Origin of the sequence: Pseudomonas sp. BF-R-26 (assembly GCF_019947395.1) — a bacterium.
GTDB lineage: Bacteria > Pseudomonadota > Gammaproteobacteria > Pseudomonadales > Pseudomonadaceae > Aquipseudomonas > Aquipseudomonas farris.
This window is the reverse complement of sequence record NZ_JAGYGK010000008.1, coordinates 279,680-337,350: the sequence shown is the minus strand read 5'-3', so window position 1 is coordinate 337,350 and position 57,671 is coordinate 279,680. Positions and strand designations below refer to the sequence as shown.

At 60.6% G+C, this 57,671-nt stretch carries 36 protein-coding genes (2 of these 36 running past the window's edge); 17 read left to right on the top strand and 19 right to left on the bottom strand.

Features of this window, described 5'->3' with window-relative positions; genetic code table 11:
* The 3 genes from KGB18_RS14615 to KGB18_RS14605 all read left to right on the top strand — a co-directional run.
* On the top strand, window positions 1–6,240 hold the 3' portion of the coding sequence (locus tag KGB18_RS14615) for a non-ribosomal peptide synthase/polyketide synthase (protein WP_223570146.1). The gene continues 7,287 nt to the left of window position 1, outside the view; the window shows 6,240 of its 13,527 coding nt (coding positions 7,288–13,527); its start codon lies beyond the left edge, outside the window; its stop codon occupies window positions 6,238–6,240.
* Entirely contained in the window at window positions 6,237–9,467 is a 3,231-nt protein-coding gene (locus KGB18_RS14610) for a non-ribosomal peptide synthetase (protein WP_223570145.1), read from the top strand. Before KGB18_RS14615 ends, KGB18_RS14610 begins: the two co-directional genes overlap by 4 nt.
* Before the next feature lie 344 nt (window positions 9,468–9,811).
* Window positions 9,812–12,286, top strand: coding sequence for a TonB-dependent siderophore receptor (locus tag KGB18_RS14605; RefSeq protein WP_201062517.1), 2,475 nt, complete (start codon window positions 9,812–9,814; stop codon window positions 12,284–12,286).
* A gap of 227 nt (window positions 12,287–12,513) precedes the next feature.
* Here the strand turns inward: KGB18_RS14605 and KGB18_RS14600 are convergent, their stop codons facing one another.
* The 5 genes from KGB18_RS14600 to pvdM all read right to left on the bottom strand — a co-directional run bounded on the left by KGB18_RS14600 (window position 12,514) and on the right by pvdM (window position 22,232).
* Window positions 12,514–16,659: an amino acid adenylation domain-containing protein gene (locus tag KGB18_RS14600; RefSeq protein ID WP_223570144.1), complete on the bottom strand. Its 4,146-nt coding sequence runs from the start codon at window positions 16,657–16,659 to the stop codon at window positions 12,514–12,516.
* Window positions 16,660–16,697: 38 nt separating this feature from the next.
* Entirely contained in the window at window positions 16,698–18,356 is a 1,659-nt protein-coding gene (locus tag KGB18_RS14595; RefSeq protein WP_223570143.1) for a cyclic peptide export ABC transporter, read from the bottom strand.
* Window positions 18,357–18,436: 80 nt separating this feature from the next.
* Window positions 18,437–19,324 (bottom strand): formylglycine-generating enzyme family protein, encoded by an 888-nt coding sequence (locus KGB18_RS14590; protein WP_123720422.1) that lies wholly within the window; start codon window positions 19,322–19,324, stop codon window positions 18,437–18,439.
* Between the two features lie 260 nt (window positions 19,325–19,584).
* A complete protein-coding gene (locus tag KGB18_RS14585; RefSeq protein WP_201062514.1) occupies window positions 19,585–20,865 on the bottom strand; it encodes an aminotransferase class V-fold PLP-dependent enzyme in 1,281 nt (426 codons plus the stop codon).
* Window positions 20,862–22,232, bottom strand: coding sequence for a pyoverdine-tailoring dipeptidase-like protein PvdM (pvdM, locus tag KGB18_RS14580; RefSeq protein WP_052963098.1), 1,371 nt, complete (start codon window positions 22,230–22,232; stop codon window positions 20,862–20,864). The genes KGB18_RS14585 and pvdM overlap by 4 nt, the downstream gene beginning before the upstream one ends.
* 253 nt (window positions 22,233–22,485) lie before the next feature.
* On the opposite strand from pvdM, the gene KGB18_RS14575 reads away from it, so the two are divergent.
* On the top strand, window positions 22,486–24,114 hold the full coding sequence (locus KGB18_RS14575; RefSeq protein ID WP_123720419.1) for a PvdJ/PvdD/PvdP-like protein: 1,629 nt from the start codon (window positions 22,486–22,488) through the stop codon (window positions 24,112–24,114).
* 130 nt (window positions 24,115–24,244) lie between these two features.
* Here KGB18_RS14575 and KGB18_RS14570 read toward each other — a convergent pair whose 3' ends face one another.
* The 3 genes from KGB18_RS14570 to KGB18_RS14560 are packed head-to-tail and all read right to left on the bottom strand — an operon-like array spanning window position 24,245 to window position 28,793.
* Window positions 24,245–25,639: an efflux transporter outer membrane subunit gene (locus KGB18_RS14570; RefSeq protein ID WP_223570142.1), complete on the bottom strand. Its 1,395-nt coding sequence runs from the start codon at window positions 25,637–25,639 to the stop codon at window positions 24,245–24,247.
* A gap of 7 nt (window positions 25,640–25,646) precedes the next feature.
* Window positions 25,647–27,620, bottom strand: a complete 1,974-nt coding sequence (locus KGB18_RS14565) for a MacB family efflux pump subunit (RefSeq protein ID WP_223570141.1) — start codon at window positions 27,618–27,620, stop codon at window positions 25,647–25,649.
* Window positions 27,621–28,793 carry an efflux RND transporter periplasmic adaptor subunit gene (locus tag KGB18_RS14560; RefSeq protein ID WP_223570140.1) on the bottom strand — a complete coding sequence of 391 codons (1,173 nt, stop codon included), beginning with the start codon at window positions 28,791–28,793 and terminating at the stop codon, window positions 27,621–27,623.
* Window positions 28,794–29,126: 333 nt separating this feature from the next.
* On the opposite strand from KGB18_RS14560, the gene KGB18_RS14555 reads away from it, so the two are divergent.
* From KGB18_RS14555 to KGB18_RS14535, 5 genes are all read left to right on the top strand, one after another.
* Window positions 29,127–29,609 (top strand): sigma-70 family RNA polymerase sigma factor, encoded by a 483-nt coding sequence (locus KGB18_RS14555; RefSeq protein WP_123720415.1) that lies wholly within the window; start codon window positions 29,127–29,129, stop codon window positions 29,607–29,609.
* Between the two features lie 144 nt (window positions 29,610–29,753).
* Window positions 29,754–31,091 carry a lysine N(6)-hydroxylase/L-ornithine N(5)-oxygenase family protein gene (locus KGB18_RS14550; RefSeq protein WP_223570139.1) on the top strand — a complete coding sequence of 446 codons (1,338 nt, stop codon included), beginning with the start codon at window positions 29,754–29,756 and terminating at the stop codon, window positions 31,089–31,091.
* 324 nt (window positions 31,092–31,415) lie between these two features.
* The gene (locus KGB18_RS14545) at window positions 31,416–31,787 is read left to right on the top strand and encodes a hypothetical protein (protein ID WP_201062506.1); all 372 of its coding nucleotides are present in this window, start codon (window positions 31,416–31,418) and stop codon (window positions 31,785–31,787) included.
* 154 nt (window positions 31,788–31,941) lie between these two features.
* Window positions 31,942–32,562 (top strand): response regulator transcription factor, encoded by a 621-nt coding sequence (locus KGB18_RS14540; RefSeq protein ID WP_123720412.1) that lies wholly within the window; start codon window positions 31,942–31,944, stop codon window positions 32,560–32,562.
* Between the two features lie 12 nt (window positions 32,563–32,574).
* A complete protein-coding gene (locus KGB18_RS14535; protein ID WP_123720411.1) occupies window positions 32,575–35,769 on the top strand; it encodes a transporter substrate-binding domain-containing protein in 3,195 nt (1,064 codons plus the stop codon).
* 3 nt (window positions 35,770–35,772) lie between these two features.
* Here KGB18_RS14535 and dkgB read toward each other — a convergent pair whose 3' ends face one another.
* Window positions 35,773–36,576, bottom strand: coding sequence for a 2,5-didehydrogluconate reductase DkgB (gene dkgB, locus KGB18_RS14530; RefSeq protein WP_123720410.1), 804 nt, complete (start codon window positions 36,574–36,576; stop codon window positions 35,773–35,775).
* A 210-nt stretch (window positions 36,577–36,786) separates the two neighbouring features.
* Window positions 36,787–37,695 carry a LysR substrate-binding domain-containing protein gene (locus KGB18_RS14525; RefSeq protein ID WP_123720409.1) on the bottom strand — a complete coding sequence of 303 codons (909 nt, stop codon included), beginning with the start codon at window positions 37,693–37,695 and terminating at the stop codon, window positions 36,787–36,789.
* 105 nt (window positions 37,696–37,800) lie between these two features.
* On the opposite strand from KGB18_RS14525, the gene KGB18_RS14520 reads away from it, so the two are divergent.
* The 3 genes from KGB18_RS14520 (at window position 37,801) to KGB18_RS14510 (ending at window position 41,090) form a co-directional block, all read left to right on the top strand.
* A complete protein-coding gene (locus KGB18_RS14520) occupies window positions 37,801–38,667 on the top strand; it encodes a pirin family protein (RefSeq protein WP_123720408.1) in 867 nt (288 codons plus the stop codon).
* A 128-nt stretch (window positions 38,668–38,795) separates the two neighbouring features.
* Window positions 38,796–39,422, top strand: coding sequence for an isochorismate family cysteine hydrolase YcaC (ycaC, locus tag KGB18_RS14515; protein ID WP_008011497.1), 627 nt, complete (start codon window positions 38,796–38,798; stop codon window positions 39,420–39,422).
* 225 nt (window positions 39,423–39,647) lie between these two features.
* Complete coding sequence (locus tag KGB18_RS14510; protein ID WP_223570138.1) at window positions 39,648–41,090, top strand: mechanosensitive ion channel family protein; 1,443 nt, start codon at window positions 39,648–39,650, stop codon at window positions 41,088–41,090.
* 33 nt (window positions 41,091–41,123) lie between these two features.
* Here KGB18_RS14510 and KGB18_RS14505 read toward each other — a convergent pair whose 3' ends face one another.
* Window positions 41,124–42,143, bottom strand: a complete 1,020-nt coding sequence (locus KGB18_RS14505) for an L-tyrosine/L-tryptophan isonitrile synthase family protein (protein WP_223570137.1) — start codon at window positions 42,141–42,143, stop codon at window positions 41,124–41,126.
* A 342-nt stretch (window positions 42,144–42,485) separates the two neighbouring features.
* Between KGB18_RS14505 and KGB18_RS14500 the strand changes: the two genes are divergently transcribed.
* Window positions 42,486–42,926, top strand: coding sequence for a carboxymuconolactone decarboxylase family protein (locus tag KGB18_RS14500; RefSeq protein ID WP_201062500.1), 441 nt, complete (start codon window positions 42,486–42,488; stop codon window positions 42,924–42,926).
* A gap of 9 nt (window positions 42,927–42,935) precedes the next feature.
* On the opposite strand, the gene KGB18_RS14495 is transcribed toward KGB18_RS14500, so the two are convergent.
* Together KGB18_RS14495 and KGB18_RS14490 are read right to left on the bottom strand one after the other, a co-directional pair.
* Window positions 42,936–44,528, bottom strand: coding sequence for a DHA2 family efflux MFS transporter permease subunit (locus KGB18_RS14495; RefSeq protein ID WP_123720404.1), 1,593 nt, complete (start codon window positions 44,526–44,528; stop codon window positions 42,936–42,938).
* Window positions 44,525–45,646 (bottom strand): HlyD family secretion protein, encoded by a 1,122-nt coding sequence (locus KGB18_RS14490; protein ID WP_223570136.1) that lies wholly within the window; start codon window positions 45,644–45,646, stop codon window positions 44,525–44,527. The genes KGB18_RS14495 and KGB18_RS14490 overlap by 4 nt, the downstream gene beginning before the upstream one ends.
* A gap of 287 nt (window positions 45,647–45,933) precedes the next feature.
* On the opposite strand from KGB18_RS14490, the gene KGB18_RS14485 reads away from it, so the two are divergent.
* From KGB18_RS14485 to KGB18_RS14475, 3 genes are all read left to right on the top strand, one after another.
* Complete coding sequence (locus KGB18_RS14485) at window positions 45,934–46,434, top strand: sigma-70 family RNA polymerase sigma factor (RefSeq protein WP_007907700.1); 501 nt, start codon at window positions 45,934–45,936, stop codon at window positions 46,432–46,434.
* A gap of 40 nt (window positions 46,435–46,474) precedes the next feature.
* Entirely contained in the window at window positions 46,475–47,449 is a 975-nt protein-coding gene (locus tag KGB18_RS14480; RefSeq protein ID WP_201121404.1) for a FecR family protein, read from the top strand.
* Window positions 47,450–47,546: 97 nt separating this feature from the next.
* Window positions 47,547–49,976, top strand: coding sequence for a TonB-dependent siderophore receptor (locus tag KGB18_RS14475; RefSeq protein WP_223570135.1), 2,430 nt, complete (start codon window positions 47,547–47,549; stop codon window positions 49,974–49,976).
* Window positions 49,977–50,134: 158 nt separating this feature from the next.
* Here the strand turns inward: KGB18_RS14475 and KGB18_RS14470 are convergent, their stop codons facing one another.
* The gene (locus tag KGB18_RS14470) at window positions 50,135–51,286 is read right to left on the bottom strand and encodes an MFS transporter (RefSeq protein ID WP_123720400.1); all 1,152 of its coding nucleotides are present in this window, start codon (window positions 51,284–51,286) and stop codon (window positions 50,135–50,137) included.
* 170 nt (window positions 51,287–51,456) lie between these two features.
* Between KGB18_RS14470 and KGB18_RS14465 the strand changes: the two genes are divergently transcribed.
* Window positions 51,457–52,449 carry a diaminopimelate epimerase gene (locus KGB18_RS14465; protein ID WP_223570134.1) on the top strand — a complete coding sequence of 331 codons (993 nt, stop codon included), beginning with the start codon at window positions 51,457–51,459 and terminating at the stop codon, window positions 52,447–52,449.
* 101 nt (window positions 52,450–52,550) lie between these two features.
* Here KGB18_RS14465 and codA read toward each other — a convergent pair whose 3' ends face one another.
* The 5 genes from codA to KGB18_RS14440 form a co-directional block, all read right to left on the bottom strand.
* Window positions 52,551–53,795 carry a cytosine deaminase gene (codA, locus tag KGB18_RS14460; RefSeq protein WP_123720398.1) on the bottom strand — a complete coding sequence of 415 codons (1,245 nt, stop codon included), beginning with the start codon at window positions 53,793–53,795 and terminating at the stop codon, window positions 52,551–52,553.
* A gap of 13 nt (window positions 53,796–53,808) precedes the next feature.
* The gene (gene codB / locus KGB18_RS14455; RefSeq protein WP_123720397.1) at window positions 53,809–55,080 is read right to left on the bottom strand and encodes a cytosine permease; all 1,272 of its coding nucleotides are present in this window, start codon (window positions 55,078–55,080) and stop codon (window positions 53,809–53,811) included.
* A gap of 243 nt (window positions 55,081–55,323) precedes the next feature.
* The gene (locus tag KGB18_RS14450) at window positions 55,324–56,148 is read right to left on the bottom strand and encodes an alpha/beta fold hydrolase (protein ID WP_123720396.1); all 825 of its coding nucleotides are present in this window, start codon (window positions 56,146–56,148) and stop codon (window positions 55,324–55,326) included.
* Between the two features lie 262 nt (window positions 56,149–56,410).
* Window positions 56,411–56,767 carry a 6-carboxytetrahydropterin synthase QueD gene (queD, locus tag KGB18_RS14445; RefSeq protein ID WP_003173033.1) on the bottom strand — a complete coding sequence of 119 codons (357 nt, stop codon included), beginning with the start codon at window positions 56,765–56,767 and terminating at the stop codon, window positions 56,411–56,413.
* An 85-nt stretch (window positions 56,768–56,852) separates the two neighbouring features.
* Window positions 56,853–57,671, bottom strand: the 3' portion of a protein-coding gene (locus tag KGB18_RS14440; protein ID WP_123720395.1) for a patatin-like phospholipase family protein. It continues 261 nt past the right edge of the window; 819 of the gene's 1,080 nt are visible here — the last part of the coding sequence; the start codon falls outside the window, past its right edge — the gene reads right to left on this strand; the stop codon is at window positions 56,853–56,855.

The window sequence follows — 57,671 nt, the reverse complement described above, 5'->3', positions numbered from 1 at the left end:
GGCGACGCATCGACCCTGATCCAGCTCGAGGGCCATGGTCGCGAGGCGTTGTTCGAAGAACTCGACTTGAGCCGCAGCGTAGGCTGGTTCACCAGTCTGTTCCCGGTCAGGCTGACCCCGGCGGCGACTGCGCAGGACTCGATCAAGACGATCAAAGAGCAGCTGCGGGCGATCCCCGATAAGGGCCTGGGCTTTGGCGCGCTGCGCTATTTGGGCAATGACCGCACCCGGCAGGCGCTGCAAGCCTTGCCCGTGCCGCGCATTACCTTCAACTACCTGGGCCAGTTCGATGCCGGGTTCGGCGACGAGGCGGGCGCACTGTTCACCCCAGCCAGCGAATCGGCCGGCGCGCAGCAAAGTCCGCTGGCGCCTCTGGACAATTGGCTGACCCTCAATGGTCGGGTGTATGGCGGCGAATTGAGTATCGGCTGGACATTCAGCGGGCAGATGTTCGATCAATCGACCATCGCGCGGTTGGCGGATGCTTATGCGCGGGAACTGGGGATCTTGATCGAGCACTGCTGTCAGGCTCGGCATCAGGGGCTGACACCGTCGGATTTCCCGCTGGCCGGGTTGACGCAAATCCAGCTCGATTCGTTGCCCGTGGCGCCACGCCAGGTCGAAGACATTTACCCGTTGTCACCGATGCAGCAAGGCATGTTGTTCCACACCCTCTACGAGCAGCAGGTCGGCGATTACATCAATCAGCTGTGCGTGGACGTCGAAGGTTTGCAGGTCGAGCGTTTCCGCGACGCTTGGCAAGCGGCACTGGATGCGCACGATGTGCTGCGCAGCAGTTTTATCTGGGACGGCGAATTGCAGCGGCCGCAGCAAGTGATCCACAAGCGCTTGCCAGTGCCGTTCACCTTCCATGACTGGCGTGGGCAGAACGACCTGCCCCAGGCGCTCGAGGCACTGGCTCATGCACAACGGCAACAGGGCTTCGACCTGCATGAGGCGCCTCTACTGCGCCTGGTGGTGGTACAAGTCGCCGCCGAACGCTTTCAGCTGATTTACACCAGCCACCACATTCTGATGGATGGCTGGAGCAACTCGCAGCTGCTGGGCGAAGTGCTGCAACGCTACAGCGGCCAGGCACCGGCGATCGCGGCGGGTCGTTATCGGGATTACATCCAGTGGCTGGCGCAACAGGACGCGCAGGTCGCCGAGCACTTCTGGAAAGGCCAGCTGGCGAACTTCGAGGCGCCGACCCGTCTGGCCGACACGCTCGTTTACCGTGGCAACCAGGCTGGCATCGATACGCAGGGCGAGCATTTCCTGACCCTGGACGCCGCTGTCACCGATGACCTCAACACCTTTGCCCGGGGACAGAAAGTCACCGTCAACACGCTGGTTCAGGCCGCCTGGCTGCTGTTGTTGCAGCGCTACACCGGGCAGGACACCGTCAGTTTCGGCGCCACGGTTTCTGGTCGTCCGGCGCAGCTGAGTGGGGTCGAACAGCAGATCGGTCTGTTCATCAACACCTTGCCGGTCATCGCCAGCCCCCGTGCCGAACAACCGTTGGCGCAGTGGCTGCAGCAGGTGCAGGCGCAGAATCTGCTGCTGCGTGAGCAGGAACATACGCCGCTGTTCGACATTCAGCGCTGGGCCGGGCAGGGTGGTGAAGCCCTGTTCGACAACATTCTGGTGTTCGAGAACTACCCGATCGCCGAAGCCCTGCAACAGGGCGCGCCACAAGATCTGCGCTTCGGCGAGGTGGCCAGGCATGAGCAAACCAACTACCCGTTGACGCTGGCGGTGAGCCTGGACAGCCGATTGACGGTGCATTTCAGCTATCAGCACAGCCGTTTTGCCGCGGCCACCGTGGCGACACTGGCGGCGCAGTTGCAGCACCTGTTGATCCATATGAGCGCCAGCGCCGAGCGTTGCCTCGGCGAGTTGGAGTTGCTGGACCAAGCCGAACAGCAATTAGTACTGCGCGACTGGAACCGCACCGAAGCCTGTGGGGTCGAGGATCTGTGCATTCACCAGATGATCGATCGTCAGGTCTTTGTGCAGCCGCAAGCGTTGGCCGTGACCTTCGGCAACCGGCAGCTGACGTATGCCGACATCGAAGCGCGGGCCAATCGTCTGGCGCACAAGCTGATTGAATGCGGTGTCGGCCCGGAAGTCCGTGTTGGCGTGGCGATGCAGCGTTCCGACAACTTGCTGGTGGCGCTGCTGGCGGTGCTCAAGGCCGGTGGCGCCTATGTGCCGCTGGACCCGGATTATCCGGCCGATCGCGTGGCCTACATGCTTGAGGACAGCCGTGCCCTGGTGCTGCTGACCGAACAGGCGGTGGCGACGACGCTGGCCACAGGCGCTGATACTCAGGTGCTGCTGCTCGATCAGCTCGAAGCGCCACTGGCGGCTTATCCGCATCACGCGCCGGTGACTGCGGTGACGCCGGACAACCTGGCCTACGTGATCTACACCTCCGGTTCCACCGGCAAGCCCAAAGGCGTGGCGATTACCCATCGCAATGTGCTGGCGCTGATGGACTGGTCGCGGTCGGTGTACAGCCGCGACGACATTCAAGGGGTATTGGCCTCGACGTCGGTGTGTTTCGACCTGTCGGTGTGGGAGCTGTTCGTCACCCTGGCCAACGGCGGTTCGCTGATCATCGCCCGCAATGCTCTGGAACTGCCGCACTTGCCGGCGCGGGAGCAGGTGCGCCTGATCAACACCGTGCCGTCGGCCATTGCCGCATTGCAGGATGCCGGGCAGATTCCGCCAGGCGTGCGCATCATCAACCTGGCCGGTGAGCCACTGAAGCAGAGTCTGGTGGAGACGTTGTACCAGCAGGCGAGCATCGAACATGTCTACGACCTGTATGGCCCGTCGGAAGACACCACCTATTCCACCTGGAGTCGCCGCGAAGCCGGCGGCACGGCGAACATCGGTCGGCCGCTCAACGGCACCGCCAGCTACCTGCTGGGTGCCGATCTGCAACCGGCGCCGCTGGGCGCATCGGCCGAGCTGTACCTGGCCGGAGCCGGCATTACCCGCGGTTACCTGGGGCGCCCGGCGATGACCGCCGAGAAGTTCGTGCCGAACCCGTTTGCCAGCAACGGCGAACGCTTGTATCGCACCGGTGACCTGGCCCGTTATCAGGCCGACGGCACATTGCAATACGCCGGGCGTATCGACCATCAAGTGAAAGTGCGTGGCTTCCGTATCGAGCTGGGCGAGATCGAAGCCCGTCTGCTTCAGGCGCCGAGCGTGCGACAAGCGCTGGTCGTGGCGCATCCGGGCGCATTGGGCCAGCAGTTGGTCGCCTACGTAGTGTTCGATGACCCGGCGCTGACTCTTGGCGAGGCCTCGGCACAGGCCGTACTGCGCGAAGAACTCAAAGCACGACTTAAGGAAAGCCTGCCGGATTACATGGTGCCGGCGCATGTGCTGTTCCTCGAAAGCCTGCCACTGACGCCCAATGGCAAGATCGATCGCAAGGCGTTGCCGAGCATTGATGTCAGCGCATCGTCTCGGGACTTTGTCGCACCGGTCGGCGAACTCGAAGAACAGATTGCGACGGTCTGGCAGAACGTGCTGGAACTCGAGCGGGTCGGTCGCGAGGATCACTTCTTCGAGTTGGGCGGGCACTCCCTGCTGGCGACTCAGGCGGTTTCGCGCCTGCGCAAACTCACGGCCGGCGCCTTGAACTTGCGTGACCTGTTCAACCATCCACGCCTCAAGGAACTGGCGATCTGGATGCGCCAGCAGCAGGACGCGCCAACGACGGGCACGGGCGCTGGTTCCGTGGCGCTCAAGGCCCATGGCGCCAAGGACAGCGCACCGTTGTCGTTGGTGCAGCGCCGTCTGTGGATCGCCGAGCAGTTGTCCGGCGGCACGTCGACCTACGGCATGCCGATGGCCCTGCGCTTGCGCGGCGAGCTGTCGATCGAGCGACTATTGAGTAGCTTTGCCGAGGTGGTGCGCCGCCACGAAGTGCTGCGCACCGCCTATACGCAGGACGACGAGGGCGACCCAATTGCGCTGATCGCCGAGCATGTCGAGCTGGACTTCCCGGTGATCGACCTGTCCGGGCTGTCGCGCAGTGCTCAGGAAGAACAGGTGGCGCAAACGGCACTGGATAACGCGCGCACACCGATCGACCTGGAACAGGCACCGCTGTTGCGTGGGCGAATCCTGCACCTGGGGCCGACCGAACATGTGTTGCTGTACGCCATGCACCACATCATTTCCGATGGTTGGTCGATGGGGGTTTTGATTAATGAATTGGTGCAAGTTTACGACAGCTACGACCGTGCCGAGGACGGCGACCTGACGCCACTGCCGGCGCTGGAGGTGCAGTATTCCGACTTCGCACTCTGGCAGCAGGCGCTTGAGCAGCAAGGGGTTCTGGGGCAACAGGCCGAGTACTGGAAAGACCGGCTCGCCGGTTACAGCGGGCAGCTGATGCTGCCACTGGATAACCCGCGCGGCCTGACGCCGTCCAATGAGGGCGACGCGGTGCAGTTCCGGCTTACCACCGGTTTGAGCCGCGCGCTGCGCAAGCTATCCGTGGACGCAGGCGTCACGTTGTACAGCACGCTGCTGGCATCGTTCCAGGTGCTGCTGCACCAGGTCAGTGGTGGAGCCGATGTGCTGGTCGGTGCCGATGTCGCCGGGCGTGAGCAGCCGGAGCTCGAGCGGCTGATCGGCTTCTTCGTCAACGTGCTGCCTCTGCGTTCGCGGTTCGAGGCCGGCACCGTGTTCTCTAACTTCCTCGCGCAGACCCAGGAAACCCTGCTCAGCGCCCTGGAGCATCAGGACCTGCCGTTCGACATGATCGTCGACGCCTCGGGCGTACCGCGACACAAGGGCATGAACCCGTTGGTGCAGGTGTTGTTCGTGATGAACAACCTGCCGGGACGTGTCCAGGCCATGGGCGGTTTGAGCGTGGAAGCGCTGCCGGCGCTCGAGACCCATTCTAAATTCGACATGGCATTGTTCGTTGACGATGAAGAAGGGCAATTGCTGGGTACTTGGCAATTCGCCACAACCTTGTTCGGACATGAGCGCATTCAGTACCTGGTCAAGGCCTGGATAGCCCTGTTGGAACAGATCGTCGCTGATCAGGACATTCAGTTGGGAGCTCTCAGTATGCCTGTCGACAACCGCGCGGTGGCTGCTATGCCCGCCACCGCCCCGGGACCCAAGGCCGACAAACTCGGCAAATTCCTCAAGCGTTCCGCGACTCCGGTCGCCAAAGTCCGGCCGTCGCCGCTGCGTGAATCCCTGCTGGTTGCACCGCAGCGGTTTCCGTTGCTGTTGGAGCCGAACGAGCCGCACCTGGACGTGATCGAGTGGATCAACCACAACCGGCCATTGATCGAACAGAAACTGGCCGAGCACGCCGGCATTTTGTTCCGCGGCTTCGAACTGGACGGCATTCAGGGTTTTGAAGCTTTTGCCGAAGCGATCCAGCCGGGGCTCTATGGCCAGTATGGCGACCTGCCGAAGAAGGAGGGCGGCAAGAACACCTACCGCTCCACGCCGTACCCGGAACGCAAGATGATCCTGTTCCACAACGAGAGTTCGCATCAGGACCGCTGGCCGCGCAAGCAGATGTTCTATTGCGAGCAGGCGGCGCCCGTGGGCGGTGCGACACCGGTGGTCGATTGCCGGTTGATGTACGAAAAACTGCCGGCGGACCTGCGTGAAAAATTCGAAAACAAGGGCTTGCTCTACGTACGTACGTTCACCGACAAGCTCGACGTGTCCTGGCAGCACTTCTTCAAGACCGAAGATCGCGCCGAGGTCGAGGCCCGTTGCCGTGCCGGTGGTATCGAATGGCGCTGGCTCGATAACGATGAGTTGCAGACCCGTACTCCGGGGCCGGCGATCATCCGTCACCCGGTCACCGGCGAGAAGTCGTTCTTCAATCAGGTGCAGTTGCACCACATCTATTGGCTGGAGCCGGATGTGCGTGAAGACCTGCTGTCGATGTTCGGCCTGGAGCGCATGCCGCGTCATGTCTATTACGGCGATGGCTCGCCGATCGAAGACGACGTGATGCAGTGCATCGGTGAGTTGTACGAGGAATGCGCGGTGCGTTTCGACTGGCAAAAAGGCGATGCGATCCTGCTGGACAACATGCTCGTAGCTCACGCCCGTGATCCGTTCGAAGGCCCGCGCAAAATCGTCGTCGCCATGGGCGACATGTTCGACCGCAGTGCCCTTGAAAGCGCACAGAACGCCCAAGGCACCATGAACACCGAGGAAACCGGAGCATGAACGAGGTATCGATGGACGCGCAGGACCTGGGTTACGCCTTCACTCCCGAGCAGCAAGGGCTGCTTGAGCAGCTGCCCAAGGCCCCGGCCTGCAGTGATGCGCTGCATTTGCTGGAAGTGGACATTACCGGTGCGCTTGACCCGCAGCGTCTGCAAGCGGCGCTGGATGCGCTGTTGGCGCAGCAACCGATGCTGGTGCCGCGCCTGGCCAAGGCGCCGGGCTTCCATGGTCTTCGCCAGTTTGCCGGGGGCGTCGGGCGCTTCCCGTTGACGGTGCAGACACGCCTGGAAACGGCAGCCGAAATCCAGGCTCAAGTCGCCGAATGGGCGGCACGATCGTTTGTCGTCGGTGAGTCGGAGAACGCTCAGGCGATGCTCTATCGCCAGGCGGACAATCACTGGACCCTGGTGCTCGGCGTTGCCCGGCACTGTATCGATGAAAGCGGCTTGCGGCTGATTTATCAGCAACTGTTGCGGGCGTATGAGCAGGGGCTGGCCGAGGCTGATGACGAGACCGGGGAATTCACCCAGTACCTGGAATGGCGCAGCGAAGTGGTGCTCGACGAGGATGCGGCCAGTGCCCGGACTTACTGGCAGCAGCACCTGCAAGGCGCGGATGTCGACCTGTCCACCCCATGGCTGGGCTACCGGGCCGCAACCGCCAAGACATCGTCCGCTACAGCGCTGTTGACGACCACGCTTGAGCCCACGCTGCACAACGCGCTGCAGCAGTTGGCAGGCTCGCTGGCGCAACCGCTGAGCGTCGTGATGCAAGCCGCCTGGTGGTTGCTGTTGGGGCGTCTGGGTGGAAATGAACAGCTGCTGGTCGGGGTGCGGCACGACAGTCGCGACGACTATGAGTATTTCTGCGACGCCGTGGGCGTTTTCGAGAAAACCCTGCCGCTGCATTTGTCGATGGTGGCACGTACTTCGTTCAGCGCCTGGGTCAGTGAACTGGCGGCGCGCCTGGAGGAGCACCGCACCTGGCAGGAATACTGGTCACCGGAACTCGCACCCGCAGCGGCCAGACCGGCTTATGGTTTCGCGGTCTGGCGTGCACCGCAGCCCCAGACTTCAAGCGCGCTGCAGTGGACACCCGTGCAGCGTCCCGTTGCTCGGGAAACTCAATTTGAACTGATGCTACAACTCGAACCGGGCGAATCGGGCCGCCTGCATCTTCATTACGCCACGCAGCGTTATTCGCTGATGGCTGTCGAAGGGCTGATGACGCAGTTCAGCGTATTGCTGGCGAGCATCGTGGCCAATCCTCAGGCCGAGTCGGGGCAACTGGCATTGCTGGGGGCCGCCGAGCAACGACGCTTGCTGGCAATCAACCCGCCACCCCGACCGCTGGTGGATGGCCGATACCTGCCGCAGCGCATTGCCGATTGGGCGCATGCCACACCGGACACCGTTGCGCTGACCGACGCGCAGCAACACCTGAGCTACGGGCAATTGCAGGCCAATGTCGACGGGTTGGCCAAGGCTTTGAAAACCCAAGGCCTGACCCGAGGTTCGATCGTCGCGTTGGCGTTGCCGCGCTCGGCCGATCTGGTGGTGGCGATGCTGGCGGTCTGGCGTGTCGGTGCGGCGTATCTGCCGCTGGACCCGCAATGGCCGATGGCGCGTCAGGTGTTGATGCTGGAGCAGGCCGGGGCCGCTTTGCTGCTGGTGGATGCCGCGCAAATTGATCAGTGGCACGGTCATTCGTTGAGCGTCTGCACGCTGAATCAATTGCACCAATCGACGGACCTGTCGGCACCGGTCATCGAATTCGATACCCAGGGCAGCGATGCGGCCTATGTGCTGTTCACTTCAGGCTCCACCGGTGTACCCAAAGGCGTAGTGATCGAACATCAACAATTGCTCAATTACACCGCTCATGCCAGTCAGGCCCTGGGGCTTAATCAGTGTAAACACGTTGGCTTCTCGTCTACCGTGGCGGCAGACCTGGGTAACACCGCATTGTTTGGTGCCCTGTTCAACGGTGCGACGCTGCATGTGGCCAGTGACGAGCAGATGCAGGACGGCCGGTTGTTCGCCGATTACTTGAAACAGCAGGCTATCGATTGCCTGAAGATCGTTCCGTCGCACCTTGCCGCGCTGCTCGACAGCGACAGTCCGCTACTGCCGTCTACGCTGATTCTCGGTGGCGAACCGATCGTCCCAACGCTGCTTGAGCGTATCGCTCAGTTGCGCAGCGATTGCCGGGTGTTCAACCACTACGGCCCGACGGAAGCGACGGTGGGTGTGCTGATCCATCCGCTGTTGCTGGACGGTGGAATTCAAGAGACTGCCGCCCTCAGCCAGGTGCTGGGTAACAATCAGGTGTATGTCCTTGACGACCACTTGCAACTGGCCCCGGTCGGGATGTTGGGCGAACTGTACCTGGGTGGCGCGCAATTATGCCGTGGTTACATCAATGCCGAGGCCGATGCGCAGGTGTTCATTCAGAGCCCGTTCAATCCTCAGGAACGTCTGTATCGCACCGGAGATCTGGCGCGTTATCGCCCGGATTTGGCGATTCAGTTGCACGGTCGGCGCGATCAACAAATCAAGGTGCGTGGTTTCCGTATCGAACTGGTGGAGATCGAAGCTGAACTGCTGCGCCTGCCTCAGGTGGCTGAAGCACTGGTGTTGCCAGGCGCTACAGCTGAACAGGGGATGCAGGCATTCGTCGTGCCTCATCAGCCACCTTCGCCGGCCTTGCTTGAGATCGTTCGCAGCGAACTGGCCCAGCGCCTGCCCGCCGTGATGCTGCCGCAGCACGTGCAGTTCATCGAACGTTTTCCACGGCTGGCCAATGGCAAGATCGACCGCAAGACGTTGCAGCAACTCAGCGCAAGCCTGGCTGACGAAGAATGTCTGGCGCCACGGGATGCGCTCGAGCAATTGCTCGCGGCACGCATGGCGCAGCTGCTGGGTGTTGAGCGTTTGGGCATTGATCGGGATTTCTTCGCCGCCGGTGGCCATTCGTTGTTGGTGATCAAACTGGTGGCCGGTATTCGCAAGTTGTTGCAGTGCGAAATCCATCCCGGTGTGGTGTTTGATCATCCGACCGTGGCGGGTTTGGCATTGGTGTTGCGATCTCGGGAAAGCAGCCCCGGTCAACTGGAGAAACTGGCCCGGACGCGGTTGCGCCTGGACAGCATGAGCCCGGAAGAAAAAGCCTTGTTGACGGAAAAAGCCCGGCAACTGCAAAACGCCAAGGCTGCACAGAACAGCTGAGAACCCCGCAAATAAAAGGCCGACGCCCAACGCGTCGGCTTTTTTTTAAATATGCTGTTAATGATAAATAAACTCATTCCGGTTTCTGCGTGGCGCTACGTCTTACTAAGGTATGCAGACAATTCGGGTCGGGCAGGGTAGCCCCAGGGTTCGGGTTTGTAGGGCAGAACACGATTTTTGCCGTTGTCCAGACAGATGACCTGTGCCCGGGGAGGGGCCGGGTCGACCGCCAACTGACGTGCTGCCCTAGAGGTGGCCGACAGAGCGGTTTACGTGTTTGGGCAGCGTCGGGCACTTGGTGGCCCATCGGTCTTATCCACTTCTAACGAATAATAGAGAGCACGATGTCAGCAATTCATGAGTTGAAACCTCTGTTCAAGGCTTTGATCGTTTCCCGTACGCTTCGCTCACGTCATTCGCTGGCCGGTCTGGGCATGGCCTGTCTGATGCCGTTCAGCGCGCAGGTCTGCGCCGAAGAGATCGCCGTCAACATTGCCGCGCAGCCCTTACCCCAGGCGTTGCAAGCGTTTGGCGAGCAAACCAACCGGCAGGTGATCTACAACGCCGCCGACATCGCTGACCTGCGCGGCAACCGCGTCAGCGGCAAACTGAGCGCCGAAGCGGCCATTGCCGAACTGCTCAAGGGTACCGGCGTGCGCTACAGCTTTGAAGGCAACACGTTGATGCTGGTGCGGGGTTCCGCCACTGAAGGCCTTGAGCTGGGCGCGACCACCGTCAATGCACAGCAGCTGGATGCGACGACCGAAGGCAGCAACTCATACACCAGTAACGCGGTGACCATCGGCAAGGGTACCCACACCCTCAAGGAAATTCCCCAGTCGATCACCGTGATGACGCGTAAGCAGATGGATGACCAGAACCTGGTCGATCTCAAGGACGCCGTCAACCAGACCACCGGCATAGTCGGCCTGCAGGGCGTCGGCGAAGGCATGATTCTGTCGTCGCGTGGTTTCCAGATCGACGATTGGCAGTACGACGGTGTGCCGATCCCGCGTAACACCTATTCGCTGGGCAACTGGGCGACCCAGGACCTGATCTTCTATGACCGCCTGGAAATCCTGCGCGGCGCCTCCGGCCTGCTGCAAGGCACCGGCAGCCCCGGTGGTGCCATCAACCTGGTGCGCAAGCGTGGTCAGAGCACACCGACCGTGACCCTGACCGGCAAGGCCGGCTCTTGGGATCACTACGGTCTGCAAGTGGATGCCGGCGGCCCGCTGAACCAGGCCGGCAACATCCGCGGCCGCATCGTCGTAGACGAAGACCAGAGCAACTCGTTCATCGACCACGCGTGGAGCAAGACCCACTCGCTGTACGGCGCCCTGGATATCGACCTGCGCGAAGACACCACCCTGGGCTTCGCGGTCAGCCAATCCAACGGCGAATCGCGCGGCAACATCCGTGGCCTGCCACTCTACGCCGACGGGTCGATGCCGGACGTTTCGCGTTCGACCTACACCGGCGCGCGCTGGAACCGTTCCGAAATCGACGTCACCACCCTTTACGCCGATCTCGAGCACCGCTTCAACGACGATTGGGCCCTCAAGGTCGGCACCGTGTACATGACCGAAGACAATCAGTCGAAAAACCAGCGAACCCAAAGTCCTGGCGGTCTCTTGCCGGATGGCAGTCGCGTGCAATATGCCGACTTCGTGACCGATTTCCAGTCCACGAAGGCCGGTCTGGACGTGAACCTGACCGGCAAGTTCGAAGCCTTGTCGATGCAGCAGGAAGTCATGCTGGGCGGCAACTTCTCTCAGCTGGAGACGGATGATCGCTTCGCCCGTACCTTCAACAGCAGCAGCGACACCATCTTCGACCTCGACAATGACCGTCCGGACATCAGCTACGACAGTCTGCTTGCCGCGGGCGGCCAGGGCACCCTCAGCAAATACGATATCCGTCAGAAAGGCCTGTACGGCACCTGGCGCGTCAAGCCGGTTGACGATCTGACGCTGATACTGGGTTCCCGGGTTAGCTGGTACGACTTCAGCTACAAGTCGAAAACCGAAAGACAAACCGGTATCACGCCCAACGATCCAAGCACCGGAACTGAAACCGGAGTGGTCACGCCCTACGCCGGTATCGTCTATGACCTGAGCCGCGAATGGGCGGTATACGCCAGCTACACCGACGTGTTCCAGCCGCAAACCAACCGTGATACCAGCGGTAAGGTGCTCAAACCCATCGTCGGCACCAACTACGAAATCGGCCTCAAGGGCGAGTTGATGGACGGTCGGGTCAATACCTCCTTGGCCATCTTCCGTTACGACCAGGAAAACCGTGCCGTCAACGACATCGCCGGTGGTTTGGAGTGTGCTGGCTCGTACTGCTCGGTAGCCTCGGGGAAAGTTCGTAGCCAGGGTATCGACGCGGAAATCAGTGGTGAAGTGACGGACAATCTGCAGCTATTTGCGGGCTATACCTACAACACCACAAAATACCTGGAAGACCTGACCAACGAAGGCAGCGTCTTTAGTACCTGGACGCCGAAACACATGCTGCGCGTGTGGGGCAACTACCAGTTCACCGGTGACTGGAGCCGTGTCAGCACCGGTCTGGGCTTCACCACCCAAAGCCACACGCTGGTTTACGATCTTAACAAAGATGTACCGGGTTACACGGTGTGGAATGCCCGCATCGGCTACCAGCTGACGCCGGAGATCGGTTTGGCGGTCAACGCCAACAACCTGTTCGACAAGACGTACATTTCGCCCGCTTACAACCAGCTCAATGGCAACAATAACTTTGGCGACCCGCGCAATCTGATGTTCAGCGTGACGTACAAACCGCAGTTCTGATTGCAAGCACCAGTCAACAAAACCTAAGCCCGGCCCGCACATTGCGGGCCGGGCTTTTTATTTGCCTGCGATTTGGCGGGCGGACACACAACTCCCACAAGGGTTTTGCAGTGCCTGATTTTTCCGAATGCGGCCCAGACCGAACGCAGGTTGCTACGGACCGCATGACGGCTTATCTGACTGGCAACCCGCCGCAGCCTGCCGGCGGGTTGATGGGGCGGGGGAGATCAGTGTGGGGTGGTGCTGGACAGGAAGGCTTCGATCAGTGAGTCGATCAGTGCGCCATCAAAGATCATGCTGCGGTGCAACAGCGGTGAGTGCACCGAGCATTTCAGCTCGCCCGAGGGGCTGTAACGCCGGATCAATGCCTCGCAGAACGCCAGTTCTTGCGCGGTCTTTTCCGGCACGGCCCACCAGCAACTGGGCCGGACTTGCACAGGTTTGAAGGTATAAAGCTTGAAGGCCTCCAGCAGACGGTCATGCACCGAGAACGCCTGAGCATTCATGACTTCGTTCTTCACGCTTTGCACGATCGACAACAAGTCGCCTTGGCCCGGTTCGACCAGGCTTGCTGCCCAGTCATAGAACTGCTTGACCGAGCTGTGTGGCGAGTCTTTCAAATACGCCGCCGTACGGTCTGTCAGGGTCGGGAACAGCAGATCGAAATAGTGAATGGCATCGAGGATTTCTTCCGAAGCCTCGCTGCTCTGTTCAGCACTTGGCAAGCGTCGATAACGGGGTAAATCCTCAGGGTACAGGTGTTCCGGGATGGTGCTGTCCACCAGGCCGAGAAAGGCCACCTGATGACCCAAGCCTTCCAGTGTGGCGGCGATATCCAGCGCTATCGCGCCCCCCAGCGACCAGCCCATCAAGTGGTAGGGACCTTGAGGTTGTGCCTTGACGATTTCTTGACTGTAATCGGCCACCATCTCGTCCCAGCTTTGGCTGCCATCGCTGAAACCGCGATGCATGACGCCACAGACCGAAGCATGGGCCTTGAGTTTCTTCGCCAGCGGCTGGTAACAGAACACGATTCCGCCGCTGGGGTGCAGGCAGAACAGGGTCGGTGCGCTGGCCGGGGCTGCATTTAACTCGACCACGCACTGAGTCTGTTCCCGATGCTTGCGCGAAATAAACGCCGCCAGTTCGCCGATGCTCGGATGGGCCAGTAACTCTTGCAGGCGCAGCTCGATGTTCAGACGTGTCTTGAGCGTGGAAATGAACTGAATGGCCAGAATCGAATGCCCACCCAATTCAAAGAAGTTATCGGTCACCCCCACGCGCTCGATGCCTAGCGATTGCTGCCAGAGCTGGGCGAGTGCCTCCTCCAGTGGGTTGCTCGGCGCAACGTAGGCTTGCTGCCACAGACTGACATCCGGCTCGGGCAGGGCCTTGCGATCGAGTTTGCCGTTGGCGTTGAGCGGGAAGTGATCGATAAATAGCAGGTGGCCGGGCACCATGTAGTCTGGCAACTGCGCCTTGAGGGCGTTCAGCAACTGTTCGCGCAGCTCGGTGCTGGCCGGTTCGCTGGCGATCACATAACCGACCAGTTGCAGACCGCTCGGGCCCTCGTGGGTCAGGACCACGCAGTCCTGCACGGCGGGCAGGCTCTGCAGACGTGCCTGGATTTCCCCCAGTTCGATGCGGAAACCACGAATTTTTACCTGATGGTCGATGCGTCCGACGTACTCGATGCTGCCATCGACGCCGTAGCGCGCCAGATCGCCGGTGCGATACAGACGCCCGCCGGGTAGCGGGTCGAACGGATCGGGAACGAAGCGGGTGGCGGTCAGGTCGGTGCGTTTCAGATACCCACGCGCCAGACCGGCGCGGCCGATATACAACTCACCGATGCAACCTTTGGGCACCGGGTTGAGATGCGGGTCGAGCAGGTACCACGACAGGTCGATAATCGGCTCGCCGAGGGGGCTGGTCGCGTCCGAGTGCAGATCGTTCAGTGACAATGGCCGGTAGGTCACGTGCACGGTGGTTTCGGTGATGCCATACATGTTGATCAACTGCGGCGCGCGATCGCCGAAGCGTTCGAACCAGGGACGCAGGCTTTGCACATCAATCGCTTCACCGCCAAAAATCACATAACGCAGGTGTTGGGTCAGTGACTGTTGAGGTTCGCAGGCGACCTGCATCAGCTGTTTGAATGCCGACGGCGTCTGGTTGAGCACGCTGACTTGTTCCTGGCATAGCAGTGCATAGACATCCTGTGGCGAACGGCTGACGGCGTGCGGCACGATCACCAAGCGGCCGCCGTGCAACAGGGCGCCGAAAATTTCCCACACGGAGAAGTCGAATGCATACGAGTGAAACAGGCTCCAGACATCGTCCTGGTTGAAGTTGAACCAGTTCGCGGTCGCGTGAAACAGCCGCATCACGTTGTGGTGCGGCAGCAGGGCGCCTTTGGGCTTGCCGGTAGAGCCCGAGGTGTAAATCACATACGCCAGGTTATCCGGGTGTACCACCACTTCGGGATTGTGCTCATCCTGCGGGTGGCTGGACGGCGGCTGGTCGAGCAACAGGCAGTGAACCTCGGTCGGCAGCGGTAACTGTTCGCGCAGATGCGTCTGCGTCAGCACCAGCGCGATGGCGCTGTCCTCGATCATGTAGGCCAGGCGTTCGGCCGGGTAGCCCGGGTCCAGCGGCACGTAGGCGCCCCCGGCCTTGAGGATCGCCAACACGCCGACGATCATGTCTGGCGTGCGCTCGACGGCGATGCCCACCAGTACATCCGGGCCGACGCCCTCGCTGATCAGCCGATGGGCCAGCCGATTGGCCTGGCGATTGAGCTCGGCGTAACTCATGTGCTGATCGCCGAAACTCAGGGCAATGGCTTCACCGGCTCTACTGGCGTGCGCTTCGATCACGTGATGCAGGCAGTGTTCGCGTGGCAGGCGGGTGGGCTGACGATTCCAGTCGGCCAGGGTTTGTTGACGTTCGTCCGGGGCTAGCAGCTGCAGTTCGCCGAGGACGCAATCGGGGGCTTCGATGAGGCTCTGCAACAGGTTCTGCCAATGCCCGGCCATGCGTTCGATGGTCGCCGGGCTGTAGAGGTCGCGGCTGTACTCGAAAGTGGCGACAAGGCCTTGATGCGAGTAGTCGATGTCCAGCGAGAGATCGAATTTGGCCTGTCTTTCTCCGGTATCGAGAAACTCCAGTGTCAGCTCGCCCCAGTCCATCGCGGCTGGTTCGGCCGTGTCGGTGCGCCAGTTGAACAACACCTGGAACAATGGATTGGACGTCTGGCCGCCCGGTCGTTGCAGTTGATCGAACATCAGCTCCAGTGGGTAATCGGCATGTTCGAGTGCCGCCAGGGATTGCCCGCGCAGGTCGTGTAAAAAATCCACAGTGGTGCGGGTCGAATCGATCCGCGCCCGATACACCTGAGTGCCGACGAAAAAGCCCACCAGTTCCTGGGTTTCGCCACGGTTGCGGTTGGCGTTGGGCACGCCGACGGTGAAGTCGTGCTGGTTGCTGTAGCGGCCGAGCAGCAATTGCCAGGCGCCCAAGGCCAGCACAAACGGCGTCAGCCCCTGGCGCTGGCAGAAGGCATTGAGCGCTTGGGACAGAGTGGTGGGAATACTCAATGAAAGGCGCCCGGCGAGGTGCTGTTGACCCGCTGCGCGGGCAGAATCCTGGGGCAGTTCGAGCACGGGTAATTCGCTGCCCAGGTACTGGTGCCAGTAATCGCCGCTGCGCGCGCAATCGGCACTGTCGAGGTATGCACCGCGTTGCCAGGTGGCATGGTCGGCGTATTGCATCGCCAGTGGCGGCAGTTGCGCGGTGTCGCCGAGGCGGGCCTGGCCGTAGGCGCAGAACAGGTCTTGCATGAGAATCGCATTGGACCAGGCATCGGAGACGATGTGGTGCATGTTGAGCAGCAACACATGCTCCAGGGTATCGAGCTTGAGCAGCGTAGCGCGGATCAGCGGCGCTCGGCTCAGGTCGAACGGGCGCAGCGCCTGATTCTGGATACGCTGCGCCAGTTCATCGGCGCGGGCCTGGCTGTCGAGCGCCGAGAGGTCTTGCTTGTGCAGGGTCAGACGGGCGTGACGCTCAACGACCTGGATCGGTACGCCGTCGATTTCCTTGAACGCGCTGCGCAAAATGTCGTGTCGATCTATGACCCGATCAAGCGCCACTTCCAGCGCCCGGGTATCCAGTTCGCCGGTCAGCCGCAAGGCGCGTGGCAGGTTATAGGCCGAGCTGGTCGGAGCCAATTGTTGCTCCAGCCACAGTCGTTGCTGGGCAAACGACAGCGGGGCTCGATCCAGGCGGCTGCGGGGCGACAAGGCCTGTACATCGTCTGCGGCATCGGCCAGTAAAAGCGCCAGCAGATCATCATCAAGAAGTTCGTTCATGGGGTTCTCGCAAAAGGCGGCAATGCTTCGGGCAGGTCTCAGGCCGTGGCGGCCGGGGCTTTTTCACTGATGACCTGACCCGCTTCCATGCGCACCAGTTGATCGGCGACATCGAAGTAACGGTCGTCGTGGGAAATGACGATGATGGTCTTGCCCAGGTACTTCAGTTCCGGCAGCAGTTCGGTGTAGAAAATTCGCCGGAAGACCGGATCCTGATCGGCCGCCCACTCGTCGAACACCAGCACCGGGCGCTCCTCTAGCCAGGCGTTCAACAGCGCCAGGCGCTTGCGCTGGCCGGTGGACAGATCGGTGGTGCTGAATGCGCCATCGCGGATGCTGACCTTGTGGGCGATTTCCAGGCGTTCCAGGTAACGGTTGGCGTCTTCGGGAACCTGCTGGTCGCCTTGCACCAGTTCATCAAACAGGAAGTAGTCGGCAAAAATCGTGGTGAACAACTGGCGATAATCGTCGCGGTTGCTGGCCAGTACCGGTGAGCCGTTGAGGATGATTTCACCGCCCTGTGGTGCGTAGAGGCCCAGCAGCAACTTGATCAGCGTGGTCTTGCCGCCGCCGTTCTCGCCGACGATGAAGACGATTTCGCCCTGGGCGATGGAGAGGTTGACCGGCCCGAGGGTGAAGGGTTTGCTGCCGTCCACCGGAGGGAACGCGTAATGCACGTCTCGCAATTCGAGGTGTTCGACGACCGTTTTGGGAGTGTTCTTGTCACTGAGCAGCAAGTGCGGCTCGGGCGAGGAAAACTGTTCGGCAAGGTCGGCAATACGCTTGAAGGCGATGTTGGCGCGGCTGACCACCGGCAGGGTGATGACCAGGTATTCCAGCGGACCTTTCATGTACAGCAACACCAGCACGAAACCGCTGAGGACCGCTTTATCGGTGCCCAGCCAGAACGATTGCAGGGCCAGCGCCAGGCCGATGACCACAAAAAACAGCATCGAACCGAAGGTCTTGGCCACCACGAACGTGTTGATCGAACGGATGTGGGTATTGCAGATGTAGTCGGCGGTGCCTTCGATGCGCTGGCTGAACATGCGTTGGCGGCGCGGGCGATGGATGCGCAGCTCCTTGGCGCCGGCCGCAATCGCGCTGTAGTGTTTTTGCAGTTCGTCTTCAGCCTCGCGAGCAGCTTCGAAGCCCTTGATGCCCTTGGCCCGGGCCACATATTGCACCACGGTGCCGATCACCAGCGCCACCAGCAACAGGGCAAACATCGGCAGCGACAGATAAGCCAGGTAGCTCAGGCAACCAAGGGTCACGGTGAAGGCAATGGCCAGCGGCGCAAAGGAGAAGGCGAAGCTGCTGACGGTGTCGACATCGTGGGTCAGAACCGGAATGAGCCGATGGCTGCGATACCGCTCGATCTGTTCGATCGGTGCCAACAGGACTTTCTCACCCAGGGATTTACGCAGCCCGGCAATGATGCGCTGCCCGACATGATTGGTGCCGATATCCGACAGAGTCGACGCCACCAGGGCCAGCACACACAGGCCGACAAACGTCACCAGCACACTGGCGGGTGGGCTGCCTTCGCCGTTCAGGGCGTTGTTGATGGTCGCAAGCAGGGCGGTAATGCTGAGTCCACCCAGCATGCCAAGCATGATCGACAGCACCACGACGACCCGAAAAGGCTTGAGCAGGCTGAGGACTTCACTGATGGCTCCGCGGGAATTCGAGGTCATGGGGGTTTCCGCTTCAAGTGCCGTTAAGGGCAGAAGTTCAAGGGTTGAGGTTCAAGAGTTGAGCTGTTCCTGGGCGCGCATCACAGGTCCCGCGCGACGCGAAAACCGATCCAGTCGCCACGGGTATCGGGGTAGGTGGCATTACGGTTGCCCGAACGCGAGAACACCGGTGCTTCACCCCAGTCATTGCCACGAATGCGCCGGGCCTTGCAGTCGCCGGTCAACCACGCGCTGCCATCGCTTGGTGCACCGGTGTAGTTCTCGTTGTAGCAATCGGCGGTCCACTCATAGACGTTGCCGTGCATGTCGTACACGCCGAAAGCGTTGGCCGGGAAACTGCCCGCCGGTGAGGTGAAGTTGTAACCATCGGCGGCGCCGTAGGTGTTGGCGTGTTTGGCGATGCTGTATTCCTTGCCTTCATCGAACGGGAAGGGGAACGGGCCACTGTTGCCCGCACGAGCGGCATACTCACGCAGCGATTCGCTGACCAGTCGATAGTGCTTGCCGGTCTTCTTCGAGAGCCAGGCCACGTAGGCATTGACCTCGGGGAAGTCCATGCACACCGCCGGATGCCTCGCGGTGCGTTCATAGCGGGGCACACCGGCCTTGCACTCGCGGCCCGGCCGGGTGTCGCCGTCGGGCATGACGTAACCGCTGTCGCGCAGGTACGCGTCCCACTCGCCGGCCAACACCTGAAAGCGGCTGATGGCCAAGGGTTTGGCGAAGGTTACCGGGTGCAACGGGCCTTCGTCGGGCTCGCGGCCCACCTCATTGTCCGGAGTGCCCATGGTGAAGGTTCCGGTGGGCAGCACCACCATCTCCGGGCAGTCCTTGCAGTCCTTGAAGATTTTCCCGGGCGGGGCAGGTGCTGCGGCCTGAACGGCGCCCGGCATCAGGCTTGCAACCACGGCGGCGAAGGCCAGTGCGGGGAGCGTCTTCAAGGAAAAACTACGCAGCTCACTGTTCATCATTGCTCTCGATAAAAAGTTAAAAGGAATCAGGGGCTGATGCCCGTCAGTTAAGTGAAGGCCAAGCCCTGTGGCGAGGGGGCTTGCCCCCGTTCGGCTGCGAAGCAGTCGCAAATCCGGTGCATGCGGTGTGCCTGGCAGAACGAGGGGTGCAGGTTTCAGGACTGCTTCGCAGTCCAACGGGGGCAAGCCCCCTCGCCACAGGTCTGCACTTGGCACATCCTTTTCTTAACTGACTGACATTCAACATGGGGTTGGGATCAGAGCTGTTTGTCGAGCAACGCCATGAAGCGGTCGACTTCAGCTTCGGTATTGAGCAGCCCCGGTGCTGTGCGGATCACCGGGCCAACGTCGCGCTCCACGGCATCGGCGATCACGCGGTTTTGCATTAGCCAGGCGGCGATCTTGTCGCTGTCCTGACCCTTGACCCGAAAGAAGCTGAAACCGGACGACAGCTCGGGACTCAGGGGCGTGACCAGTTCGATCTGCGGGTGCGCTTGCAGGCGTTTTTTCATATAGCTGTTCAAGGCATGGATACGCGCCTGAACATCGGCCTTGCCCAATTGCAAATGCAGTTTGAAGGCTTCGTTCAGCGCCCAACGGTGCTCGAACGAGTGGTAGCCGCCCGGTGTCATGGTGGTGGAGAACGCCGTGGCTTCGGAGAAGGTCGGGATGATCGGCGTGACGTATTTGACCTCTTCACTGCGGCTGCAAACGATGCCCGTGCCACGGGGGCCGAACATCCATTTGTGGGTGCCGGCGATGAAGAAGTCGCAGTTCATGGCTGGAAAACTCAGGTCCTCGACACCAAAACCGTGCACGCCGTCGACCAGGTAGATGATGCGGTCCTGCTCGCTGCGGTGGCGGTTGTGCTTGTCCACCAGCGCGCCGATTTGCGCGATCGGCAGTTTCACGCCGCTGCCGGAGTGCACCCACGTCATACCCAGTACACGGGTTTCGGGTTTGATGTTCTGGTCGATCGAGGCAAGGATCTCGGCTTTGGAGGCCGTCTGCGGATCCTTGAACAGCCTGATCTTGCGCACCCGAGTGCCGTCCCGTTGGGTGCGCAGATTGAGGATCGTGTGGGTCGCGTAATGCTCGTGGGCGGTGGTAAGGATTTCCTGGTCGGGGCGCACATGCACACCGCCATAAATCATCGCCAGGCCTTCGGTGGTGCTGCCGGTCAGCGCGATCTGTTTGGCATTGGCTTGCAGGTAACGACCTGCCCAGACGCGCACCTCTTCTTCGCGCTGCTCGATAACACCCAGGTCCCAGTCCATGGCAAGCCCAGGGTTTTTATCGAGGGCGGCGCGGTGCATCTCGATCGCTTCACGCACCGGTTTGGGGTGCGAGGTGATCAGGAAGTTGGAAAAGTGCAGGTAGTCCGGATCCTGGTCGAACAGTTGTCGCAGTTGCGCCCATTTGTCCCCTGGCAGCGAGGGCTGTGGGGTGGCGCTGGCAACGTTGTGCAGGCCCGCAGTCAGGGGCAGGCCGGCGGCGAGAATCCCGGCCTGTTTCAGAAAGGTTCGACGATCGCTCATGGTTTGCTCGTGCCTTGATGTGAAATCAGCGCCGGCTTGGCGGCTTTCTGTACCTGATCCCAGACCCGCAGGAAGTTGCCGCCCCAGAGCTTGGCGATGTCTGCTTCGGAGTAGCCGCGCGAGATCAGTTCCGCCGTGACGTTGCGAATTTCACCGACGTTCTTCCAACCCTTGACCCCGCCACCTTCGTTGAAGTCGGAGCTGATGCCGACATGATCAATGCCGATTTTTCGCACCGTGTAATCGATGGCGTCACCGAGGTCCTTGAGGGTGGCTTTGGGTTCTTCTTCAAGAATCGCGTAGAGGCGGCTGGCGTACTGGCCGAATTTTTTCTCGGACCAGGCGGCGATGACCGGATCACCCGGCATCAGGGCCATGGAGAGGTTCGGCAGGGGGGGCAGGTCGAACTGTTTGCGCAGTTCGTTGAGTTTGTCCTGGGTGGTCTGGGTCAGCGGTCGCAGGTATTGGGAGAAACCGACCACCTGCACCACGCCGCCGCTGTTCTTGATCAGCTGCAATTCCTTGTCGCTGAGATTGCGCGGGATATCGACCATCGCCCGTGGCGCCGAGTGCGAAGCCACCATCGGCGTGCGGCTCAATTGCGCGACTTGCTCCAAGGCCTTGGTCGACATTTGCGACACGTCGATGATCACGCCCAGGTCATTCAAGCGATGCACGGCTTGCTTGCCCAGGTCCGAGAGGCCGTCGAGGGCATCTGGCGAATCGTTGAAAAACGGCAAGGGACGCGAAGAGTCGGCCCAGTCGTTATTGCCGATGTAGCTGAAACCGAACATGCGCATGCCGCGTGCCGTCCACAAGTCCAGCAGGTTCAGGTCATGGCCCAGCGGGTAGGCATTGAGCATGCTGATGAAAATCGCGAACTTGCCTTCTCCGTGCAAACGACGGAAATCGTCGGGGGTGTAGGCAATGGCAACCTGATTGGGAAAGTCGCGGACCATGCCGGAAATAATCTTGTAGCGGATTTCCTGCTGGTTACGTGCTTCTTCGACGAAACCGGCGGTGGGTCTGTGCGGCGCGTTGGCGCCATTCCACAGTTCGGGCCAGCCGAAAATCGTCAGGGCCGCACCGGACAGGTGTCCGCGGTTGGCCTTGACCAGGTCGAACTGACCTTTGCCATCCTTGTCAGCCTCGTTGCCTTGGGTGCCGAAATTTTGCATCAGGCTGATGTGGCTATCGAAGGAGAGCATGCGCTCGTGCAACTCGTCGGCCTGTTTCATCACCTTGATCGGATAACCGAGGTTGTCCTTGAACCCGTAATACCAGACCGCGAAGCCTGCACCGGCGCTGATCGCCAGGGCCAACGGCAGGCCGATGTAAAGAGCCTTTTTCGAACGTGGTTTTGTCATCGCCATCTCAGTCAGGTTCGCCGCCCCGGTACAGGTGTTGGGGCCTTTGCTATCTGGGAGGAACGAGTGGCTGGCCAGGGAATTTAGGTGGCTTGCAAAAGATCGCAGCCTTCGGCAGCCCCTACAAAGGCACGGCGTACACCTGTAGGAGCTGCCGAAGGCTGCGATCTTTTAAGGCCTTCCATAAATTTGTAGAGGTAACAAACGTTCTAGCTTGGATAAAGCCTGCTTCATGGCTGACACAGGTAGGGCGATGACGATTTCTCGACGATGGTTCATGGCAGGCCTGGCGCTGACCGGCGCTGCTGTGCCTGCGGCTTTTTATGGGCATCGCGAATGGACGAAGCCAGACCCGACGATCACCCCGGGTGAAGCGACCGTCGACCTGGCGGATACCGCGGGTCAGCAGTTGGCCAACTCGCTGCGAGGCATCTGGGATATCCGCTTCGAAGGTTCCCGCGCGGGCCTCGACGGTTTACCGCAGAGCGGGCTGGAACTGTTTCTCGACATCGCCCAGCGCGGTCGCGGCCTGCGTGGTTGCCTCGATACCGCGCAACAGTTACGCAGCGAAACCGAGCCGCGTTACAGGGTGATCGGCGATCTGGTTTCGCCTGACGCCAGCCAGCTGTACTGGCGCCTGGTCGATACGCAATCGGCCACCGGCGCACCGGCTTATGAACTGGCGGTCGTGCTCGATGAGGTCTGGGCTGATTTCGGCAATGCCGGCAGTGGCACCCTCAGCGGGCGGGTCCTGCGTCTGGATCGCCCGCTCGGCTTGCCGGAACTGGACAATCGATTTGTCGCGCGCAAACGACTGTTCCCAGAAGCCCGAGAGCGTGTCGGTCTGAATCCGCCGTTGCTGGCGTGGCTGATTTCCCCTGAACACCGCTTGTTCCACCAGCTCTGGCACGCCACGCGGGACAAATGGCACAAACTCTCCGAAGACCAGCGGGGTGCCTTGCGCGGCATCGGCTGGCAGCCGGGCCCGCGGGGCGAGGAGCGCGATGCCCGTGGGCCGCGCAAAGACCGTAATGGCTCGGGGGTCGACTTTTTCTTCATGCACCGGCACATGCTCGGCACTGCGCGTTCGATGCAGGACCTGCCGTCCTGGCCGAGCTTCCCGATGCCGCAGCCGGAGCTTGAACGCGACCGTCAGGGCTTCGCCCGCTATTTCGACAATCACGATGGCACGGCGTTGCCACCCACCTGGCTGGCCGCCGAAGATACCGAGTACACGCGGTGGGTCAGCGACATCAAGACCGCCGAAACCTATCACAGCAATTTTCAGGTTTGGGAATCGCGCTACCGTGATCCGCGTTATCTGTCGAAGCTGACCCTGGGGCAGTTCGGCTCAGAGATTGAGCTAGGCCTGCACGACTGGCTGCACATGCGCTGGGCCTCGGTGCCGCGCGATCCATCCAACGGTCAGCCGGTGCCTTTTGCTCGGGATCCAGCGGACTTTTCCGCGCGTTGGTATGCACCGGAAAACGACTTTCTCGGTGACCCGTTTTCATCCCACGTGAGCCCGGTGTTCTGGCACTTCCACGGCTGGATCGACGATCGTCTGGAAGACTGGTTCCGCGCTCACGAGCGCTTCCATCCGGGGGAGGTCAGCCGGCTCGAGGTCAATGGCGTGCCCTGGTTCGCCCCCGGTCGCTGGGTTGAAGTCGATGATCCGTGGCTCGGCCCGAGTACCCACGGTTGCAGCACCACGCCGGGATTACAGGCCGGCAAGTCGGTAGAAATGGACCCGGAAACCATGAAGCTGGCGCTGCGCATCACCTTCGGTACTGACGAAAAGAAACTCGCCGGGTTGCTTCGCCGCGTGCCGCAACGGCCGTGGTATGCGCGGAATCTGAAGGTCAAGCCGATTACCAGCTAAGACCGAGTCATCGTTCAATCGCGGGCAAGCCCGCTCCCACAGGGATCCGTGTCGTACACAAATAGTGTGAACACCACCAAACACTGTGGGAGCGGGCTTGCCCGCGATAGCGGTTTAACTGTCACCACTATTACAACGCCTGCCACCCCCCACCCAACGCCTTATACAACGCAATGCTCGCCTGCAACCGCGACAACCGCAGCTGCACATTCGAATCTTGTGCCGCATACAACGTGCGCTGGGTTTCCAGCACCGTCAGCAAATCCTCGGCCCCAGCCTGATAGCGGCTTTGAGCGATGTTGAACGCGGTCTGCGCCTGGTTCAGCTCTTCGCGTTGCCACTCCCGCTGCTCATCCAGGCCACGAATGCTGTTGAGGGCTTTTTCGACGTCGGCGAAACCGTTGATGATCGCGCCTCGATAGGTTTCCAGCAGTTCTTGTTGACGGGCCGTGGCCTTGTCGCGCTCGACGCCGAGGCGGCCGTTGTTGAAGATCGGCGCGACCAGTCCGGTGGTCAGGTTGTAGAACGGGCTGCGCAGAATATCGTTGGCCGTGTTGGCGCCCGAGCCGATGCTGGCGCTCAGGGTCACGGCGGGCAGCATGGCGGCGCGAGCGACAGTGACGTTGGCCTGGGCGGCGGCCAGTTGCGCTTCGGCGCGGGCGATGTCCGGGCGGCGGCTGAGCAGTTCGCTGGGCAGCCCGGCACCGATGGCTGGCCACTGAAGTTGAACGAAGGACTCCTGGCTCGGCGGCAGTTGCTGGACCGGCCGGCCAAGGAGGGCGGCGAGGCTGATCAGTACATCCTGGGCTTGCTGTCGAATCAGCGGCAGTTGCCGTTGTTGGGCCGCCACCAGGCTTTTCTGTTGCGCCAGTTCCAGTGCGGTGGCCGAACCCGAATCGAAACGGGTCTGCACCAGTTTCAGGACATTCTGTGCGTTGGCCAGGTTCAGCGCGGCAATGCGACTCTGTTCATCCAGCGACAAGGCTTGCGCGTAACTGTTGGCAACCCCGCTGAGCAAGGTCAACTCAACCGTAGCCTGATCAAACTCGCTGGCTCGCAGACCGAATTGCGCACTGTCCCGGGACGCGCGTTTGCCGCCCCAGAAGTCAATTTCGTAACTGGCGCTGAGGTTGGCGTCGAAAAAATCCACGGCCTTGTCGTTGCTGTCGACATCAAGTTGGCTGTAGCCCTTGCCATGCAGCAGTTTCTGGCGGTTGGCGTTGATGCCGGCCTTGACCTCCGGCAGCTGCGAGCCGCCAGCAATCACCGTGTCGGCCTGGGCCTGGCGCACTCGAGCGATGGCGGCAGCCAGGTCATGACTGTCGACGCGTGCCTGTTCGATCAAACGATCAAGCTGCGGGCTGCCGAACTGCGTCCACCATTGCCGACTGTTCTGGGAAGCGCTTTCGCGGTGTGGCGATTGCCAGGCGGGCGGTGGTTGAATGCCGCTGTCCGGGCGCGGAGCGGGGTGGCTGCACGCGCCGAGTAACAGGCAAAGGGTCAACAGGCTCAGTTGCGGTTTCATAGATCGATCATTCACTGGTAAGGGCCGTGACCGGGTCGAGCCGGGCAGCTTTGCGGGCCGGCATGAAGCCGAAGACAACGCCGGTGATCAGTGCGCAGGCGAAGGCGCCGATGACGGCGGCCAGGGAAAAGGCGACCGCGACTTCGCTGAGCACCAATACGCCGCCGACGATCAGCGCCAGGGCGATCCCGGCGATCCCGCCGACCACCGAGAGCATCACCGCTTCAGTGAGGAACTGGCGCAGGATGTCGCGCTGACGGGCACCGGTGGCCATGCGGATACCGATCTCCCGGGTCCGTTCGCGCACGGTCATGAGCATGATGTTCATCACCCCGATCCCGCCCACCAGCAGCGAGATCGCCGCAATCGAACCGAGCATCAGCGACAGCGTATTCTGTGTGCTGGCCTCGGCCTGAATCATCGCGGCATTGTTGGTGAGTTCGAAATCGTGTTTGCCGTTATGCAGGCGCAGCATCAACTGCTCGATAGCTTTTTCGGTCTCCTTGACCTTGCGCGCGTCGGCTGCGGCAATGGCCACGTATTCGGGGTTGTGGGTGCCGAACAGCCGGACACTGGCCGCCGAGTAGGGCACCGCAATCCGGTTGTCGCTGTCGGAATCGCCGGAACTGGCGCCTTTTTCCGCGAGCACGCCGACGACCTGAAAGGGCACGTTTTCGATCAGGATGTATTGGCCGATGGGGTTGGCGACATCTTTGAGTAGCTTGGTGCGTACCTTATGGCCGATCACCGCGACCGCCGCCGCGTTGTGTTCATCAGCCTCGGTGAAGTAACTGCCCTGGACCACCGGCCAGTTGAAGATCGCCGGAAAATTGGTGTCATTGCCGCCGACATAACTCAGGTGGTCGAGGTTGCCGAAGCGTACCCCGGCTTCGGCACCGTTGACCGGCATGATCCGCATGACCTGCGGCAGGCTGGCCAGCGCCGCGACGTCATCGAGCGTCACGATGCCCGGTGGTGTGCGCGGGTTGGGGGCTGAGCCGCTGAGGTAAATGATGTTCGAACCGAAGGCGCCCATCTGTGCCATCACCTGACGCTTGCTGCCTTCGCCGACGGCCAGCATCACCACCACCGAGGCGACGCCGATGATGATCCCTAGCAACGTCAGGGCGGTGCGGAAGCGATTGATCCACATCACCCGCCAGGCCGCGTGTACCGCATCCACCAGTTCACCTTTCCAGGCCCCGGTGGCCTCGGCACCTTCGGTCAGCCGCTTGCGCAAATCCACCGCTTGCAGCGCACCGGGATTGGCCGATGTCTGGGCGGCGGGGTTGTCGCTGGCGCTGTCGCTGATGATCAGGCCGTCACGGATTTCGATGACGCGTTTGGCCCGCGCCGCCACGTCACGGTCGTGGGTGATGAGGATCACCACGTGACCCTGGCTCGCCAGTTCATCAAGCAGGGCCATGACCTCGGCTCCGCTGTGGCTGTCGAGCGCGCCGGTGGGTTCGTCGGCGAGGATGATGTGGCCGCCGTTCATCAAGGCGCGAGCGATGGACACCCGTTGCTGCTGCCCGCCGGAGAGCTGGTGCGGACGGTTGCCGGTGCGTGACGCCAGGCCGAGCCGATCGAGCAGGGCGGCGGCGCGAGCGTGACGTTCAGCTGCTGGGGTGCCGGCGTAGATCGCCGGCATCTCAACGTTTTCCTGGGCCGAGCCGGACGGGATCAGGTGATACCCCTGAAACACGAAACCGAACGCTTCGCGGCGCAACCAGGCCAGTTCATCGCTGTCGAGTCGGGCGACGTTTTCTCCCGCGAACAGATACTCGCCGGACGTCGGCCGGTCGAGGCAGCCGAGGATATTCATCAGCGTCGATTTGCCGGAGCCGGACGCACCGACGATCGCCACGAACTCCCCGGCGTGGATCGACAGGTCAATGCCGCGCAATACGTGAACTTCGGGCACGTCGCCGCCACCGTAGGATTTGCGAATGTCCTGCAGGTCGATCAGAGGCGTTTGCATTCAGCCTCCGCTGCCGTCGGTGGGACCGATCAACAGGTGATCGCCTTCATCCAGACCGTCGAGGATCTGCACCTTCAGGCGATCGCTGATGCCGGTACGCACGGTGCGTTGCTCGATGTCACCGTTTTGGGCGACGACTCGAGCCGATTGACTGTCTGCTTGCGGGCCGCCCTGCAAGGCCGCGACCGGCGCGGTAAGGACGTTTTTTGCCTGATTGGAAACGAAGAACACTTGGGTGGTCATTTCCGCCATTAGCGCATTGTCGGCGTTGTCGACGTCCAGCAGCACCGTGTACAGCACCACGCGGGCAGTCCCGCTTTTATTGGAACTGGCCGGGCTGCCGCCGCCCCGGCTGGTCTGGTCCAGCGGTTTGGGCGGTATCGGCAAGATCTGCCGTACCGTGCTGCTCCAGCGCCGATTGCCACCGCTGAGCGTGGTGAACCAGGCGGTCATGCCGGGTTTGACGTGTCCGATATCAGCCTCCGAAACCTCGGCCCAGACGGTCATGGGCGACAGTTTGGCGATGCGCAGGATGAGTGGCGTCTGTTGCTGGGCGTTGAGGGTCTGGCCTTCCCGGGCATCGAGGGCGACGACGGTTCCGCTCATCGGTGCGTAAATGCGCGTATAGCCGAGTTCGGCCTGATCGCTGCGCAGGCTGGCCTGGGCCTGGCGGATCTGCGCCTCAAACATGTCGATGCGCGCCTGGGTTGTGCGCAGTTCGGCCTGGGCCGTCTGCACATCTTCGTCGCGTGTGGCGCCGCCGGCGGCGAGGTTCTGTTGGCGTTGATATTTCTGCCGGGCCAGATCGTGCTGTGCCCGTTGCTCCTGAAGCTGCGCCTTGAGGTTGTCAATGGAAAAACGCCCGGCGTCGAGTTTGGCCTGTTGGGTGGAAGGGTCTATTTCCACCAGCAACTGGCCTTCCTTGACCACGTCACCGACCTCCACATGAATCTTGTGAATCTGCCCCGAGGCCTGGGCACCGACATCGACATAACGCCGCGGTTGCAGAGTCCCCAATGCCGTGACGCTGCTTTCAATGTCGCCGCGAGCGACCTGGATCGTGGCGAACCGATCTCGACCGGGAGGCAGGACCTGCCAGGCCGCGACGGCGATAACGGGGATCAGACAAAGGGCTACAAGCAGGGCGCGTCGGGTGTGACGGGGACGTTTCATGCAGGGTTCCGGCCAATAGGAATCGGCCCGTCGCTCAGCTGGCGTGCAAAATCTGCCGACAGCCGAACGCTGTCGGAGGGCCGACAGACACGGGGAGCTGTCCTGTAAACGATGAAGGCGGCGGGGAATTTAAGCGTGGACGTATCGAGTTACGAGCAAGGGTTACAGGTATAGGACAGCACTATTTATCAAGCAAATAGAAACAGCGCTTTAAATCTATATGAGAATTACTATAAATTACACACTCGAAACTGCCACCATCGTGCCACTGCCTGCCTGGCGGTCGCGGATCTGGTTCAAGGATAGAAACCGCACCCTGTGCGGCCGGGAGTCATGTTGGAAAACTACTATCGCGAGCTGGTGTGTTTCCTGAACGCCAAGCTAGGCAACCGTCAGGTGGCCGAAGATGTGGTGCATGACGCTTATCTGCGGGTGCTGGAGCGTTCCAGTGAGACGCCGATCGAACAACCCCGGGCGTTTCTTTATCGCACCGCGCTCAATCTGGTGATTGACGACCATCGACGCAATGCCTTGCGTCAGGTTGAATCCCTGGACGTGCTCGACAGCGAAGAGCGCTATTTCACGCCATCCCCCCACAACAGTATCGATCACGGCCAGCGTCTGGACATGCTCCAGCGCGCACTGGCGGAGTTGCCACGGTTGTGTCGCGAGAGTTTTCTTTTGCGCAAGATCGATGGCTTGTCGCACCCGGAAATCGCCGAGCAGCTGGGTATTTCCCGGGCGCTGGTGGAAAAGCACATCGTCAATGCCATGAAGCATTGCCGGGTGCGAATGCGTCAGTGGGACGCTCACTGATCGCCACCGTTTAATCAGGCCTCGCTAAATTTTTTTTCATTGTCCTCGTTCCTATTCAACAGACGATCTGCTGCCACCAAAGGCCGGTCAGGTCACCCAGGCTTTATCCCCGCTGGCCCGGGGTTCATCCAGAGGACACTGGAAATGACACAGGCAATTGCATCGCCCATCGTTCACGACCTGATCGGCGTCGGTTTCGGCCCTTCGAACCTGGCTCTGGCCATCGCCCTGCAAGAGCGCGGGCCGAGCCAGGGCCAGCTGGATGTGTTGTTTCTCGACAAGCAGGCGGACTACCGCTGGCATGGCAACACCCTGGTCACCCAGAGCGAACTGCAGATTTCCTTTCTCAAGGATCTGGTGACACTGCGTAACCCGACCAGTCCGTATTCCTTCGTCAATTACCTCAAGCACCACGGTCGTCTGGTGGACTTCATCAACCTCGGCACCTTCTATCCGTGCCGCATGGAGTACAACGACTACCTGCGCTGGGTCGCCGGGCAATTTACCGAGCAGAGCCGTTATGGCGAGGAAGTGCTGGCCATCGAGCCGGTGCTGCACCAGCAGCAGGTCGAGGCACTGCGAGTGATCTCGCGTGATACGCAAGGTCAGCAGCATGTTCGCACCACCCGTTCGGTAGTGGTCAGCGCCGGCGGTACACCGCGCATTCCCGAAGCGTTCAGGGCACTCAAGGATGACGGCCGGGTGTTCCACCACTCCCAGTATCTGGAGCGCATGGCCAAGCAGCCGTGCGTGAACAACCAACCGATGAGCATCGCGATCATCGGCGGCGGGCAGAGTGCGGCGGAAGCCTTCATTGACCTGAACGACAGCTTCCCGTCGGTGCAGGTGGACATGATTCTGCGTGGCTCGGCCCTGAAGCCGGCCGATGACAGCCCTTTCGTCAACGAAGTGTTCTCGCCGGAGTTCACCGACCTGGTGTTCCAGCAGGCCAGTAGCGAACGCGAGCGCCTGGTCAACGAGTACCACAACACCAACTATTCGGTGGTGGACATCGACCTGATCGAACGCATCTACGGCATCTTCTACCGTCAGAAAGTCTCGGGCATTGCGCGTCATGCATTCCGTACCCTGACCACTATTGAAAAAGCCACCGCCACCGAGCGCGGCATCGAGCTGGCGGTACGCAACAATGCCACCGGCGAAGTCACCGTTCGTTGCTATGACGCCGTGGTGCTGGCCACCGGTTACGAGCGCCAGATGCACCGCAAACTGCTGGCACCGCTGGAACAATACCTGGGCGATTTCGAGGTTGATCGCAACTACAAACTGATCACCGACGAACGTTGCAAGGCCGGCATCTACATGCAGGGCTTCTGCCAGGCCAGCCACGGCTTGAGCGACACCTTGCTGTCGATCCTGCCGATCCGTGCCGATGAAATCGCCGGTTCGCTGTATGACCATGGCAAGTCGTGGGGGCATGGCCGGTCGGTGATGGATTTGTTGTTGGCCACTGCCAGCTAAATTTTCGGCGCCTGCCAAGCCGCTATCGCGGGCAAGCCCGCTCCCACAGTTTGATCTTCAGTCACCAAATCTGTGTTCACTGAAGATCCCTGTGGGAGCGGGCTTGCCCGCGATGGGGCCCTCGAAAGCACCACAAATCCAGAATCCTCAACCCTCCTGAAGAATCCCGCACTGCAACGGCGCGGCGAATCCCGCCCCGTTCCCTGAGAGCCATGTACTGAAGGGATAAGTGACACAGCTTTTAGGAAACGTCCTACAGAACGCTTCATGGCTCTTGCGTAGTCTTGCCGCCTCACTCATCAGGCATTGACCTGGAGGCACGCGATGACCAACAAAACCTTGCGTATCCTGATCGCCGACGAACAGCACTTTCACCGGATGAAAACCGAACGGCTGTTCAATCAGCTCGATTACTACAGGGTGGCGCCGGTACAAAGCCTTGCGGAGATGCTGACCCTGGTCGAATACGGCTGCGAGCCATTTGATCTGGTCGTCATCAATGCCTCGCTGGCGGGTGGGACACTGGACCTGCCTGGGTTCTTTCTCGATAACCGCCAGGTGCGTCATGCCTTGATTTACGCTTCGGCGCTGCCGGATTTTGCGTCCATTCAACGGCTGATGACGCTCATCGATCCACCTGCGTGTGAAGCTGCACCAGCCTTGAATCAAGAGCGATATCGGCAACGGATCGGTTGATTTTCGGGGCTACCGTTCGTCGGTACTATCACTTCTGTCAGGTACATTCTTTCTGCCTTCCATGCAAAAGTCTTAGCGCAGCCGTTGCGTCTGGTTCGTCGTTATCCGGCATGTATTCGTGCGCAATCGTCAGGTTTTTGCACAGGGAGTTTCCATGAAGTCAGTGCTGATTGTGGACGATCATCCGGTGGTACGCGCCGCAGTCAAAATCGTACTGGAGAAGGAGGGTTTCAAACGGATTCATGAGGCTGCCAGCGGTAGCGAGGCGTTGTCGATGCTGCGAGAGCATTCACCCTCGCTGGTGGTGCTGGATCTGGTCATGCCCGAAGGCGACGGGCTGGAACTGCTGGACCGGATCAGGACCGGTGATTGGTCATGTCAGGTACTGGTTTTCACGTCCCTGGATCCGCTGTTTTTTCAAGAGCGTTGCATGCGCGCCGGAGCCATGGCGTATGTCTCCAAGACCAACGTCCTGAGTCAATTGCAAAAGGCCGTGCATGCGGTCATGACCGGCTACACCTATTTCGCACGACTGCCTTCGGGTTCGCAGAACCCCCTGCAACGCAGCGAAAAACAGATGATCGACAAACTCTCCAACCGTGAACTGACGATCCTGCAATACCTGGCCCGGGGCATGACCAACAAGGCGATCGGCGAGCTTATGCACTTGAGCCACAAGACTGTCAGCACCTACAAGACTCGCTTGATCGAAAAGCTCGGGGTGAACGCAGCGGTGCACTTGCGCGATTTTGCCAAGCGCAATCATCTGATCTGAGTGAGCCCGATCATGCGCATGTTGCTGTTGGCCTTGGCACTGAGTCTTTTAACGCAGTTGCCTGCGGCGATGGCTGACGAGCCGCAGCGGTTGCACCTGTTGGGGCGCTCCACGGCGGAGGGTTTTCAGGTCAAGCTGGACGAACAGGACTGGCAATGGCTGCGCGATAAACGGGCCTTGCGCCTGGGGGTGACGGGGGCGGATTACCCGCCGTTCGAAGTGACGCGCCACCGCGATGAGCTGGAGGGCATCACGGCCGATTACGCCGAACTGCTGGGGCAACTGCTGCATGTCAAAATCGACGTGCTGCGTTATGCCACCCGTGAAGCCGCCATGGACGCCCTCAAACGCCATGAGCTGGATCTGCTCGGAACATCGAACAACTTCGAAGCGGCCGACCCCGCACTGACCCGGTCCCGAGCCTATGCCGAAGATCAGCCGATGCTGGTCACCCGACTGGACGAGCGAATGCCCGTCGACCTTGCCGGCAAACGTATCGCCATGGTCGATGACTATTTGCAGGCGCAGACCGTTGAAGCGTTTTATCCCGATGCAAGTTTGCAGCGTTATCCCTCGGCACTCGACGCGCTCGGAGCGGTAGCGTTCGGGCCAGACGATGTGTACCTCGGCGACTTCATCAGCGCCAATTACCTGATCAACAATAACTACCTCAACAATGTGCATCTGGCGGGGCCTTCCGGTCTGGATGCCAATCCGTTCGGCTTCGCTTTGGCGATGGACAACCCGCGTCTCAAAAGCATCATCGACAAGGCCCTGGCGGCGATTCCGATGGAACAGCGCGTGGTCATCGAGGTGCGCTGGAGTGCCGGCAGGGCCAACACGGCGGGGCAACAGCAGGTGCGTTTGAGTCCCAGTGAACAACGCTGGCTGGACCGGCATCCGGCGGTCACTGTCGGCGCGATCGACAACTTTGCCCCACTGACGTTCTACGATGCCCAAGGCCGGCTCAGCGGGTTGACGGCGCAGTTGCTGATGCTGATCAGCCAGCGCAGCGGTTTGACCTTTCAGATGCAACGCGGCCGCTCACTGGACCGGCAAATCGAGCAACTCCAGAACGGCGAGATCGACCTGTTGCCTGTGGTCACCCCCAGCACCGAGCGCGAAGACGCGTTGCTGTTTACCCGCGCCTACCTCAGCAATCCATTTGTGCTGGTCAGTGCAACGACCACGGGCAGCCCCAGGACGCTGGACGATCTGGCCGGTAAACGCCTGGCGATTTATCGCGGTCATCCGTTGTTCGGGTTCATCCAGGCCCGGGCGCCGCAGGTGCGTCTGGTCGAGGTGCAAAGTCCGGCCGAGGGCATGGAATGGGTGATCAAGGGGCAGGCAGATGCGACGCTCAGTTCATTGATCGTCGCCCGTTACCTGATCGCTCGGCATTACCCTGATCGTCTGCGCGTTAGCAGCACCGTGGGCGATCAACCCGCTCGTATCGCCTTGGCCACCCGCCGCGGCGCGCTGGAGTTGCACTCGATTCTGAACAAGGCGTTGCTGAGCATTTCGCCTCAGGAAATGGACGATCTGGTGGCCCGCTGGAGTCATGATGTGGTGTTGGATGACAGCTATTGGCTGCGTCATCGTCAGGGCATTCTTCAGGCGTTTGCCGTGGCTGGCGCCTTGCTGTTGCTCGCCCTGGGCTGGATCGCCTGGCAGCGCCGGCAGATCCGCCAGCGTCAGCAGTGGGTGCAGCAGTTGCAGGATGCCAAGAACGAGGCGGACGATGCCAATCGCGCCAAAACCACTTTTCTGGCAACCATGAGTCATGAGATCCGCACGCCGATGAATGCCCTGATCGGCATGCTTGAATTGGCCCTGAAACGTGCCGACGAGGGCATCCCCGATCGTTTTGCCATTGAGGTGGCGTCCGGTGCCGCACAACAATTGCTGGCGCTGATCGGTGACATTCTGGACATCGCCCGCATCGAGTCGGGGCATTTATCCCTGACACCTGAGCGGGCCAATCTTCGGCGGCTGGTGGAATCGGTGAGTGGGGTTTTCGAAGGCCTTGCGCGGCAGAATGAACTGACGTGGCGAATCGATCTGGATGAACACAGCGACTGCGACGTGTTGATCGACCCCACCCGTTTCAAGCAGGTGCTGTCCAATCTGCTGAGCAATGCGATCAAGTTCACCCGTGAGGGCGAGGTGAGCCTGACGCTGCGGGTGACGCCCGTGACGCCGGAGCATCTGGCGGTCAGTGTGCGCATTGAAGACACCGGCATTGGCATCAGCAACGTCGATCGGCAACGGTTGTTCAGCCCGTTCGCCCAAGCCAGCAATAACCAGCAGTCAGCTCGCGGCGGCTCCGGGTTGGGCCTGGTGATCAGCCGCACCCTGTGCGAAATGATGGGTGGCCGGTTGCAACTCGACAGTGTCCTCGGGCAAGGCACACAGGTTGACATCAACCTTGAGCTGATCGCACTGCAACCGTTGCCTTCCATTGAGGCAGTGAATAGCGGGTTGCAGGTGCGCTCACTGACGATTCTGGTGGTCGACGATCACCCGGCTAATCGATTGTTGCTTTCACGACAACTGAGCCACCTGGGGCATCGTGTTCAGGAAGCCGAAGAGGGCGAGCGGGGGCTTGAGCTGTGGCGCGAACATGAGTTTGATCTGGTGGTTACCGACTGCAATATGCCGAGGCTCAGTGGTTATGAACTGGCGGGTGCAATCCGCGATGAAGAGCGCGCCCAGGGATTAACGTCGACGCTGATTCTGGGCTTTACCGCCAATGCGCAGCCCGAGGAAAAAATCCGCTGCCTGGAGGCCGGGATGGACGACTGCCTGTTCAAACCCATCCTGCTGGCGGATTTGAGCGCATGGTTGGCGTCCAGGTTTGCAAGCGAAGCGCAATCGATACCCGAGATAGACCTGAGTGGTCTGGAGCAATACATCGGTGCGGACCGTACGCTGCTCGATCATCTGGTGCGCGAACTGGTTGTGACCAATCGGACCGATCGTGAGGATCTGCTTCAGGCGCACGCCAGTGGTAATTGCGATGACCTGCGAGACCTGGCACACCGCATCAAGGGCGGTGCGCGCATGGTCCGGGCGGAACGTTTGGTCAAGGGCTGCGAGCAATTGGAGCGTGTGATTGACAAGGCTGACAAGGCGGCACTCGACAAAGCCGTCCGCCAGCTGGAGGACGCCATGTCATCGCTGGATAAGCGTTTAAGCCAGAGCTGAAGCTCAATCCCACTGCGGCGCAATACCTTTGGGGCTGGTCAGCCGCTGGCCGCGATCCAGGTCTGCGATCAGCGCCATGTCGGCATCGCTCAGGGGCAGGGCGCAGGCTTGCAGATTGCTTTGCAGGTTGGCGCGTTTGGTGGAGGAAGGAATCACCGCGTGCCCCAGTTGCATGGCCCACGCCAGCGTGACTTGGGCTGGTGTCGCCTGAAGGCGATCGGCGATCTGCTGGATGAGCGGATCCTTCAGCACTTCGCCGTAGGCCAGGGTCATGTAAGAGGTGATCTGAATGCCTTGGCTTTGGGCGAATTCGACAACCTTGCGGTTTTGCAGGTACGGGTGCAGCTCGATCTGGTTGGTGGCGATGTTCTCGGCACCGATGGCGGCAATGGCCTGTTGCATCAGGTCGACCGTGAAGTTGGACACGCCGATCTGCCGGGTCAGGCCCAGTCGTTTGGCTTCGAGCAGCGCACCCATGAATTCTTCGACCGGCACCTGATTTTCCGGCGACGGCCAGTGGATCAGCGTCAGGTCCAGGTAATCGGTTTGCAGTTTATTCAGGCTCTCTCTGAGGCTGTCGATCAACCGGTCTTTGGCAAAGTTGGCGACCCAGATTTTGCTGGTGATGAACAGCTCTTCACGAGCAATGCCGCTGGCCGTGATGGCGTGACCGACCTCGGCTTCGTTTTCATAGATTTGCGCGGTATCGATGACCCGGTAACCCAGCTCAAGACCAGTGCTCACCGAATCGATGACCACCTGGCCTTGCAGGCGAAACGTACCAAGACCGAATGCGGGGATAGACATCAATGACTCCAGGGGTTGTAGTGGGAATGAGCGGGAGTATCCCCGGCTCTACCCTTGAGAAAAACCGCTGGATCGGCAAAGCACTGTTTACCGTAAGTCATGAATGGACCGTTGAAAGGTCAAAAGATCGCAGCCTTCGGCAGCTCCTACGGGAGTACGCCTATCCTCTGTAGGAGCTGCCGAAGGCTGCGATCTTTTGATCTGCTGCTCTTAAGCAATATCACTATGGCTGAATTCCTCACCCAGAAAGTCGATCAAGGTCCGCACCGACGGCAACAATCCGCGTCGTGACGGGAAGATCGCGTGCACGATCCCGCACTTGGGTGTCCAGCCCGGCACCAGTTCCACCAGTCGCCCGGCAGCAATGTCATCACGCACCACCACGCTAGGCAGATGGGCGATGCCGATGCCGGCGAGCACTGCATGACGCAAGGCCAGCAAGTCGTCGGTGACCATCCGCGGGGTATGACGAATCAGCGCGCTGGCGCCATCGGCACCGAACAATTCCCACTGATATTCACGCTGCGCGCCACCCCAATGCACGCTCGGCAGACCGCTGAGATCAGCCGGCGTGGCCGGCGACGACAAGCGCTGCAAAAACGCCGGAATGCCCACCAGGCATTGGGTGCTGTTGCCCAGCACCTTCATCACCATGTCGGTGTTTTCCAGCGGTGGAAAGCGCACGCGCAGAGCGATATCGAACCCTTCATGGATCAGATCGACCCGGCGGTTGGTGCTTTCGATAAACAACTCCACCAACGGGTATTTGAGCATGTAGCGGGTCAGCATCGGCCCGACCCAGGAATTCAGCAGCGCCGTCGGGCAACTGATGCGCACCAGGCCCTGGGGTTCGGAGCGATTGCGTTCGATCAACTCGGCGGCGCTTTCGGCTTCCACCCGCATGGCCAGGCAACGCTGGTAATAAGCCTGGCCGATTTCGGTCAACGAGCAATGCCGGCTACTGCGGTGCAGCAAGCGCACACCGAGGCGCTCTTCGAGCTCGGCGATGCGTCGGCTGAGCTTGGATTTGGGCATGTCCAGCGCGCGCCCGGCCGGGGCGAAACCGTGGTGTTCCACCACTTGGGTGAAGTAGTACAGGGTGTTGAGGTCTTCCACCATCGTTCTCCAAATAGAACGCTAAGGCTGATTTTTGCAGTCTAGCGCAGCAAAGGCGTCGGTTTTAAGCTTTGTCCATCGCGTCACACAACAGATTTGGAGGAAAAGATGAAAAACATCATCGGTATCTACACCAGCCCACGACCTCATTGGGTCGGCGACGGTTTTCCGGTTCGCACGCTGTTTTCCTACGACAACCTGGGCAAACACATCAGCCCGTTTCTGCTGCTGGATCACGCCGGTCCCGCCGAATTCACCCCGACCACCGAGCGTCGTGGCGTTGGTCAGCATCCGCACCGTGGTTTCGAAACCGTGACTATTGTTTACAAGGGCGAAGTGGAACACCGCGACTCCACTGGCAGCGGCGGCAAGATCGGCCCCGGCGATGTGCAATGGATGACCGCGGCCTCGGGGATTCTTCATGAAGAGTTCCACTCCGAAGGTTTCGCCAAGAGCGGCGGCACTCTGGAAATGGTGCAGCTGTGGGTCAACCTGCCGGCCAGGGACAAGATGGCCGAGCCTGGTTACCAGACGATTCTCGACGGTGACATCCCGAGCATCCCACTGAAGAACAACACTGGCAGCTTGCGTTTGATCGCCGGTGAGTTCGAAGGCCACAGCGGCCCGGCGCGCACCTTTACGCCAATCGACGTATGGGACGTTCGTTTGAACGCCGGCAAGTTGCTGACCCTGGATCTGCATGAAGGGCGCAACACGGCGCTGGTGGTGCTGCGTGGCACGGTTCAGGTCAATCAAAAGGAACTGGTGCGTGAAGGGCAGTTGGCGTTGTTCGAACGCGACGGTGATCAGCTCAGTCTGGAAGCCAATAACGACGCCGTGGTGCTGCTGCTCAGCGGCGATCCGATCGACGAGCCCATCGTCGGCCATGGCCCGTTCGTGATGAACACCGAGCAAGAAATTCACCAGGCCTTTGCCGACTTCCAGTCGGGCCAGTTCGGCCGGATGAGCGATTGAAATCATTGTTGTAGCGCTGTGGCGTCCCGGGCTTGTCTGACTACGCTTGCCTGGCCGCGTTGAAACGAAAAAACAGAGTTCACTTAACGCCGGCCCGTTCGGCATCGATAAAAAGCGAGGATTACCCCATGACTACTTCCTACAAACGTCTCGACAAGGATAACGCCGCCGTTCTGCTGGTGGATCATCAGGCTGGTTTGCTTTCTCTGGTGCGCGACATCGATCCGGATCGTTTCAAGAACAACGTGCTGGCCCTGGCCGACCTGGCCAAGTACTTCAAGCTGCCAACGATTCTGACCACCAGTTTTGAAACCGGCCCCAATGGCCCACTGGTACCGGAACTCAAGGCATTGTTCCCGGACGCGCCGTACATCGCTCGCCCTGGTCAGATCAACGCCTGGGACAATGAAGATTTCGTCAAGGCGATCAAGGCCACCGGCAAGAAACAACTGATCATCGCGGGTGTGGTGACTGAGGTTTGCGTGGCATTCCCGGCACTGTCGGCCCTGGCCGAAGGCTTTGAGGTGTTCGTGGTGACCGATGCGTCCGGCACGTTCAACGAACTGACCCGTCAATCGGCATGGGATCGCATGTCGTCCTCCGGTGCCCAGTTGATGACCTGGTTCGGCCTGGCCTGTGAACTGCATCGCGACTGGCGCAACGACGTGGAAGGTCTGGCGACCCTGTTCTCCAACCATATCCCGGACTACCGCAACCTGATGACAAGCTACAACACCCTCACCAACAGCAAGTAAACCCTGGCAGCACATGCACACATATCCTGTGGGAGCGGGCTTGTGTGGCGAGGGGGCTTGCCCCCGTTCGAGTGCGCAGCGCTCGCAGGTCTTGGGTCCGCTGCGCAGCCCAACGGGGGCAAGCCCCCTCGCCACACAAGCCCGCTCCCACAGTGTTTTGTGTTGTTCTGAAGACATCAAATCCTCCTACACTGTGCCCATCCGTACTACTACTGGAGTTGCTTGATGCTGTCACTGCTTACCGATCACCCGTTGCTCAGCGCGCTGATTCTGATCCTGATCGATCTGGTGTTGTGGCGTTTGATCACCGCCAGCGGCAGCAATTGGAAACTGGCGGTGCGGCTGGTGATTTTCTCATTGTTCAGCGTGCTGCTGTTCAACGAAGGCTTGAACCCCATGGCGCCGGCGCCCTGGGTCGACAATGTACCGTTGCACCTGGCGGCGACCGGTTTGCAGATCGGCTGGTGGCTGTACGCAGCGCGCACCCTGACGGTGTTGCTCGGCGCGGTGATGATGCAGCGGGTCGGGCACACCGGGCGTTTGTTGCAGGACTTGCTCGGCGCGGTGATTTTCCTGATCGCGGTCATCGCTGCCCTGGCATACGTACTCGAGTTGCCGGTCAAGGGCGTGCTGGCAACGTCCGGCGCGTTGGCTATCATCGTCGGCCTAGCCTTGCAAAGTACCCTCAGCGACGTGTTCTCCGGGATCGTCCTCAACACCACCAAACCCTATCAACTGGATGACTGGATCTCCATCGATGGCACCGAAGGCCGGGTCATCGACATCGACTGGCGCGCCACGCGCCTGCAAACCGCGCAAGGCAGCATGGCGGTGATCCCCAACTCCCTGGCAGCCAAGGCCAAGATCATCAACTTCAGCCGGCCCAGTGACATTTTCGGGGTGTCGATCAGCTTGCAGGTAAGCCCCCACGCGCGTCCGCAAACGGTGATTGATGCACTGGAGCGGGCCATGCAGGGGTGCCGCTTTCTGTTGAACAAACCGGCACCGAGTGTCTCGTTGAAAAGCTCTGGCAGCACCGGCGTGGAATACGAAATCAGTGGCTTCGTGATCTCCATGGATCAGAAGCGCATGGTGCGTAATCAACTGTTCGACCTGGCGTTCCGGCACCTGCAGGCGTCCGGGGTCAGCCTGTTGTCGAGCGTCGAACCCAACGCGCCTGCTGCACTGTCACAGCCGCGGGCGCTGCTGGAAAGCTCGAACATCTTCTCGACCCTGCGTCAGGAAGAGAAAGAAACCTTCAGCCAGAACATGAAGCTGCAAACCTTCCGTGCCGGTGAAATGATTTTGCCGGCGGGGGAGGTCAGCGATCATCTGTTCATCATCGAGTCGGGCGTGGTGTCAGTCACCCTGAGTCGCGGCGGTACCAAGTTCGAAGCCGGGCGCATGGGGCCGGGTGAAGTGATCGGCGAGGCCGGGATTCTTTCCGATGAATCGGCGCTCGCCGACTTTACGGCCAAGACCTTTTGCACGCTCTACCGCATCGAGAAGGAATACCTCAAGCCGTGCCTGGACGCGCGGCATGACATCAGCGAAGCAATGAAGGCGTTGTTCGATTACCGGATGCATGCGGCTCAGACGCTGATTCAGGAGGTGCCGAAGGTGGTGGCGAAAAAGGGGTTTTTGCAGTGGTTACGTAGCCGCGCTTGACACGCCAATTGCATTGGCGGGCGATGGGACCTGTCAGTCTTCGGTTGCTTGCGCTGGCTGGGCGTTGGCGTAGCGACGCAGGACATAGTAGAACGGCCGGCCATTCTGATAGACCAGGTTGACCGGCAGCTTTTCGATGTCGGCGCGGGACATCAATCGGTATTTCTGGCCGTCATCCAGCACAGCTCCATGCCACGGTGTGCGCCAGATGTTGTCGCACTCCATCAGCTTGATGCCGATCTTTTTACTGTGCGGTGGCTGAGGGTGGATCGACAGGCGAATGGCTTCGGGAAACACTTCTTCCACCAATGCACTCCAGGCGTTACTGCGAATGATCACCTGATAAGCGAGCGCCTTGGACTCTTCTTTGAGTTTGTTTTTACTGCAGTCCGGTTTGCGGAACTTGAGATCAGTAAACATGAATCGGTGAATGCCGTTAAATAGGTTAGCGGTTTCCGGGTCGGTTTTAACGGCGGCCTTCAAGGCTTCCAACGGGCGACCGTAGCGCTCGACAAGTTGTTGGCGAATGCGCTCGAAGTTATAACTGTTGAAGTAATCCTCAAGGTTGAACAGTTGAATGTTGTCCAGGCGATGCTCGTCCAGAATATGACGTATTGCCTGTCCATAGTGGGTCACCTCTTCATCACTAACCCCCACGCAGTCAGAAAAGGCCCGACCATCCGAGCAGATGATGATGTTCGCGCCGGGGGGATAGACTGCGGTGATTTTCAGGCATAACTCGTTGAGTTGCTGCAGGCTAAGGTGTTCACCAAGGTCGGGAGCAGAGCCCAGGACCTTCGACAGATTGGGCGACTTGGCCGGGAAGGCGGGCAGAATAAAGCGGATGGGGGCGCCTTGCTCCATCGAGGTCACGATCTTGTGAATGTGCAGTTGCAGGCAAACTTTGCAGGGGAACATCAGGCAGCGGTCATGCTCCTCGGTCAGCCGGCGTTGTCGGTAGATAATTCTAAGAATACTTCTGGCTATTTGCTCATGTTCAGGCAACGGCAGAGAACTTGCGACAGGCAAGTGGTGATCGGTATTCGAGTCCATTCGAATTTATCCTTATAGAAATATTGAAGTTTGATGAGGCGAATTGCCTCTGGAGTGTAACGTTATTGATTTAGTTGGCGAGATGGGTGTGCGCGAGGATTTGTTTTTGTTTATTACGCTTGATGTGCTGTGTCGCTAGCTGGCGGCTGTTCATTGCAGCCAAGACCGGCGTCCTGGCCTGAGTGCAATTAAGTGGCGCAGACCGAGTTCTGGAAACGCTCAAGCCGCAGGTTATTGTTCACGGTGTCCAATGGCCTCCTCGACTTCTGCAATATTGGCTATTTGGCAGGTGGGCTCGGGGCATTAACGTAGCGCCAACCCCACCTGTGATTGGAGCTCATCATGCAACCTCGTATCGATTTCTACACCGCCTCTCCAGACGGCCTGAAAGCCATGATCGCCCTGGAAACCTCCGTCTCGAAGCTGCCCCTGGAAAAGTCGCTGATCGAACTGGTCAAGCTGCGCGCTTCGCAGATCAACGGCTGCGCCTTTTGCATCGACATGCACACCGCCGATGCCATCAAAGGCGGGGAAACGCCACGCCGGCTGTTCGCCGTGACAGCCTGGCGTGAGGCACCGTTCTTCACCGATCGTGAGCGCGCCGCGCTGGCCTGGACCGAATCCCTGACGCAGCTGAGTCTGACCCACGCCCCGGACGAAGACTATGCATTGCTCAGCGCCGAGTTCAGCCCCAAGGAAATGGTCGACCTGACCGTGGCGATTTCCACCATTAATAGCTGGAATCGGCTGGCCGTGGGTTTTCGCAAAATGCCTCAAGAGTAACAATCGAGCTCAATGCGCATCAGCACTCGGCGCGGCCGGTGGTTGTACTTTGCGCATCAAGGGCACCATCGCCGTGGCGAGGATGAAGCAGACCATGATCATCAGGAACGCGTCGCCATAGGTTTGCGTCTGCGCTTCGCGGTAGGTCAGCAGCCATAGCTGACGCAGGCTGGCGGTGACGCCGATGTCACCGCTCTGGCCGAGGGCGGCGAAGTTATTGCCGACCTGGGACAGCCACTGATTCAGCGCTTCGTTGGTGCTATTGAGGTTCTCCGCCAACCTGGTGAAGTGCAGGTTGGTGCGGTCATTGAGGATAGTCGCGCACGCGGCGATACCCATCGCGCCGCCGAGATTGCGCATCAGGTTGAACAATCCCGAAGCATGCTTGAGCCGCGCGGGCGCCAGTCCGCCGAGGGTCAGGGTCACTGCAGGCGGCACTGCCAATTGTTGAGCGATCCCGCGCAAGGCCTGCGGCAGCATCAATTCCTTAGCCCCCCAGTCGTGGGTGATCGGGCTGAAATCCCACATCGACAGGGCGAACAGCCCAAGGCCGGTCATCATGATCCAGCGCAGGTCGATGCGGTTGGCCAGAAAGGCGTATAGCGGAATCGCCAGGATCTGGAACACCCCGGTGGAAAAAACCGCCAGGCCAATGTCCAGCGCGCCGTAGCCACGTACGCGACCGAGAAACAGTGGCGTCAGGTAAATCGTCGCGAACAGGCCGATCCCCGTGACGAACGAAAAGAAACAACCGAGGGCGAAGTTGCGGTCTTTCAAGGCACGCAGATCGACGATCGGATTGGCCACGTGCAGGGTGCGACCAATGAAGGCCAATCCAGCCAGGCCGCTGATCCAGGCAGTGGTCAGAATCGTTCTGTCGCTGAACCAGTTGAAGCGCGGGCCTTCTTCGAGGGTGTATTGCAGGCAACCGAGAAACACCGCCATGAACAGCATGCTCAGGTAGTCGGCACCCTTGAGCAGCGACAGTTCCGGTTGATCGATTTTCACCAGCATCGGCACTGCCACCGCGACGAAAATCCCCGGTACCAGGTTGATATAGAACAGCCAGTGCCAGGACGAAATGTCGGTGATCCAGCCACCGATCACCGGCCCCAGCGTTGGTGCCAGCGAGGCCACGGCGCCGATGGTCGCGGCGGCGATCACCCGTTGTTTACCAGTGAAGAAAAAGAATGCGGTGGTGAACACCAGAGGGATCATCGAACCACCGAGAAACCCTTGCAGGGCGCGGAAGGCGATCATGCTCTGGATGTTCCAGGCCGCGCCGCAGAGCAGGCTGGCTAAAGTGAAACCCACCGCCGAAGCGCAGAACAACCAACGGGTCGAGAACACTCGGGACAGCCAGCCCGACAGCGGAATCACGATGATTTCGGCGATCAGGTAACTGGTCTGTACCCACGCGGTTTCGTCGGTGCCGGCCGAGAGCCCGCCGCCGATGTCACGCAGCGACGCCGAGACGATCTGGATATCCAGCAACGCAATGAACATGCCGATGCACATCGTGGCGAAGGCGAACACCTTGGTCGCCGTCGCCATGTTGGCGGCGTTGAACGGCTGCGCGGGGGCGGCGAGGGCGCGACTCATGGTGTGCTGGCCACGGTCGGGGATTCAGGCTCGGCGCGGGTGTCCACTTCGGCAGTCACCGACAAACCGGGGCGCAGATGACCGAGTACGCCATCGGCCGGGTCCAGCAGGATTCGCACCGGTACCCGCTGAACGATTTTGGTGAAGTTGCCGGTGGCGTTTTCCGGTGGCAGCACGCTGAACTGCGAACCACTGGCTGGCGCGAGGCTGTCCAGATGACCGTGGAATTCCCGCCCCTTGAGCACGTCTGCATGAACGATCACACGCTGGCCCGGCGTCATCCGCGACAGCTGATCTTCCTTGAAATTGGCATCGACCCACAGCCCGCTGGCCGGCACCACCGACAACAGTTGCGAACCGGCCTGGGCGTAAGCGCCGACCCGTGCCCGACGATTGCCGATCACGCCGTCGACGGGTGCCCGCAGCTCGGTGTAGCCGACGTTCAACTGCGCCAGATCACGCTCGGCCCGCGCCTGTATCAACGCGGCGCGCGCTTGCTGTTTCTGGGTTTCAATCACGTTCAATTGGCGTTGCGCGGCCAGCAGTTCGGCCTGGGCCCGGGCACTCTGGGCCTGTGCAGTCTTGAAAGTGGCGTCGGCTCGTTGTGCGCTTTCCACCGAGACTGCATTGCTGTTCACCAGGCGTTTGTAGCGGGCGTTATCGTCCCGCGAGCGCGCGGTTTCGGCGCCCGCGGCATCGATGCCGGCACGAGCCTGGCCGATCACCGCGTGTTGCAGTTGTTCGGTGGCGTCGAGGTTGGCGAGCAACGCTTCTTCAGCAGCCACCGCACCTTCGGCCTTGGTCAGGTTGGCGCGGTAGTCACGGGCATCGAGCCGAATCAGCACATCCCCGGCCTTGACCTTCTGGTTGTCGGTGACCAGCACCTCTTCGATATTCCCCGCAACTTTCGGCCCGATCACCGTGACGTCGCCACCGATGTAGGCATCGTCGGTTTCTTCGATGAAACGGCCGGCGGTCCACCAATGGGTCGCGTACAGCCCCATAAACACCAGCGCCGCGATGGCCGCCGTCAGCAAGATCAACCTTTTAAGCAGGGGAGGTTTGGGTGTGTTCACCGCGACAGCAAGATCGGGTTCAAGGCTGGGCATGCTGGTCATGGAGAAGTACCTGTAAGAAATGATGCTTTATTATGGATGTAATATGACCTAGGTAATATTTGCTGACAAGGGTTTCTGCTGCCGGTCGTCAGGTTGGTTTTGAGTTATAGGACGTATCGCGGACTTCTCTTATCGAACGCCTTGGCCGCCCGCCCTCGGTTTTTGATTCTGATTCAACATCCCATCCAGTCTTCCGACGGGCCACAGCACGGGGGATCGAGGGAATCCATTGCTTCCAGTTAATAGGAAGCATTACTATTCGCGCCTCCTCTCCACAGCACACCGCAATGACCCCCAAGCTGCCCCGCAGACACGGCTTTTTCGAGCATTACGAAGAGTTGATCGGCACCTGGACCCGTCGCCTGAGAAATCGTCAGCAGGCCGAGGACCTGGCCCATGACACCTTCGTGCGGGTGCTTGAGTCCGATTCGGCGGCGGTGCAACAACCTCGGGCGTATTTGCACCAGACCGCGCGCAACATTGCGGTGGACGGTTATCGGCGTGAGGATCGGCGGGGCGCCATGGAGTCCGAGGCGATCGATCACAGTGTGTCGTCGTCCGGCGACCCGGAGCATTTCATGCACGCGATCCAGTTGGCGGATTCCATCGAACGGGCGCTCACCGAGCTGCCGGTCAACTGTCGCAAGGTGTTCGTCTGGCAGAAGATCGAAGGCCTGACCCAGGCCGAAATAGCTGAGCGCCTGGGGCTGTCCAAGAACATGGTGGAAAAGTATATGATCCGCACCCTGCGGCATTTGCGTGATCGCCTGGACGGGTTACAGCCATGATTCGCCGCGCCTTTTCATCCCCGGCCAAACAGGACTTTCCATGATGGATACTCGTGATTGTGCGTGCGGGCAAACAACGGTTCGCGACGACGCGGCGCGGTGGTTTGTGCGTTTGCAGGAACCTGCCGTCAACGCCGAAGACCGGCGAGGCTTCGAGATCTGGCTGGACGAACACCCTCAGCATCGCGACGAATATCAAATGCTCCAGAGCCTGTGGGCGGCGGCCGATCTGCTACCCGCCAAGCGTTTGCACGCCTTGTGCGAAACCCCGCCGGCGCGCAGTAAACGTCGCCCGCTGATGCGTTACGCGGTGGCCGCCAGTGTGTTGGCGATGGCGCTCGGCCTGGGGTTGTTCAGTGGCTTGAATCATCCGGCGACCTACACTGCGGAATATTCCACGGCCCTTGGCGAGCGTCGTCATGTGGCGTTGCCGGATGGTTCGGTGATCGATCTGAACAGCCGCAGCCGGGTGCAGGTGCGCTATGAAAAAGACCGTCGTGGCATCGAGTTGACGCAAGGCGAGGCGATGTTCAGCGTCGAGCACGACAGCAGCCGACCGTTCGTGGTCGAGGCGGGCAGCGGCAAAGTGATAGTCACTGGTACCCGTTTCGACGTGCGTCGCGACAACACTGGAACCCGGGTCGCGGTGGAGCAGGGCACGGTCAAGGTTCAAGGTGACGGTGCCGATTTCGTCAGCCTTACCGCCGGCCTTGGTACTCGCGTCGATGCCTTGGGGAAGGTGGCCGCGGCCTATACGGTCAACCCTGCCGAACTGACCGCATGGCGCAGCGGCAAACTGGTGTTCAACAACGCCAGCCTCAGCGAAGTGGCCGAAGAAGTGTCGCGTTATCGGGAAAAGCCGCTGACGGTCGGTAGCGCCAAAGTGGGCAATCTGCGCCTGACCAGCGTGTTCAAATCCGACAACACCGACGCATTGCTCAAGGCCTTGCCGAGCATCCTGCCGGTAGCCATTCGGACCCTCGATGACGGCAGTCAGGAAATAATTGCCCGATAGATTCAGGTTTTTTTCGAGTTCTTCGTCTACTTGTCCAACTGCAACTGGTTTGCATTAACAGCCGCACACTCTTGCGATCCACAGGACAATGTTCGACGTGAAGAAAACCACCGCTAAAAATAACAAATCATCCTGGCTGCCCCTCGCTCTCGCTCTCGCTTTGGCGGTCAGCGCGGCGCTGCCCCAAGCGTTCGCTGCCGATGCCATTCATATTCAGGCGCAGCCGCTGGGTCAGGCCTTGAGTCAGCTGGGCCAGCAAACCTCGCTGCAGGTTTTTTTCAGCCCTGAACTGGTGGCCGGCAAACAGGCCCCGGCAGTCGACGGCAATCTTTCACCGGAACAGGCATTGCGCCAATTACTGCAGGGCAGCGGTCTGGAATATCAGATCGATGAAGGCTCGGTGACGCTGATGCCAGCTCCGACTTCCGCCGCCAACGGCCCGCTGGAATTGGGCGTGACCGACATCAAAGTGGTCGGCGACTGGCTCGGCGATGCCGATGCTGCCGTGGTGCAAAATCATCCTGGCGCGCGCACGGTGATTCGTCGTGAAGCCATGGTCGAGCAGGGCGCCATGAACGTTGGTGAAGTGCTGCGTCGCGTACCCGGTGTGCAAGTACAAGACGCCAACGGCACCGGCGGCAGCGATATTTCCCTGAACGTTGGCGTGCGTGGCCTGACCTCGCGGCTGTCGCCACGCTCCACCGTGCTCATCGACGGCGTGCCGGCCGCCTTCGCCCCTTACGGGCAACCGCAGCTGTCCATGGCACCGATTTCTTCCGGTAACCTCGACAGCATCGACGTAGTGCGTGGCGCCGGCTCGGTGCGTTATGGGCCGCAGAACGTCGGTGGCGTGATCAACTTCGTCACCCGCGCAATTCCGGAGAAAGCCACGGGCGAAATCGGCACCACCCTGGAAACCACTCAGCGCGGTGGCTGGAAACACATCGACACCGCGTTTCTCGGTGGCACCGCCGATAACGGCATGGGCATGGCGCTGTTGTATTCCGGTGTGAACGGCAACGGTTATCGCAAAAGCAACAACAGCAATGACATCGACGACGTGATCCTCAAGACCCATTGGGCGCCCACCGATCAGGACGATTTCAGCCTCAATTTCCATTACTACGACGCCAGCGCCGACATGCCCGGCGGCCTGACGCAGAAGCAGTACGACGCTGATCCGTTTCAGTCCGACCGCGACCATGACAACTTCAGCGGCCGGCGCAAGGACGTGTCGTTCAAGTGGATTCGGCAGATCGACGACCGCACCCAGGCCGAAGTGCTGACCTACTATTCCGACAGCTTCCGTGGCAGCACCATCGCCGCTCGCGACCAGAAAACCCTCAGCTCTTATCCGCGTACTTACTACACCTTCGGCATCGAACCGCGGGTGTCCCATGTGTTCGATGTGGGTCCGACCACTCAGGAAGCCAGCGTCGGTTATCGCTACCTGAAAGAAGGCATGCATGAAGAGGCGAGCCGTCTGGCACTGGTGAACAATCAGCCGGTGGTCACCCCAACCTCCGATGGCCATGTGTTCCAGGATCGCACCGGCGGCACCGAAGCCCATGCCATTTACATCGATGACAAGATCGACGTTGGCAACTGGACCGTGACCCCCGGCATCCGTTTTGAAAGCATCAGCACTGAATGGCACGACCGGCCGGTTCTCGACACCGCCGGCAGACCTGTGCAGGAAAAACGCCGCAGCATCGACAGCAACGAACCGCTGCCCGCCCTGAGCGTGATGTATCACATGTCCGAGGCCTGGAAGCTGTTCGCCAACTACGAAACCTCGTTTGGCAGCCTCCAATATTTCCAGCTCGGTCAGGGTGGTTCGGGTGACAACACCGCCAACGGCCTGAACCCGGAAAAGGCCAAGACCTACGAGATCGGCACGCGCTACAACAATGACGTGTGGGGCGGGGAAGTGACGCTGTTCTACATCGACTTCGATAAAGAACTGCAATACATCAGCAACGATGTGGGCTGGACCAACCTCGGCGCGACCACGCACCAGGGCCTTGAAGCCTCGGTGCATTACGACATGGCGGCGCTGGACCCTCGGCTCGACGGCCTGACCGCCAATGCCGGTTTCACCTACACTCGCGCCGTTTATGAAGGCGAGATTCCAGGCTTCAAGGGCCGTGACCTACCGTTCTACTCGCGTCAGGTGGCGACCGCCGGCCTGCGTTACGACATCAACCGCTGGACCTACAACCTCGATGCCTTTGCCCAATCCAAACAGCGCTCGCCAGGCACCGCGGTGAACGCTGATGGCAGTTTCAGCGGCAACTACATCACCGAAGGCAGCGCGGACGGCCAATACGGCGACATCCCGGGTTACGTCACCTGGAACGTGCGTGGGGGGTATGACTTTGGCTCGCAATTGTCGAACCTGAAAGTCGGCGCGGGGGTGAAGAATATTTTCGACAAGCAATACTTCACCCGCTCCAGCGACAACAACTCGGGGATGTACGTCGGCGCACCGCGTACGTTCTTTGTGCAGGCCAGCGTCGGGTTCTGATCGACCGAGTTAACTTCATCGCGGGCAAGCCCGCTCCCACATGATCTTTGGCGTACACAAAATCTGTGTTCGCTGAAGATCTATTGTGGGATCTGCGTCGTACACAAACGCTGTGTTCGCTGAAGATCCTTGTGGGAGCGGGCTTGCCCGCGATTCTTTTAAACCTTCAACACCTTCCCACCAATCGCCACGGCCACCAGCAACACCGCCATCAACCCAAAGGCAAAGCTCAAGCTGCTGCCATGGGCGATAAAGCCGATCACCGCAGGCCCGGCGAGAATTCCTGCATAACCCAGAGTGGTAATGGCCGGCACGGCAATGCTTTCCGGCATGACGGTCTGTTTGCCCACGGCGGTATAGAGCACCGGCACAATGTTCGAACAGCCAGCGCCCAGCAGCGCATACCCCACCAGTGCCGCTTCCCAGCTCGGTGCAAACGTCGCCAGTGCCAGGCCCGCCGCGGCCGTCAGGCCACCAAACACAATCACTCGTGTAGCACCGAGGCGCCGGACAATCGCATCGCCGGTCAAACGCCCGACGGTCATGGTCAGCGCAAACGCCGCATAACCCAGCCCTGCATACGCCGTGTCGATTCCGCGCTCCTGTGCCAGGAACACTGCGCTCCAGTCGAGCGCCGCGCCTTCGGCCAGGAACACGATGAAACACATCCCGCCGATAAACAGCACGATGCCATGCGGTACGGCAAACGCCGGCCCGGAGCTTTCGCTGCCATAGGGCAACAGATGCGGCGCGGCCTTGAGCAATGCCACCACCAGCAGCACGATCACCACCAGCATCGCCCCCAGCGGCGACATCCCCAAACCGAGCAGGGCGCTGACACCCGCAGCACCGACGATTCCGCCAAGGCTGAACAGCCCATGAAACCCCGACATCATGGTCTTGCCGCTGGCCCGCTCGACGATCACCGCTTGCAGGTTCACCGTCGAATCCACCGTGCCCAGGCCCGCGCCGAACATGAACAACGCCGCGATCAACGCCGGAATCGAAGACACCGTCGCCAACAGCGGCAGTGCCGCACAGATCAACAAAGTCCCGCCGCTCAACACCCGACGACAGCCAAAACGCGAAGCCAGAATACCGGCCATGGGCATCGCCAGAATCGAGCCCACCCCCAGACACAGCAGCAACAGCCCGAGGGTTCCTTCATCCAGCCCGGCCCGCGCCTTGGCGTAAGGCACCAGCGGCGCCCAGGCCGCGATGCCGACCCCGGCGATGAAAAAGGCGATGCGTGTGGACATCTGTTCCAGACGTCCGGGGACGAAGGTGGCTTGGGTATTGAGGTTGGTCATATCAATCCTTGGCAAAAAACGTCGCGTCCCCAAGGGACAGTGAACAACCACAAAGGGTTCGATCATCATGTCCGGGTGGAATCGCAGTCAGGCAGGGTGACATCCTTGCACAGCCAGCCGTTGTTTCGCGATATCGTCGACGCATCAATTGTTCATAGAGAGGGGGTGCCATGACGCGAATGTACGATGCTCGGGGCAATATCTACGCGGTGGTGGCGCCCGATGCGCTGCGCAGTAGCGGTATCGACCTGCCTGAACAGGCCAGCCATGCTGCGCAAACCCGTGAGGCGTGGACGTTGTCGGCCATCGAGGCATTCTGCGCCTGGGCCCCCGGTACACAACCGCCCGGCAGCAAGGCGCATCGCTGCGATGGTCTGCTGGTGGGGCCGTTTCAATCGTCGCCGCCTTTTGATCTGCTGATCGTCAACACCGACGGCACCCTGGCCGAGCGCAGTGGCAATGGCTTGACGATTTTTTCCCAGGCCCTTAGGGAGCAAGGGCTGATGCCGAAGGAAGAGGCCTGTCTGCTCCGGGTTCATCACGACAAAAGCGATGCGGTTTCGCCGGTGGAGACTTCAGTGAAACCGGCTGAAATCGATGGTGTGCAAGGGTTCTGGCTGGATCTGGGACAGCCATCGTTCGGGCCTGAAGCGGTGGCTGCGCAAGGGGTTGAACCCGTGACGTTGAAGGGGCGCGAAGTCAGTCATGTGCGGCCATTGTCGGCGCTCGATCCTGCCTGGAACCGCAGCCAGTTCGTGCGTATCGGCAATCCGCATTGCGTGACGTTGGTGACAGGCGCCGATACGTTGCCGAGTAACACGCAGATGCGCGAGCCAGAATTGGCCGAAGGATTGACCCGCATCGCTTACGCCATGCCGACCGGGGCAGGGCAGCCGTGTGTGGCAGGGGTGAACCTGCAATGGGCGATGCTTGAATCCGAGGGGCGAATCGTTGCGCGGGTGTTTGAGCGTGGCGAAGGGCCGACCGCCTCGTCGGGCACCAGCGCCAGTGCGGTGGCGTGTGCGGCGTGGCGCGTGGGTTGGGTGGCGGCGGGTGAGGTGAAGGTGGTCATGCCTGGCGGCACGGCGCCGATTTTGCTGGAGGAATTGGATGGCGAGTTGAGTCGGGTGAGGTTGTTTGGTACGGCGCGGTTGATGGGGTGAATTCAACATCGCCATCGCGGGCAAGCCCGCTCCCACAGGTTCAGCGTGATCCCTGTGGGAGCGGGCTCGCCCGCGAAGAGGCCCGTCTGGTCAGCGACTTTCTAAAGCTGATCCGCCCATTCCACCACCGGCATCTGCCGCTTCATCAACACCTTGCCACCCCGCACCGAGTACAGCGGCAAACCCTGGCTACGAATCACCTCATAATCGCTGTCCGCCGACAGAATCAACAGATTCGCCGGTCGCCCTTGTTCCAGCCCATAACGATCACCCAGGTTCATTGCCTTGGCACTGTTGTCGGTCACCAGATCCAGCGCGCTCTGCAGATTGCGATAACCGAGCATATGGCAGATGTGCAACCCAGCCTCGAGCACCCGCAGGATGTTGCCGTTGCCCAGCGGATACCACGGATCGACAATCGAATCCTGGCCGAAACACACGTTCATTCCCGCTTCGAGCAACTCATTCACCCGGGTCACGCCACGGCGTTTCGGGAAGTTATCGAAGCGTCCTTGCAGGTGAATGCTTTCGGTCGGGCAGGAGACAAAACTGATCCCCGAATGCCCGAGCAGGCGAAAGAGTTTGGCGCAGTAAGCGTTGTCGTAAGAGCCCATGGCCGTGGTGTGGCTGGCGGTGACGCGTGAACCCATGTCGCGGCTGCGGGCCTCTTCGGCCAGCACTTCAAGGAAGCGTGAGTGCGGGTCGTCGGTTTCGTCGCAATGCACGTCCACCAGACAACCGGTGCGCTCGGCCAGGTCCATGAGGAACTTCACCGAGCTCACGCCCTGATCCCGGGTGTATTCGAAATGCGGAATGCCCCCGACTACATCGGCGCCCAGACGGATCGCTTCTTCCATCAGCTCTCGGCCGTTGCGATACGACTCGATGCCTTCCTGAGGAAACGCGACGATTTGCAGGTCGATCAGATGATGGCTTTCCTCGCGGACTTCGAGCATTGCCTTGAGCGCGGTCAGTTCCGGGTCAGTGACGTCGACGTGGGTGCGCACATGCTGAATGCCATGGGCGGCGAGGGTCTGGATGGTCTTCTTGGCACGGGTCTTGGTGTCTTCCTGGGTGATGGTCGCCTTGCGCTCGCCCCAGCACTCGATGCCTTCGAACAGCGTGCCGCTCATGTTCCAGCGCGGCTCGCCGGCGGTCAGGGTGGCGTCGAGGTGAATATGCGGCTCGACGAAGGGCGGCACCACCAGATTGCCGCCGGCGTCCAGGTCATCAGGCCCCAGGGACGGGGCTTCGGTTTGCCGGGCAATGCTGTGAATCAGGCCGTTTTCCAGGTGCAACTCATGCAGGCCTTCTTGGTTGCGCAGGCGGGCGTTGATGATATGCATCAGGCGAATCCTTTTAGAGATCTTGTAGTGGTGCGTCGGCGGTACGGGCACCCAGTACCCCGGTCAATAGCACATACGTTAGCGCGGCTACGGCAATCCCTACCAGCGGCGCGACCCACGGCGAGCTGAAGGCGGCGACTGTGCCGACCGCATAAGCGCTCAGTCCCGGCCAGTTGAACGCGGGCAGCCGTGTGTCGGCCAGACGTGGGTAGCGGCCCCGATAGCGGAAGAAAAAGTCGGCCATGATCACTCCGCCAATCGGCGGAATCACTGTGCCCAGCAGAATCAGGTAAGGCACCAGCATGTCATACATGCCCAGCAGTGCCAGCAGTGTACCGATCACCGCGCCGGCCAGGGTCACGGTTCTGCGTCGGCCGGTGCGCAGCAGGTTGCAGCCAGCGACGGCGAAGTTGTAGATGGTGTTGTCCTGGGTGCTCCAGATGTTGAGCAGCAACATCGCCATCGCGGCCATGGCGAAACCTTGCAACAGCAGCACTTCGACCACGTCCGGTTGCTGATAGACGATGGCCCCATAGGCACCGATCAACACCATCAGACCGTTGCCGACGAAGAAGCCGATCAGGCTCGCCAACACCGCAACCCGTGCTGAACGGGAGAAACGTGTCCAGTTGGTTGCTTGCGTCGCACCGCTGACGAACGTGCCGAACACCAGGGTAATCGCGGTCGACCAATCCAGCGTTCCCGTCGGAACCACCGCGAGCAAGCCCTCGAGCCCGCCGACCTTTACTGTTGCGACCCACATCGACAGCATCAGCAGCAACATCATGGCCGGCACGGCGATGTACGACAGAATCTCCAGCCCGCGATAGCCGATGTACGCCGTCGCGCAAAAGCCCAGGCCGAACAGCACCATCAGCCCCAGAACGGTGCCGTCGCTCAGTTCGAAATATTTACCGAGTACCACGGCTGCCGTCGCGGTGCCCCAGGCGTACCAGCCGATCTGGGTGAAACCGAGGATCAGGTCGCTGAGTTTGCTGCCCACTTCACCGAAGCAGAAACGTCCCATCAGCACCGAGTTGAGGCCGCTCTTGAAGGCGATGTAGCCCAGCCCCGCGGCATAGATCCCCAGCAGCAGATTGCCGACGATAATCACCGCCATCATCTCGCCGAAACTGAACGCCACACCGAGCTTGCCGCCGGCAAACATGGTCGCGGTGAAGAAGGTAAAACCCAGTAGCACCATGGCGGTGGAGGCAAGTCCCTTGCGGGCATGCATCGGGACTTCGTTGAGGGGGTAATCGTTGCCCGAATCGTTCTGCGTCATGTGGCGTTCCTTGCTGGATGGAGGACGCGGGGGGTATTGCAGTGCTCGTGCCAATGGCGCGAGGGTGTTGTTATTTATAGACGAGCAGGCGGATTTGACCCGGAGAGGGCTCGAAAGCGGTGCGGGGTTGAGTCAAATTGGAACATTTATGGTGTTGCTGGAATTGCCAAGATCGCAGCCTTCGGCAGCTCCTACACCGATCTCTGTAGGAGCTGCCGAAGGCTGCGATCTTTTGATTTTTGATCACCCTGCCAACGGCAAAAACCGCAATATCGCCGCCACAATCGCCTCCGGCGCATCCTCCTGAACCAGATGCCCGGCATTGGCAATGGCGTGAAACTGCGACCCCGCAATCATCTGATGCAGCGTCTGGCCGCGCTCAATGGGAATCCATTGATCGTCCTTCCCCCAAAGAATCTGCACCGGGCAGCGAATCGTCGGGTACAGCCCCTCGACCTCACGGGTATAACGTTCATCCATCTGCGCGATCTGCCGGTAGAACGCCGCTTGTCCCGGGTCTCCCAGCCAAGGCTGCACATAGGGCGCCAGCTCATGATCGGGAATCTCGCGCTTGATCGCGCCGCGAATATAGGCCGGCACAATTGCCTGCTGAATGTAATCGGGCAGTCCACTGAACGCGGCTTCATGCTGACGCACATGCTGCACGAACGGCGATCCCCAGGGCGACAGCGCCACTGGGTCGATCAGCGTCAGGCTGCGGTAATCCTTGCCGTTCAGCAGATGCGCGCGCAACGCGGTGGCGCCGCCGAAATCGTGGGCCACCACGTCTGGCCGTTCCAGGCCCCAGTGCTCCAGCAATTGCGCCAACAGTTGATTCTGTACGCCCAGCGACACGTCGCCGTCCGGCTGAGTGGATTGCCCGTAACCCAGCAGATCGAAGTAGTGCACCCGGTGCGTGGTGATGAAGTGCGGCGCAATCCGGTGCCACACATAAGAAGAGAAGGGCGTGCCATGCACGAACACCAGCGGCGGACCGTCGCCACGCACGGCGTAGCGCACGGAATGCCCGTTGAAGCGATAGGTCTGAGCCAGCGGCCAGTCAGCCATGGGAGCGTCCTCTTGGCATGTGCGAGCCAAGAAGCATAGGCATAAAAAAACAGCCATTGAAGGCTGTTTTTATATTCACTGACGAAACGCAGTTTCCCTTGTGGGAGCCCTGTGGCGAGGGGGCTTGCCCCCGTTTGAGTGCGTAGCACTCACAAGATCTTTGGTATATCAGCGATTTTGGGGCTGCTTCGCAACCCAACGGGGGCAAGCCCCCTCGCCACAGGTCGCTCCCACAAGGGATTTTCGTTGTCTTTAGATCGGTTTATTCACCGCGATAGATGCAACCGCTGGTGCACGTTTCGTGGATGCGAATCGCGCTGAGTTCCGGCAGCAGGGGCTTCAATTCATTCCAGATCCACTTGGCCAGCACTTCGCTGGTCGGGTTTTCCAGGCCAGGAATGTCGTTCAGGTAGTTATGGTCCAGGCGCTCGTAGAGCGGCTTGAAGATCGCCTTGATTTCCGAGAAGTCGCGGATCCAGCCCGTGTGCGGATCGAGGTCGCCGCTCAGGTGAATCGCCACTTTGAACGAGTGACCGTGCAGGCGACCGCACTTGTGGCCGTCCGGCACGTGGGGCAGGCGGTGGGCGGACTCGAAGGTAAATTCTTTGAAGATTTCCACAGTGATGTTCAGCTCTGTCAGGTGGCGATCGCCGCGGCGATATGGGCAGGTGGCGAGTTTACCAGAGCTCTGGGCAAAACACTGACTAAAGGGTCAGCAAGCGCTCGCCGAGGCGACCGTTGGCGGCCAGTTCAAGGAACTCATCGCCCAGACGACGGCTTTCATCCATCGTCGCGCGCCAGTATTTCTGCCGGCTCGGGGCGTCACCCATGAAGCGCTTGAAATCGTTACGGTCCGGTAGTTTGCCGTAGGGCAGGCGCGACAGGTATTCCTTCGACGGCGCCAGCAACAGAACATCCTGCAAACGCACCGGGCAGGCGCGGCGCCATGGCAGGGTCTTGTCGAACCAGCCGGGGATCACTCGATCAGTGAAGTGCGGATACAGCACGATGTCGTTGCCGCTGTAGGGCAAGTCGAGGTGATAGTCCAGCAGTCCGCCATCGCGAAACGTCCCGGCGCCGGCACCCGGCAGGTCGCGCACACCTTGCATGACCATCGGGATCGAGCCCGAGGCGAGCAGGGCCTGGCGCAGGTTGCCGGCATCCAGCGCAACGAAGCGCGACGGGAAGTCATTCAATGCGTTGACCGGTGGCGCCAGGCGCGGGTCGTGGATGATCAGCCGCTCGAAATGCCGCGACAGCCGCGCGCGCCCGCGCAGGTTGTCGGCGATCACCGACGACAGGCCCAGCCCCAGCCGACCACGATGATCGTCCGCCAGCAGGCCGTGGCTTTTGACCACCATGATGTTCAGTCGGTAGTGGGCGTTATCCAGAATTGACGCATCGCGGCCGTCGAGCAAGTCATCGAGCATGCGCCGGGAGCTCTGGCTGATCTGCGCCATGGTCACGCCCTTGGCGAAGTTCTGCTCGGTGTACAGCTGACCGAGGCGGCGGATGCCTTCAGC

Excerpts from the sequence above, each read along its gene's own strand:
- KGB18_RS14510 (WP_223570138.1), top strand. The coding sequence starts at position 39,648 with ATGCTGTCACTGCTTACCGATCACCCGTTGCTCAGCGCGCTGATTCTG.
- KGB18_RS14600 (WP_223570144.1), bottom strand. The coding sequence starts at position 16,659 with ATGAACGAACTTCTTGATGATGATCTGCTGGCGCTTTTACTGGCCGAT.
- dkgB (WP_123720410.1), bottom strand. The coding sequence starts at position 36,576 with ATGTCTATCCCCGCATTCGGTCTTGGTACGTTTCGCCTGCAAGGCCAG.
- KGB18_RS14605 (WP_201062517.1), top strand. The coding sequence starts at position 9,812 with ATGTCAGCAATTCATGAGTTGAAACCTCTGTTCAAGGCTTTGATCGTT.
- codA (WP_123720398.1), bottom strand. The coding sequence starts at position 53,795 with ATGCATATCATCAACGCCCGCCTGCGCAACCAAGAAGGCCTGCATGAG.
- KGB18_RS14535 (WP_123720411.1), top strand. The coding sequence starts at position 32,575 with ATGCGCATGTTGCTGTTGGCCTTGGCACTGAGTCTTTTAACGCAGTTG.
- KGB18_RS14450 (WP_123720396.1), bottom strand. The coding sequence starts at position 56,148 with ATGGCTGACTGGCCGCTGGCTCAGACCTATCGCTTCAACGGGCATTCC.
- KGB18_RS14500 (WP_201062500.1), top strand. The coding sequence starts at position 42,486 with ATGCAACCTCGTATCGATTTCTACACCGCCTCTCCAGACGGCCTGAAA.
- KGB18_RS14540 (WP_123720412.1), top strand. The coding sequence starts at position 31,942 with ATGAAGTCAGTGCTGATTGTGGACGATCATCCGGTGGTACGCGCCGCA.
- KGB18_RS14495 (WP_123720404.1), bottom strand. The coding sequence starts at position 44,528 with ATGAGTCGCGCCCTCGCCGCCCCCGCGCAGCCGTTCAACGCCGCCAAC.
- KGB18_RS14560 (WP_223570140.1), bottom strand. The coding sequence starts at position 28,793 with ATGAAACGTCCCCGTCACACCCGACGCGCCCTGCTTGTAGCCCTTTGT.
- KGB18_RS14505 (WP_223570137.1), bottom strand. The coding sequence starts at position 42,143 with ATGGACTCGAATACCGATCACCACTTGCCTGTCGCAAGTTCTCTGCCG.
- KGB18_RS14525 (WP_123720409.1), bottom strand. The coding sequence starts at position 37,695 with ATGGTGGAAGACCTCAACACCCTGTACTACTTCACCCAAGTGGTGGAA.
- KGB18_RS14570 (WP_223570142.1), bottom strand. The coding sequence starts at position 25,639 with ATGAAACCGCAACTGAGCCTGTTGACCCTTTGCCTGTTACTCGGCGCG.
- KGB18_RS14595 (WP_223570143.1), bottom strand. The coding sequence starts at position 18,356 with ATGACCTCGAATTCCCGCGGAGCCATCAGTGAAGTCCTCAGCCTGCTC.
- codB (WP_123720397.1), bottom strand. The coding sequence starts at position 55,080 with ATGACGCAGAACGATTCGGGCAACGATTACCCCCTCAACGAAGTCCCG.
- KGB18_RS14575 (WP_123720419.1), top strand. The coding sequence starts at position 22,486 with ATGACGATTTCTCGACGATGGTTCATGGCAGGCCTGGCGCTGACCGGC.
- KGB18_RS14480 (WP_201121404.1), top strand. The coding sequence starts at position 46,475 with ATGATGGATACTCGTGATTGTGCGTGCGGGCAAACAACGGTTCGCGAC.
- KGB18_RS14485 (WP_007907700.1), top strand. The coding sequence starts at position 45,934 with ATGACCCCCAAGCTGCCCCGCAGACACGGCTTTTTCGAGCATTACGAA.
- KGB18_RS14490 (WP_223570136.1), bottom strand. The coding sequence starts at position 45,646 with ATGACCAGCATGCCCAGCCTTGAACCCGATCTTGCTGTCGCGGTGAAC.
- KGB18_RS14565 (WP_223570141.1), bottom strand. The coding sequence starts at position 27,620 with ATGCAAACGCCTCTGATCGACCTGCAGGACATTCGCAAATCCTACGGT.
- KGB18_RS14470 (WP_123720400.1), bottom strand. The coding sequence starts at position 51,286 with ATGACCAACCTCAATACCCAAGCCACCTTCGTCCCCGGACGTCTGGAA.
- KGB18_RS14465 (WP_223570134.1), top strand. The coding sequence starts at position 51,457 with ATGACGCGAATGTACGATGCTCGGGGCAATATCTACGCGGTGGTGGCG.
- KGB18_RS14550 (WP_223570139.1), top strand. The coding sequence starts at position 29,754 with ATGACACAGGCAATTGCATCGCCCATCGTTCACGACCTGATCGGCGTC.
- KGB18_RS14610 (WP_223570145.1), top strand. The coding sequence starts at position 6,237 with ATGAACGAGGTATCGATGGACGCGCAGGACCTGGGTTACGCCTTCACT.
- KGB18_RS14545 (WP_201062506.1), top strand. The coding sequence starts at position 31,416 with ATGACCAACAAAACCTTGCGTATCCTGATCGCCGACGAACAGCACTTT.
- KGB18_RS14555 (WP_123720415.1), top strand. The coding sequence starts at position 29,127 with ATGTTGGAAAACTACTATCGCGAGCTGGTGTGTTTCCTGAACGCCAAG.
- pvdM (WP_052963098.1), bottom strand. The coding sequence starts at position 22,232 with ATGACAAAACCACGTTCGAAAAAGGCTCTTTACATCGGCCTGCCGTTG.
- KGB18_RS14520 (WP_123720408.1), top strand. The coding sequence starts at position 37,801 with ATGAAAAACATCATCGGTATCTACACCAGCCCACGACCTCATTGGGTC.
- KGB18_RS14585 (WP_201062514.1), bottom strand. The coding sequence starts at position 20,865 with ATGAGCGATCGTCGAACCTTTCTGAAACAGGCCGGGATTCTCGCCGCC.
- ycaC (WP_008011497.1), top strand. The coding sequence starts at position 38,796 with ATGACTACTTCCTACAAACGTCTCGACAAGGATAACGCCGCCGTTCTG.
- KGB18_RS14590 (WP_123720422.1), bottom strand. The coding sequence starts at position 19,324 with ATGAACAGTGAGCTGCGTAGTTTTTCCTTGAAGACGCTCCCCGCACTG.